General features: G+C 65.5%; 45 protein-coding genes (2 of these 45 cut by a window edge). 27 read left to right on the forward strand and 18 right to left on the reverse strand.

Translation table 11 applies throughout. The features are described 5' to 3' along the window. A protein-coding gene (locus tag PanNE5_RS22980) for a methyl-accepting chemotaxis protein (RefSeq protein WP_026132061.1) crosses the window boundary here: on the reverse strand, positions 1–1,552 show its 5' portion. It extends 92 nt beyond the left edge of the window; the window shows 1,552 of its 1,644 coding nt (coding positions 1–1,552); its start codon is at positions 1,550–1,552; its stop codon lies beyond the left edge, outside the window. 272 nt (positions 1,553–1,824) lie between these two features. On the opposite strand from PanNE5_RS22980, the gene PanNE5_RS17725 reads away from it, so the two are divergent. After that, positions 1,825–3,516: a sensor histidine kinase gene (locus PanNE5_RS17725; protein WP_261938496.1), complete on the forward strand. Its 1,692-nt coding sequence runs from the start codon at positions 1,825–1,827 to the stop codon at positions 3,514–3,516. Here the strand turns inward: PanNE5_RS17725 and trhA are convergent. The 3 genes from trhA to PanNE5_RS17740 all read right to left on the reverse strand — a co-directional run bounded on the left by trhA (position 3,507) and on the right by PanNE5_RS17740 (position 5,476). Next, complete coding sequence (trhA, locus tag PanNE5_RS17730; protein ID WP_130026117.1) at positions 3,507–4,151, reverse strand: PAQR family membrane homeostasis protein TrhA; 645 nt, start codon at positions 4,149–4,151, stop codon at positions 3,507–3,509. The genes PanNE5_RS17725 and trhA overlap by 10 nt on opposite strands. 28 nt (positions 4,152–4,179) lie before the next feature. Next, positions 4,180–4,737: a peroxiredoxin gene (locus PanNE5_RS17735; protein ID WP_017234555.1), complete on the reverse strand. Its 558-nt coding sequence runs from the start codon at positions 4,735–4,737 to the stop codon at positions 4,180–4,182. A 262-nt stretch (positions 4,738–4,999) separates the two neighbouring features. Beyond that, the gene (locus PanNE5_RS17740; RefSeq protein ID WP_017234556.1) at positions 5,000–5,476 is read right to left on the reverse strand and encodes an Lrp/AsnC family transcriptional regulator; all 477 of its coding nucleotides are present in this window, start codon (positions 5,474–5,476) and stop codon (positions 5,000–5,002) included. A gap of 172 nt (positions 5,477–5,648) precedes the next feature. On the opposite strand from PanNE5_RS17740, the gene ilvB reads away from it, so the two are divergent. The 6 genes from ilvB to astA all read left to right on the forward strand — a co-directional run bounded on the left by ilvB (position 5,649) and on the right by astA (position 12,776). Further along, the gene (ilvB, locus tag PanNE5_RS17745; protein ID WP_261938497.1) at positions 5,649–7,490 is read left to right on the forward strand and encodes a biosynthetic-type acetolactate synthase large subunit; all 1,842 of its coding nucleotides are present in this window, start codon (positions 5,649–5,651) and stop codon (positions 7,488–7,490) included. A 204-nt stretch (positions 7,491–7,694) separates the two neighbouring features. After that, entirely contained in the window at positions 7,695–8,474 is a 780-nt protein-coding gene (locus PanNE5_RS17750; RefSeq protein WP_017234558.1) for a basic amino acid ABC transporter substrate-binding protein, read from the forward strand. 150 nt (positions 8,475–8,624) lie between these two features. Next, positions 8,625–9,377, forward strand: coding sequence for an amino acid ABC transporter permease (locus PanNE5_RS17755; protein ID WP_017234559.1), 753 nt, complete (start codon positions 8,625–8,627; stop codon positions 9,375–9,377). Next, positions 9,361–10,083 carry an amino acid ABC transporter ATP-binding protein gene (locus PanNE5_RS17760; protein WP_017234560.1) on the forward strand — a complete coding sequence of 241 codons (723 nt, stop codon included), beginning with the start codon at positions 9,361–9,363 and terminating at the stop codon, positions 10,081–10,083. Before PanNE5_RS17755 ends, PanNE5_RS17760 begins: the two co-directional genes overlap by 17 nt. 207 nt (positions 10,084–10,290) lie before the next feature. Next, the gene (locus PanNE5_RS17765) at positions 10,291–11,532 is read left to right on the forward strand and encodes an aspartate aminotransferase family protein (RefSeq protein ID WP_261938498.1); all 1,242 of its coding nucleotides are present in this window, start codon (positions 10,291–10,293) and stop codon (positions 11,530–11,532) included. A gap of 179 nt (positions 11,533–11,711) precedes the next feature. Further along, positions 11,712–12,776: an arginine N-succinyltransferase gene (astA, locus tag PanNE5_RS17770; RefSeq protein WP_261939865.1), complete on the forward strand. Its 1,065-nt coding sequence runs from the start codon at positions 11,712–11,714 to the stop codon at positions 12,774–12,776. Positions 12,777–12,805: 29 nt separating this feature from the next. Here the strand turns inward: astA and PanNE5_RS17775 are convergent, their stop codons facing one another. The 4 genes from PanNE5_RS17775 to PanNE5_RS17790 all read right to left on the reverse strand — a co-directional run bounded on the left by PanNE5_RS17775 (position 12,806) and on the right by PanNE5_RS17790 (position 17,680). Then, positions 12,806–13,783, reverse strand: coding sequence for a spore coat protein U domain-containing protein (locus tag PanNE5_RS17775; protein WP_261938499.1), 978 nt, complete (start codon positions 13,781–13,783; stop codon positions 12,806–12,808). Then, positions 13,780–16,269, reverse strand: a complete 2,490-nt coding sequence (locus PanNE5_RS17780) for a fimbria/pilus outer membrane usher protein (RefSeq protein ID WP_261938500.1) — start codon at positions 16,267–16,269, stop codon at positions 13,780–13,782. Before PanNE5_RS17780 ends, PanNE5_RS17775 begins: the two co-directional genes overlap by 4 nt. Before the next feature lie 100 nt (positions 16,270–16,369). Continuing rightward, positions 16,370–17,119, reverse strand: coding sequence for a molecular chaperone (locus PanNE5_RS17785; protein WP_017232248.1), 750 nt, complete (start codon positions 17,117–17,119; stop codon positions 16,370–16,372). A 33-nt stretch (positions 17,120–17,152) separates the two neighbouring features. Beyond that, a complete protein-coding gene (locus PanNE5_RS17790) occupies positions 17,153–17,680 on the reverse strand; it encodes a spore coat U domain-containing protein (protein WP_261938501.1) in 528 nt (175 codons plus the stop codon). 747 nt (positions 17,681–18,427) lie between these two features. Here PanNE5_RS17790 and dps point away from each other — a divergent pair. The 8 genes from dps (at position 18,428) to PanNE5_RS17830 (ending at position 30,721) form a co-directional block, all read left to right on the forward strand. After that, positions 18,428–18,913 carry a DNA starvation/stationary phase protection protein Dps gene (dps, locus tag PanNE5_RS17795; protein ID WP_017232245.1) on the forward strand — a complete coding sequence of 162 codons (486 nt, stop codon included), beginning with the start codon at positions 18,428–18,430 and terminating at the stop codon, positions 18,911–18,913. A gap of 143 nt (positions 18,914–19,056) precedes the next feature. After that, positions 19,057–21,762, forward strand: a complete 2,706-nt coding sequence (locus tag PanNE5_RS17800) for a bifunctional acetate--CoA ligase family protein/GNAT family N-acetyltransferase (RefSeq protein ID WP_150562963.1) — start codon at positions 19,057–19,059, stop codon at positions 21,760–21,762. A 75-nt stretch (positions 21,763–21,837) separates the two neighbouring features. Beyond that, a complete protein-coding gene (gene corA / locus PanNE5_RS17805; protein ID WP_017232243.1) occupies positions 21,838–22,815 on the forward strand; it encodes a magnesium/cobalt transporter CorA in 978 nt (325 codons plus the stop codon). Between the two features lie 248 nt (positions 22,816–23,063). Further along, positions 23,064–24,362, forward strand: coding sequence for a CaiB/BaiF CoA transferase family protein (locus PanNE5_RS17810; RefSeq protein ID WP_261938502.1), 1,299 nt, complete (start codon positions 23,064–23,066; stop codon positions 24,360–24,362). Between the two features lie 216 nt (positions 24,363–24,578). Then, complete coding sequence (locus tag PanNE5_RS17815) at positions 24,579–25,430, forward strand: sulfite exporter TauE/SafE family protein (protein ID WP_254440947.1); 852 nt, start codon at positions 24,579–24,581, stop codon at positions 25,428–25,430. Between the two features lie 474 nt (positions 25,431–25,904). Further along, positions 25,905–26,414, forward strand: coding sequence for a hypothetical protein (locus PanNE5_RS17820; RefSeq protein WP_150562965.1), 510 nt, complete (start codon positions 25,905–25,907; stop codon positions 26,412–26,414). Between the two features lie 210 nt (positions 26,415–26,624). Further along, positions 26,625–27,299: a response regulator transcription factor gene (locus PanNE5_RS17825; protein WP_017232239.1), complete on the forward strand. Its 675-nt coding sequence runs from the start codon at positions 26,625–26,627 to the stop codon at positions 27,297–27,299. A gap of 44 nt (positions 27,300–27,343) precedes the next feature. Continuing rightward, complete coding sequence (locus PanNE5_RS17830) at positions 27,344–30,721, forward strand: hybrid sensor histidine kinase/response regulator (protein WP_261938503.1); 3,378 nt, start codon at positions 27,344–27,346, stop codon at positions 30,719–30,721. Positions 30,722–30,743: 22 nt separating this feature from the next. On the opposite strand, the gene PanNE5_RS17835 is transcribed toward PanNE5_RS17830, so the two are convergent. Next, the gene (locus tag PanNE5_RS17835) at positions 30,744–31,652 is read right to left on the reverse strand and encodes a LysR family transcriptional regulator (RefSeq protein WP_017232237.1); all 909 of its coding nucleotides are present in this window, start codon (positions 31,650–31,652) and stop codon (positions 30,744–30,746) included. 113 nt (positions 31,653–31,765) lie between these two features. Here PanNE5_RS17835 and hmgA point away from each other — a divergent pair, with 113 nt between their 5' ends. Together hmgA and fahA are read left to right on the forward strand one after the other, a co-directional pair. Further along, entirely contained in the window at positions 31,766–33,085 is a 1,320-nt protein-coding gene (gene hmgA, locus PanNE5_RS17840; RefSeq protein WP_017232236.1) for a homogentisate 1,2-dioxygenase, read from the forward strand. Between the two features lie 100 nt (positions 33,086–33,185). Then, a complete protein-coding gene (fahA, locus tag PanNE5_RS17845) occupies positions 33,186–34,469 on the forward strand; it encodes a fumarylacetoacetase (protein WP_261938504.1) in 1,284 nt (427 codons plus the stop codon). A gap of 154 nt (positions 34,470–34,623) precedes the next feature. Here fahA and PanNE5_RS17850 read toward each other — a convergent pair whose 3' ends face one another. The 4 genes from PanNE5_RS17850 to astE form a co-directional block, all read right to left on the reverse strand. Continuing rightward, on the reverse strand, positions 34,624–34,821 hold the full coding sequence (locus tag PanNE5_RS17850; RefSeq protein ID WP_261938505.1) for a hypothetical protein: 198 nt from the start codon (positions 34,819–34,821) through the stop codon (positions 34,624–34,626). A gap of 127 nt (positions 34,822–34,948) precedes the next feature. Continuing rightward, positions 34,949–36,127, reverse strand: coding sequence for an AI-2E family transporter YdiK (gene ydiK, locus PanNE5_RS17855; protein WP_261938506.1), 1,179 nt, complete (start codon positions 36,125–36,127; stop codon positions 34,949–34,951). A gap of 130 nt (positions 36,128–36,257) precedes the next feature. Next, positions 36,258–37,871 (reverse strand): hypothetical protein, encoded by a 1,614-nt coding sequence (locus tag PanNE5_RS17860; RefSeq protein WP_017232233.1) that lies wholly within the window; start codon positions 37,869–37,871, stop codon positions 36,258–36,260. A 523-nt stretch (positions 37,872–38,394) separates the two neighbouring features. After that, on the reverse strand, positions 38,395–39,450 hold the full coding sequence (gene astE, locus PanNE5_RS17865) for a succinylglutamate desuccinylase (RefSeq protein ID WP_017232231.1): 1,056 nt from the start codon (positions 39,448–39,450) through the stop codon (positions 38,395–38,397). 206 nt (positions 39,451–39,656) lie between these two features. On the opposite strand from astE, the gene astD reads away from it, so the two are divergent. From astD to PanNE5_RS17895, 6 genes are all read left to right on the forward strand, one after another. Beyond that, positions 39,657–41,138 carry a succinylglutamate-semialdehyde dehydrogenase gene (gene astD / locus PanNE5_RS17870; protein ID WP_261938507.1) on the forward strand — a complete coding sequence of 494 codons (1,482 nt, stop codon included), beginning with the start codon at positions 39,657–39,659 and terminating at the stop codon, positions 41,136–41,138. A gap of 42 nt (positions 41,139–41,180) precedes the next feature. Further along, positions 41,181–42,542, forward strand: coding sequence for an N-succinylarginine dihydrolase (gene astB / locus PanNE5_RS17875; protein ID WP_261938508.1), 1,362 nt, complete (start codon positions 41,181–41,183; stop codon positions 42,540–42,542). A 21-nt stretch (positions 42,543–42,563) separates the two neighbouring features. Next, positions 42,564–43,133: an NADPH-dependent FMN reductase gene (locus PanNE5_RS17880; protein ID WP_017232228.1), complete on the forward strand. Its 570-nt coding sequence runs from the start codon at positions 42,564–42,566 to the stop codon at positions 43,131–43,133. Positions 43,134–43,330: 197 nt separating this feature from the next. Next, positions 43,331–43,633, forward strand: a complete 303-nt coding sequence (locus tag PanNE5_RS17885) for a DUF1488 domain-containing protein (RefSeq protein ID WP_017232227.1) — start codon at positions 43,331–43,333, stop codon at positions 43,631–43,633. A 193-nt stretch (positions 43,634–43,826) separates the two neighbouring features. Beyond that, positions 43,827–44,045: a DUF2964 family protein gene (locus tag PanNE5_RS17890; protein WP_017232226.1), complete on the forward strand. Its 219-nt coding sequence runs from the start codon at positions 43,827–43,829 to the stop codon at positions 44,043–44,045. Between the two features lie 163 nt (positions 44,046–44,208). Further along, the gene (locus tag PanNE5_RS17895) at positions 44,209–44,400 is read left to right on the forward strand and encodes a DUF2964 family protein (RefSeq protein ID WP_017232225.1); all 192 of its coding nucleotides are present in this window, start codon (positions 44,209–44,211) and stop codon (positions 44,398–44,400) included. A gap of 35 nt (positions 44,401–44,435) precedes the next feature. Here the strand turns inward: PanNE5_RS17895 and PanNE5_RS17900 are convergent, their stop codons facing one another. Then, the gene (locus PanNE5_RS17900) at positions 44,436–45,185 is read right to left on the reverse strand and encodes a class I SAM-dependent methyltransferase (RefSeq protein WP_261938509.1); all 750 of its coding nucleotides are present in this window, start codon (positions 45,183–45,185) and stop codon (positions 44,436–44,438) included. A gap of 236 nt (positions 45,186–45,421) precedes the next feature. On the opposite strand from PanNE5_RS17900, the gene PanNE5_RS17905 reads away from it, so the two are divergent. Then, a complete protein-coding gene (locus PanNE5_RS17905) occupies positions 45,422–46,642 on the forward strand; it encodes a TIGR03862 family flavoprotein (RefSeq protein ID WP_017232223.1) in 1,221 nt (406 codons plus the stop codon). A 77-nt stretch (positions 46,643–46,719) separates the two neighbouring features. On the opposite strand, the gene PanNE5_RS17910 is transcribed toward PanNE5_RS17905, so the two are convergent. From PanNE5_RS17910 to PanNE5_RS17925, 4 genes are all read right to left on the reverse strand, one after another. After that, the gene (locus PanNE5_RS17910) at positions 46,720–47,883 is read right to left on the reverse strand and encodes a methyltransferase (protein WP_026131653.1); all 1,164 of its coding nucleotides are present in this window, start codon (positions 47,881–47,883) and stop codon (positions 46,720–46,722) included. 288 nt (positions 47,884–48,171) lie between these two features. After that, positions 48,172–50,097 carry an FUSC family protein gene (locus PanNE5_RS17915; RefSeq protein ID WP_261938510.1) on the reverse strand — a complete coding sequence of 642 codons (1,926 nt, stop codon included), beginning with the start codon at positions 50,095–50,097 and terminating at the stop codon, positions 48,172–48,174. Between the two features lie 20 nt (positions 50,098–50,117). Continuing rightward, positions 50,118–50,768 (reverse strand): HAD-IB family hydrolase, encoded by a 651-nt coding sequence (locus tag PanNE5_RS17920; protein ID WP_017232220.1) that lies wholly within the window; start codon positions 50,766–50,768, stop codon positions 50,118–50,120. 6 nt (positions 50,769–50,774) lie between these two features. Beyond that, complete coding sequence (locus PanNE5_RS17925; protein WP_157211349.1) at positions 50,775–51,035, reverse strand: hypothetical protein; 261 nt, start codon at positions 51,033–51,035, stop codon at positions 50,775–50,777. A 464-nt stretch (positions 51,036–51,499) separates the two neighbouring features. Between PanNE5_RS17925 and bcsB the strand changes: the two genes are divergently transcribed. The 3 genes in view from bcsB to PanNE5_RS17940 are tightly spaced (each overlapping or abutting the next) and all read left to right on the forward strand, a layout consistent with a single transcriptional unit that may run on beyond the window. Next, positions 51,500–53,734 carry a cellulose biosynthesis cyclic di-GMP-binding regulatory protein BcsB gene (gene bcsB / locus PanNE5_RS17930; protein ID WP_261938511.1) on the forward strand — a complete coding sequence of 745 codons (2,235 nt, stop codon included), beginning with the start codon at positions 51,500–51,502 and terminating at the stop codon, positions 53,732–53,734. Beyond that, on the forward strand, positions 53,735–54,958 hold the full coding sequence (bcsZ, locus tag PanNE5_RS17935) for a cellulose synthase complex periplasmic endoglucanase BcsZ (protein ID WP_017232217.1): 1,224 nt from the start codon (positions 53,735–53,737) through the stop codon (positions 54,956–54,958). After that, on the forward strand, positions 54,931–57,671 hold the 5' portion of the coding sequence (locus PanNE5_RS17940; protein ID WP_261938512.1) for a cellulose synthase subunit BcsC-related outer membrane protein. The gene runs 1,126 nt beyond the window's last position; only the first 2,741 of its 3,867 coding nucleotides appear in the window; it begins with the start codon at positions 54,931–54,933; its stop codon lies off the right edge, out of view. Before bcsZ ends, PanNE5_RS17940 begins: the two co-directional genes overlap by 28 nt.

The following is a 57,671-nucleotide window of genomic DNA, read 5'->3' on the forward strand; positions in this document are numbered from 1 at the left end:
GTCGGAACAGCGCGACCGACTCGCGCAGGCGCATGGCCTGCGTTTCCAGCGCGGCAGCCGCGGCGGAAGCCTCTTCCACGAGCGCGGCGTTCTGCTGCGTCATCTCGTCCATTTGCGTCACGGCCCGGTTGACTTGTTCGATCCCGCTCGACTGCTCCACACCGGCCGCCGAGATTTCGCCCATGATGTCGGTCACGCGTTTGACCGACTGCACGACATCCACCATCGTCGCGCCCGCGCGCTCGACCAGGCGGGTGCCCGTCTCGACGCGGTTACCCGACGCCTCGATCAAGCCCTTGATTTCCTTGGCCGCCGACGCGCTGCGCTGCGCCAACGTGCGGACCTCGCCTGCCACCACGGCAAAGCCGCGGCCCTGCTCGCCAGCGCGGGCGGCTTCGACCGCTGCGTTGAGCGCCAGGATGTTCGTCTGAAAGGCGATGCCGTCGATGACCGTCAGGATATCGGTGACTTTTTGCGACGCCGCGGCGATGTCGCGCATCGTCGTCACGACCTCCTGCACCACGTCGCCACCGCGCGACGCGGTCTCCGACGCGGTGACGGCGAGTTGGCTGGCGGCTCGGGCGTTTTCGGCATTTTGTTTGACCACGGCGGTCAGCTCTTCCATGCTCGCCGCTGTTTGCTCCAGCGACGACGCTTGCGCTTCCGTACGCTGCGAGAGGTTGGCGTTGCCTTCGGCAATCTCGTGAGCGTTCGCGTGAATGGCTTCCGTACTCTCGCGCACCGTGCCGACCGTGCTGGCGAGACCGTCGCGCATCCGGCCGAGGGCACCGAACAGTTGACCCATCTCGTTACGCGTGTGTTGCTCGACGCGCTGGCTCAGATCGCCGGCGGCCATCCGCTCGAAATGCGAGATGGCGTCGCGAATCGGACGCAGCACGGCGCGCGCGAGCATGGCGCGGCCCCACAGCGCGAGGAGCAGCGCAACGGCCAGGGTTGCCCCCAGGGTGATGCGCATGACGTTGTAGCGGTGCTGGGCCACGTCGAATCGGGCCTTTTGCCGCGCGATCTGGATCTCCTGCAACTCGCGCATGGCCGCGTCGAGCGCCGCATAGGCCGGCGGGGCGACGCGCGCCTGAATCTGATGGAACCCAGCGACATCGCCTTGTTTCAGGGCGTTGAGCGCAGGCGTGACGACCTGATCGAAAAAGGCGCGGCGCTTGGCGTCGGTTGACTTCGCCAACTCCGCTTCGTGCGCATCTTCTTTGGGACGTTTCAGATAATCGCTCCACAGAGCGTCCGACGCCGCGATGTATTGGCTGCCTCGTTTGAGGACTTTCGCCGACTCGTCCGGGTCGGCGCCCAGGCTGACGTATGAGGCATAGGCCGCCATCGCCAGGCGGTTGCGCAGCATCTGCTCTGCAGTTCCCTTGACCTCGGCCAGGGCCGGCGTGTCTTGCGTGGCCATCTCGCTCAGGGAGGCATTGCTGGACCCTAGCGCCTGGAGGCCCAGGACGCTAACGAGGACGAGTAGTGCGCCAAGCAAACCGAGGACCAGTGTCAGACTGGTCCGAATCGTAATGTTCTTATACATAGGGATCGATAGTTTGAATGCCTGGGCCGCAGAGTCAGCGCGCGCGGCCTCCCTGCCCGTCGGTGTCTCCAGAACGGGTCATAGGGATTATCGGCAGATGAGAGGCAGAACTTGAACCGTTCGGCTCGGGCGATTCCGAAAGTGCGGCGTCCACAAGAGAAGATCGGAATTTGCGCAGTCGCAAACGACTTGCAAAAGGCCAGACTTGAAGACTCTTACGGTTTCTTCAGTACGCCAAAACGCGCGAATCGTGATGCGGCGTCAACGACGCGATGAATCTCGACAAATTCAAATTCCCGCGCGGCGGCCGCGATGTCGGCGGGTTTTCCTCCGACGGGGCACACGTGGCAACGTCAAGCGGGCCGGAGGGGTGGGGTAGTGATGCCCCATGGGCTGCCAGTACCTTTCGACTGGCATTGGTGCACGAATTGCGTGCTCCGTTGCAGGTGCTGCAAGGGCATCTGGATGCGCTTTGGGGCGAGGGCGGCCGCCTGGAGGATAGGCGTGACCTGGGTGACCCGCCTGTCGATGCGGGCGCGATGGCGCCAAGGGAACGACTTGGCGCCATGCGCAATATGCTCGACGTCGTTGCGAGCGCGGTGGACGACGTGCTGCACCTGGGGCAGGACGAGGTCACGGAACTCCCGCTTCGCGAGGCCGCTTTCGAGGTGCGCGCGTGCCTCGACGCGGAGGTCGACGGGTTTGCTGGGGCGGCGCACACCAAAGGGCTCGTGCTCGAATGCCATATTCCCACCGAGGTGCCCGTCATGATTCAGGGAGACGCAGCCCGATTGCGCCAGATCCTGCGAACGCTGCTCGACAATGCGCTGAAATACACCGTTTGTGGCGGTGTGGCGGTCAAGGCATCGTGGCGCGCCGCTGCGGCGCACGACGCTGCCTTGACCGGGAAGCGGCGCGACGCCGGTACGGGACAACTGACGATTCACGTTTGCGACACCGGGCCCGGCATTCCGGCGGGCATGGAAAACGCCGTCTTCGCGGCATTTGCCCGTGCCGACCGCTCGGTGCCCGGCTCCGGGCTGGGATTGTGGATCGCCCAGCAATGGGCGCGGCGCATGGGGGGCGCGCTCAGCGTTGAGCCGTCGACGACCGGCGCCCGCTTTCGCTTGTCGGTACCCTTCGCCACACCCGATGCCGTGCCTTCCTCCGGCGTAGCTCGCGCTGAGGCGTGCGAGTCGCCCGCGTCGCCAGCGACGCCAATGGCTTCGCCGCCCGCATCGGCGCCGGCGGTGCCTGTCGCACACGTTGACGTGCGTCCCGGGTTGCGGGCGCTGGTGGTGGACGACCACGTCATGAATCGCAGGATCCTCGGCGACCAGTTGTCGTCGCTCGGTTGCGTCGTCGCGCGTGCGGGTGAACTGAGCGACGCGTTGCTCCAATGGACGGCGCAAGAGGTCGATGTCGTGCTCACCGATGTGCAGCTCGGCGGTGCATGCGGCCTGACGCTGGCGAAGACGCTTCGCACATTGGCCCCGGTGCTCGGTCGCGCATCGCCCGTGGTGTTCGCGGTGACGGGGTCGGTCGTCGGCGCGCGGGCAGCACGAGACGCCGGTATCGACGGCGTGTTGACGAAGCCGGTATCGCGCCAACGGCTGGCGCAGATGCTGGCGGTGCGGTGGCCTTGCGAGGCGAGCGAGGTGAACGAGGTGAGCGAATGCGTTGCGCCGCCGAATGCGGGTGAGCGCCCGAAGGCATCGCGGCCGCCGCTGCATGACGATCCGTACGCACGTCGCTTGATGCGCGAGGAAATGGCGAAGGATCTTGCGCGCTTTCGCCGCCTGATCGCCTCACGGCGCGCGGAGGACATCGACGCGGCGCAGGCACTGCTGCATCGCATGCGCGGGGCGTGCCGCATGTTCGGCGATCCGGCGTTGACGGCGCGATGCGATCGGCTGGCCGAGAAGCTCACGGACTGCCGAATCGCGCTGGACAATCAGACGTAGCGGTAGACGGCGAGAAAGTGACAGGCCGTACCGCCGATGGCGAACAGATGCCAGACCAGATGGCCGAATTTGATATGGCCGTCGAGCGAGTAGAAAAGGGCGCCGACGGTGTAGGCAACGCCGCCGGCGTACAGCCAGTCTGCGCCAGGGCCGGGGATGGCGGCGAGCACCGGACCGGCGACCAGTACGGCGATCCAGCCTAGCCCAACGTAGAGCAGGGTGGAGACGAGCGGCCGGTCGAGCAGGCCGAGTCCCTTGGCAACCAGCCCGGCAATGGCCATGGCCCATACGCCGGTCAGCAGCGGCCAGCCCCACGGGTCGTGAAGGATCTTGACGGTAAAGGGGGTGTACGTCCCGGCAATGAAGAGAAAGATGGCGCAATGATCGACACGCATGAACAGCCGTTTCGCACGGCCATCGGGCAAGCCGTGATACAGCGCGGACGCCAGATAGACGATCACCATGGTGATGGCGAACACGCCGATGCCGATCTGCTCTCCCGTGCTTGGCAACGGCGGGCGGACCGCCGTGAACAGGGCGGGCGTGGCGGCGAGGGCGGCCATGCAGGCAATGCCGTGACTCGCGCTATTGGCGAGTTCTTCGCCGCGCGTCTGTGCGCGTCCGGTCGCTTTCATGCCGCCTTCTCCTGTGTGGATCTCGCGATCACGACGGATGTGCGTCGCGCCATTTGCGAACCGCTTCCATCGTGTTGGTGACGTGTTTATCCGGATCGAGGCTCACATAGCTGTAGATCACCTTGCCGTCGGGGGCAATGACATACGAGACGCGATTGGCATAGTCGGGTTTGAGCGAAAGCACGGCGTCGTAGGCCCGCATGATGCGCTGATCCGTGTCGGCCGCCACGGCAAACTTGCTGCGGCACTCGGACACGGAGAACTTGTTGAGCGTTTCGATGTTGTCGTGCGAAACGCCGATGACCGTGGCGCCCATCGCCTTGAACTTGTCGGTGGCCTCCGCGAAGTCGTGCGCTTCGATCGTGCATCCTTCGGTGAACGCGGCCGGATAGAAGTACAACACGACGGGGCCCTTCTTCAGGGCGTCGGCCAGCGAGAACGTGAAGACCTTGCCGCCGAGCGACGCTTGGGCAGAGAAAACAGGGGCGGGGGTGCCGTTCTTCAGGGCGGCGTGCGCGGGAATGAAGCACCAGGCCGTCACCCCGACAATGGCGGCTGCGGCAGCGATTCCGAACCAACGTTTCATGCAGGACTCCTGGAGTGAATGCTTAAGCATAGAGGCTCGCGACGGCGGTGTCCAACGGGGAGGATATCCCTCCATGCCGCAGCCATCGGGGCAGGGCAGTCGGCAGTCTACTGCGGGAATCGTGACACGATTCGGTCACCGTCGTGTCATGAAGCGTGCGAGGTCGCGTCGGCAGGCTCGCCGCGATCGCGGCCGCCCTGCCTGAGCGTCGCCTGCGGCGCGTTACCGCTTCTTGGCGCTCCTCACCGTTCCCCACCGTTCCTCACCGCTCGTTACCGTTGCCGATCGGCAGAACCGTCGTCGACTTGATCTGCGAGAGCGCGATCATCGAGTTGACCTCCTGGACCATTGGCAATTGCGAAAGACGTTCGAAGAAGAATCGCTCATAAGCCTCGACATCGCGTGTGACGATGCGCAGCAAAAAGTCGACATTGCCCATGAGCACGTGGCATTCGAGCACTTCCGGAAAATCCTGAATGGCCTTCGAGAACTCGGGCAGCGCGTTGCGATTGTGGCCGGCCAGTTTTACGTGAGCGAACAGCATCACGTTCAATCCGACCTTCTTGCGATCGACGAGCGCAACGCGTCGTTCGATGACGCCTTCGGCATCGAGTCGGTCGATGCGACGCCAGCACTGCGATTGCGACAGTCCGATGCGCTCGCCGATTTGTGCGGCCGAGAGCGAAGCGTCTTCTTGAAGCAGTGCGAGAATTTTCTCGTCGAATTCGTCAATTTGCATGATTAATTCTCAATGGCCTGAATATTTGAATGAATCATGTGAAATCAATGGCGTTTTGTCAACGATACGCGAAGCATTTGCTGGCCGATCCCGGTAAGCTGGGTTCTCATTGGGCCTAATCGCCGCCACAATGCCTCCCGATTCGATGGATCCCGCAGGAATACACGTACCCATGAAACTTGATCTGACGTTCCCCGCTGCCGAAACCGCGACCGGCGCCGTCGGCCAGCCTGTTGCCCCGTTGTCTGCGAAGGGGGCCGAGTTGATTGCGCGGACCTTGGTCGAGATTGGCGTGGATACCGTCTTCTGCTATCCCGGTGGCGCCAACCTCGAAATGCTCGACGCGCTCTCGCGTGTGGCCATCACACTGGTACGAACAGAGCACGAACAAGGCTCGGTCTTCGGTGCGCAAGGCTATGCGCGTGCCACGGGCAAGCTCGGCGTATGTCTGGCGACCTCCGGCCCCGGCGCGACGAATCTCGTCACGGGCATTGCCGACGCCGCAAGCGATTCCGTGCCGATTCTCGCCATCACCGGCAACGTCGCCACGCATTGGCTCGGCAAGAACGCGTTTCAGGAAGTCGACATCGTCGCTATCACCCAGCCGGTGACAAAGCTCGCCCGGCAGGTCCGAGAGGCGCGGGACATTCCCGCCGCGTTGCGCGAAGCGTCCGCCTGCGCCATGGCGGGGCGGCCAGGGCCTGTCTTGCTCGATTTTCCGAAGGATATTCAACAGGCGCGTCCCGATCATCCGACCGACAAGCGTGTCACAGCGCCGGTGCCGGCGGGCATGAGCGACGAGACCGCCCAACGGATCGCGGCCTTGCTTGCCCGAAGCGAGCGCCCGGTGATCTACGCCGGGGGCGGCGTCATCGCCTCGGGGACCGGGTCGCAGCTCGTGGCACTGGCCGAAGCGCTCGATTGCCCGGTGGCGCTCACGATGATGGGGCTGGGTGCGATGCCCGACAACCATCCGTTGCTGCTCGGCCCGCTCGGCATGCATGGCGCCTACGCGGCCAACGTCGCGGTCAATGAAGCCGACCTTGTGCTGGCGCTCGGCGTGCGTTTCGACGACCGGGTGATCGGCGATCCGGCCTCGTTCGCGCGGCATGCCACGATCGTCCATATCGATGTCGACGCCGCCGAAATCGGTAAGAACAAGCCCGTCGCGCTCGGCGTGCATGCGGATCTGCGCGACGCCTTCGCCGGCCTGCTGGCGCACGCGTCGCGCCGCAACGTGCCGGATTGGCACGCCTACTTGCGCGAGCGGTGTGAGGCGCATCCGCTGCGGGCGCTCCGGCAGGCGGGCGCAGCGGATGCGGTCAATGAGGCCGACTCTGTGGGCGCGCTGACGGGCGTCGCTGTCATCACGGCACTCGCGGCGCTTCTGCCGCCGCAAGCGGTCGTGACCACGGGCGTCGGACAGCACCAGATGTGGGCGATGCAGCACCTGCGACTTCGCCAGCCGCGCACGTTCCTGTCGAGCGCGGGGTTCGGCACGATGGGCTTCGGCTTGCCGGCAGCGATCGGTGCCAAAGTGGCGTTGCCGGACGTCCCGGTCATCGACATCGACGGCGACGGCAGTCTGAACATGTCCGTCAACGAACTGTCGACCTGCCGCCGCTATGGGCTGGGCGTCAAGGTGCTGGTCATCAACAACCAGTGGCTGGGCATGGTCCGCCAATGGCAGGACATGATCTACGCACGCAATCGCGTCGCGTCATCGCTTGTCGACCCGAACGCGCCGGACGCGGCCGGCGACGGGCGTCCGTATCCGGACTTCGTCACCATTGCGGCGGGGTATGGGGTGGCGGGCGCCCGTGTGACCCGGGCAGACGCGTTGCCCGCCGCCCTCGCCCGCATGCTCGAAGACCCGAGCGAGCCGTATCTGCTGGACGTCCTCGTCGCCCGCGAGGACGACGTTTATCCGATGATTCCCGCAGGCAAGTCGTATCGCGATATGGTCTTCGGTCCCGGCCAGACGGCAGGCCCCATCGCGGCGGGGGCGTTCTGACGCACGGGCCCGGCAGACGAGGCGCGACCGTGCGGGCGGGCACTGGCGCGTGCCAACCCTGCATTTGCATTCTCATTTGGCGGGAATTGGATCGCGCGTCGCGAGATCGCAACGTCCTAAACCGAGGCGATGGCTTTTTTTCATTTCGGTGACGGTGCGGAGTATCATTGCGCTCTTTCAAGAATTCTCGCCAAGGAAATCAACATGTTGACGAAGCGCCTCGTGCTGGCCGCCGCCTGCTTTCTGACGACCTTCGCCGCGTTGCCGGCAGCGCAGGCCGCCGATCCCACGTACACGGTGGGCGCAGGCGGTACGTATCGCCCGTTCGAGTTCGAAACGCCGCAGAAGGAGCTGGCCGGGTTCGACGTCGACATCATCAAAGCCATCGGCAAGGCCGGCGGGTTCAATGTGAAGCTGGTCAGCACGCCGTGGGAAGGCATCTTCGCCACGCTCGACCAGGGCGATCGCGACATCATCATTTCGGGCATCACCATTACCGACAAGCGTCGTGAAATGGTGGACTTCTCGGCCCCATATTTCCCGGCCGATCAGGTCATCATCACCTCGCCGGGCGCCAAGGTCGCGGGTCTGGCCGATCTGAAGAAGCTTCAGGTGGGGGTGGTCAACTCGAGCACCGGCGACATTTCCGTGTCGGAAGAACTGGGCCGCACGAGCACCGCGATCCGCCGCTTCGACAATACGCCGCTGATGCTCGAAGAGCTGTATCGCGGGGGTGTTGACGCCGCCGTGGGCGACGTGGGCGTCATCAAGTTCTACATCAAGAGCCATCCGGAAAAGCCGTTCAAGCTGGTCTACGACAGCAAGTTCAAGCGCCAGTACTTCGGCATCGCCGTGAAGAAGGGCAATAAGGTCGCGCTCGACAAGATCAACACCGGTCTGAAGAAGATCGTGGCCGACGGCACCTACGCCAAGATCTACAAGCAGTGGTTCGACGCCGATGTGCCGTCGCTGCCGCAACAGTAAGCAACGCGTGTAAGATTCGCGCCACGCTCGCCAGAGACCTGGCCACTCGCGGCCCGTGAGCTGATCGTCGACTTCCGACGTCAACCCCCGGGCCGCGAGCGTTTTTCTGCCGGCCCGCCGGTTCGTTTCATTTCGTGAGAAAGGTGCTTCATGGGTGGGTTCCAGTGGAACATCATCAGCGAATACATGCCCCTGTTCGTCGAGGGCACGCTGATGACGCTCAAGTGCACGGTGATCTGCGTGATCGCCGGCACGTTACTTGGGCTCGTGCTGGGCGTCGGCCGACTGGCCGAAGCGCGTCACGGCTTCTATAAGTATTTCCTGCGCTACGCGGTGCAATACCCGGTGCGCTTCTATGTCAGTTTTTTCCGCGGCACGCCGCTGTTCGTGCAGATTCTGCTGATTCACTTCGCGCTGATGCCGGTGCTGATCAACCCCTCGGAAGGGTTGCTCGTGAGTGGCGACCTCGCGCGGGAAATCCGTTCGCAATACGGCGCCTTCATGTCGGCGGTGCTGGCCATCTCGCTGAACGCCGGGGCCTACGTGTCCGAAATTTTCCGCGCCGGGATTCAGTCGATCGATCGTGGGCAGGCGGAAGCCGCGCGCTCGCTGGGCATGACCTATATGCAGACGCTGCGCAAGGTCGTGCTGCCGCAGGCCTTTCGCCGCATGCTGCCGCCGCTGGGCAACAACGCCATTGCGATCGTGAAGGATTCGTCGCTGGCGTCGGCCATCGGTCTGGCGGAACTGGCGTATGCCGCGCGCACAGTATCGGGGGCATACGCTCGCTACTGGGAGCCGTATCTGACGATTTCGCTCATCTACTGGGTGATCACGCTGGTGCTGTCGGCATTTGTTCAACATCTGGAATCGAGGTACGGCAAAGGTGATCGTCGTCAATAACCTGCAGAAGCAGTACGGCGAGGCGCACGTACTGCGCGGCATTTCGTGCCGCATCGAAGAGAGCGAGGTCGTGTGTGTGATCGGGCCGTCGGGCTCGGGCAAGAGCACGTTCCTGCGCTGCCTGAACGGCCTGGAAGACGTGAGCGGCGGTGAAGTGCTCGTCAACGGTTTTCACGTGGAAGACCCGAAGACGGACATGAACGCCATGCGCGCGAGCGTGGGCATGGTGTTTCAGCGTTTTAACCTGTTTCCGCACATGACGGTGCTCGAGAACCTGATCCTCGCGCCGATGCAGGTCAACGGCATCAAGCGTGGCGAGGCCGTGACCATCGCCGAGCAACTGCTGCGCAAGGTCGGCCTGATCGACAAGATCGATGCGTTCCCGAACCAGCTCTCCGGCGGTCAGCAGCAGCGCGTGGCGATTGCCCGCGCGCTCGCGATGCAGCCCAAGGTCATGCTCTTCGACGAGCCGACCTCGGCGCTTGATCCGGAGCTGGTGGGCGAAGTGCTCGAAGTCATGAAGTCGCTGGCCGACGAAGGCATGACGATGGTCGTTGTGACCCACGAAATGGGGTTTGCCCGTGAAGTCTCCGACCGCGTCCTGTTCATCGATCAGGGCGTGATCATGGAAGAAGGCAAGCCGGAGCAGATTTTCTCGGCCCCGAAGCACGAGCGCACGCGCGAATTCTTGCGCAAAGTCCTGTAATTCTCACGATGGCGAGGCCCGCGGAGGTATATCCGAGGGCCGCATCTGATTACAATGCGAGGGTACGCGCGCCAAGTGCCATTGCCGTCCGGCATTGGCGCGCCGCCGGCCCCCTGAGCCACCAGCCAGGTTCTTTTCACAGGGCAGTGACCTTTGTCCAGGCCTGCCCCGCAATCGACGATTGCACTCCGATTTCACGAGGTAGTCATGAGCCAGCCAATCGCTGTGACCCGCCAGACGTTCGACGACGTGATGGTACCCAATTACGCTCCTGCCCAGATGGTGCCCGTGCGCGGCGAAGGCTCGCGCATGTGGGACCAGCAGGGTCGCGAGTATGTCGATTTCACCGGCGGCATCGCGGTCAATGCGCTTGGCCACGCCAACCCCGAACTGGTGAAGGTCATCGAAGCGCAGGCGCGCAAGGTCTGGCACATCGGCAACGGCTACACCAACGAGCCGGTGCTGCGTCTGGCCACGGCTCTGACCGACGCCACGTTCGCCGACAAGGCGTTCTTCTGCAATTCGGGCCTTGAAGCCAACGAAGCGGCACTCAAGCTCGCGCGCCGCTACGCCTACGACCATGCGGCCGAGCGCGGCGGCAAGGAAAAGAGCGAGATCATTTCGTTCTACAACTCGTTCCACGGCCGCTCGCTCTTCACCGTGAGCGTTGGCGGTCAGGCGAAATACACCGAAGGGTTCGGCCCGGTCCCGGCCGGCATCATGCACCTGCCGTACAACGACCTGGCGACCGTCGAGGCGACCATTTCGGACGCTACGGCGGCGGTCATCGTCGAGCCGGTGCAAGGCGAGGGCGGCGTGCTGCCCGCCGATCCGGAATTCCTGCAGGGCCTGCGCGCGCTGTGCGACAAGCACAACGCCTTGCTGATTTTCGATGAAGTGCAGACGGGCGTCGGCCGCACCGGCACGCTGTACGCGTATGAGCAATACGGCGTGACGCCGGACATTCTGACCACCGCCAAGGCACTGGGCAATGGGTATCCGATTGGCGGCATGCTCACCACGAACAAGATCGCCGCGAGCTTCTCGCCCGGCACGCATGGCTGCACGTACGGCGGTAATCCGCTTGCCACGGCCATCGCCGGGCGTGTGCTGGAACTGATCAACACGGCGGAGACGCTCAACGGCGTGAAGGCGCGTCACGATCATTTCATCAAGGGCATCGAGGCGATCAACGCGCGTCATGGCGTGTTCGACCATGTGCGCGGCATGGGGCTGTTGATCGGCGCGGTGCTCAAGCCGGCATTCGCTGGTCGCGCGAAGGACATCGTGGCGGAATCCGAAAAGCACGGTTTGATGGTGCTTGTGGCCGGGGGCGACGTGGTGCGCTTTGCGCCGTCGCTGAACATTCCGTTCGCCGATATCGACGCCGGTCTCGCGTCGCTGGAGAAGGCGGTCGCGGTCGTGGCGGCGACGGTGAAGGCGATCTGATCGCACCGGCCGACGTCACGACCTGACGGTATGCGGGACTTCGGGCCGGACCGACGGATGACGTCGCTCCGGCCTTTGTTTTACTCAATTCGCGGAAGGTGCTCATGACCCGTCAATCGACCATGGCGACGCCCCCGGCCGCCGACACGGACTTGCCCGACGCGGCAGCGACGACCTCGCTGCGCGTCGTGCGTCTGGCGCGTCGCGGCGATCTTCCCGCGCTGTTGAAGCTGGCGGCGCAGGCCGGCCCCGGCATGACGTCGTTCAAGCCTGATGAAGCGGCGCTCGAGGCGCGCCTGGCCCGAGTTGCCGCTACCTTGGCGGGGCAAGCCCCCACGGCAGAGCAAGGGTATCTGTTCGTGATGGAAGACGTCACCTCCGGCGAGATCGCCGGCGTGTGCGGTCTGGAGGCCGCAGTCGGGCTGGAGCAACCGTTCTATACGTATCGCAAGGATACGATCGTGCATGCGAGTCGCGAGCTGAACGTCTGGTCGCGAATGCTGACGCTCTCGCTCTCGAACGACCTCACCGGTTATAGCGAACTGTGCTCGTTGCTGCTCGATCCTTCGTGGCGCGGACATGGCAATGGCGCACTGCTCTCGAAGGCGCGTTTTCTGTTCATGGCGCAGTTCCCCGAGCGTTTCGGTCCGCATGTGTGTGCCGAGCTGCGCGGTTTTTTCGACGACAACGGGCAGAGTCCGTTCTGGCAGTCGCTCGGGCAACATTTCTTCAAGATCGATTTCGATCAGGCGGATTACCTCACCTCGATCGGCAAGAAGTCGTTTGTGGCCGAGTTGATGCCGAAGTACCCCATCTACGTCGACTTCCTCTCCCCGCCGGCGCAGGCCGCCATCGGGGTCACGCATCGCGATACGCTTCCGGCGCGCCGGTTGCTGGAACAGGAGGGCATGCGCTCCGGGGCACATGTCGACATCTTCGACAGCGGCCCGGTACTCGAAGCGCGCGTGGCCGACTTGCGCGCCGCACGCGACAGCCGTTATCTCAGCGTGACCCTCACGGGCACGGCCGGTCAGGACGAGGGGGCGGCGCCGGCCGTCCCCAACGGGGAGCCCTACCTCGTGGCGTGCCTCGGGCTGGACGGCTTTCGCGCCACGCTCGTCACGGGGCGTCCCGAGCGACGCGCGTTCGCGCTCAGCCCGCTCGCGGCGCAGGCGCTGGGTGTGAAGCAGGGCGACCGCATTCAGGTGCTGCCGCTCAAGCCGCCGCGCGCCGACGCGATCTGATCGTGCGCCGACGGCGGTTCGCCGCCGTCTCAGAATTGAATCGTTGCTGTCACCGTGTCCGTGTAGACGCCGGGGGCCGGTGTCGATTGCGACGGCACGCGCGCGTAGATCGGAATGAACTGAACGAGGCCGGTGCCGATGCCGGTCAGTGGCGACGTGCCCGATGAGCCATCCCCCCAGATCGTGGCGTAACCACTGTCCAAGTAGAGTTGATAGGCGACGTTGGCGCCGGTCTCCCCAGCCATCAGGCGCGACGTGACCGTGCCCAGCAGCCCGCCGGACAGGCTGACGCGATACGCGTCGTTTTGCGTGCATTGCACCATAAGCTGGCCCGCACCGGTCACCGGGCGGTCGAGCGCCGTTTGCGTGGCGAACGTGATGTTCGTCGCGGCGATCGTGCAGTTGTTGATGACGCTCACGTTCACGGTGAACGGCGTGCCCGGCACGGCGGTCATGGCGCTGCCGCAGTCCGGGACGGGCGACAGCGGGCCGTAGGGCGCATAGTGCAGGCTCGTGTCGGCCGACGTGAATGTCCGCGTGTAGACCGTGTTGCCGTTGCCGGACGTGGGCACCGTGGTCTGCGCCGCTGCGATTCTCCCGTAGACATTGACGTTCTGTGTCACCGTCCCGCCCAGAAGGTTGCGGGTCATCGTGAACGCGATCGCCTGACTCGGACCGCTTCCCCATGGGGTGGCGAATGAGGGATCGACATAGAGACCGAAATTGATGGTATCGCCCGCGTTCGTCAGCGCAAGGGGCTGACTCGCATTCAGCGCGAGACACACCTTGACGTTGGCGCTGCTGCCGAGCAACGGCCACGTGCACGAAATGGACACCGTGCCCGTTGCCGAGAGCGCGGCGCCGGAGATCGGACTGAAGGCCGCGAACGCGAGCGTCGGTGCCCCCACCGAACAAGTCTGCGCCTGCGCGTACGCGCACAGGAATGCGACACCGGCGGCCGCGATCGGGCGCCGCCGCGTCGGCAGGGTCCCGGTGGGAGGGGTCATGACGGATCCTCCTGTCCCCAGCGGACGGGGACGGGGCCAAAGGGCGCCGGGCGCTCGTTGGCGAGCGTGCCGAATGCGACGCAGGCCAGCGGACCGATGCGGGCGATGCGGCCTTCGGCGGGCGCGGCCCATTCGAACGAGACGCGGCAGCGCTGCCCAGCGTCTCGGGACTCCAGGGTGTTGATCGGCGCAAGGGCATCGACAAAGACGTCCCCGTCATAGCCGACCACCGTCGCGACGCCGCTCTGCACATGGCGCACCGCCGTCCCGGGGCGCAGCGGCTGGCCCGTGGCGCCTGTGAGGGTGACAAGCGCCGCACGATAGCGCCGCACCGGGAAACGCACCAGCACGCCGCTTCCCGCCTGAGGCGCAATGCGGCGCTCGGTCGTCAGCACTTCCATATCGACCGGTAGCTGCATGGGGTCGATGCCGATGCGCGCGGCTTCGAAGCCATTCAGATCCGGCACGAAATAGTAGCCGCGCGAATCGGTGCGGCCGATGGGCACCGATTCGCGCAGCACCGGCACGTCGACCTGTCGATCGGCGCTCACGAGGGCGAACGCATCGTAGGTGCGCCGTGTCGCGTGCACGCTGTTGTCCATGACGACCAGCGCGCCGGTCATGCCGAGGGCGGTGCCGGTACGTCGTCCCACCTGTTGCGCGAGGGCGGAGATCTGGCCGTGTCGCCCGAGATACTGCAATTCGCCTTGCACGGTGCGTTGCGAGAAGGCGCGTCCGCCAATGACCTGCCAACCCCAGCCACCACTGTAGTCCGGGGCACGGCTGGCACCCACCGATGCCTGCGTCTGCCCGTCCTGCTGGTTGAACGACACGCTACCCAGCGCGCCGCCGCCGAGCAACACGCTCAGCATGGCAAACACCCCATGGACGCGGTGGCGAGCGAAGTCGCGATATCCGCCGACGGAGAACATGCCGCGCGTGCCCGCCGGCAGTGCGAGGCTGGCCGACAGCACGCGGGTGGCCGGCTGGCCCGGCACGCGCTGTGAAAACCAGGCAAGCGAGGCCGTGCGGCTGCGTCCGAACGGCACGGACACACTCACGCGGTCGCTGGCGCGTGGCGCGGGCGCACCGTCGAGCGACGCGATATCACGATAACGTCCGGTGGTCCGGATCATTTGCACGTCGACGCCGATCCGTCGCGATAGGTATTGGTATCCCGCGCTCCACTGTGTGCCGGTGCCCCGGCCGCCCGAGATCGCGGCCGACGCGCTGACGACGCCCATCTGGCCGAGCGCCATCAGGGCGCCTGCGCCGCCCAGCGCGAGTCGGCGGCCGGCTTGTGCCTGCGCTTCCACCGTGACGGCGTCGGTCGCGCCATAGCGCGCGGTCACCGACGCCACAGGGTGGCGTCGATACGAGAATGAGCGCACGCCGTAATCGTCGCGCGGCAGGCCCGCTTCCACTGAAAAGCTCGACAAGCCGCTGGCCAGCCGCCGAGGGTCGATGTAGAGCGGGACGGTGGTGACCCGCTCGCGTCCGAGCGCGTCGCGCGTCACGACACTCGCCTGCAGGTCGCCGGTCAGACCGGGGGCATCCTGAATGACGAACGGTCCGGGCGGCACGTGTCCGCTCATGCGGCGCACACCATCGAGATAGACGTCGACCGACGACGGCACCACAGCGCTGCCGTGCAGCGTCGGTATCGGGAAGGTGACGAGGTCCGGACGCAGGCTGAAGTTGCGCCGCCATTGCAGGCCGGCAATGCGCAGCGAGCGCGTCCACGCGAGCGAGCCGGTGATGAGATCACCCGCCACCCAGGTCGTCAATCGGGCCGGGTCATCGTGCTGCCACCATGTGTCGTAGCGCCGATAGCCGTGGCGCCAGGCGGAGTGCTCCGCCAGCCCTGTCTGACGCACGGTGCCGCCGGGCCAGAAGCCGCGAACTTCGCTCCAGACGGACGCCCGCGTGAACCGGTCCCGCTGCACATACCCGTCGTAATTGATCAGCACGCCCGTGCCGGACGTCGCGGCCATGAAGACTGGGGGCGCACGGCCTAACGCATAGGGCGTGAGCCACGCGTCGCCGACTTGCAGGGCGAGCGTCTGGTGTGCGGCGTCGTACGTCGCACGCACGCCGTCGAGCGAATCGAGCGCGACGTCGGTCGCGTCGCGTGGTGGCAGTTGGGGCGAGGTCAAGCCGAGCAGGCGCAGATCGCCTGCTCGCACGAACCATCGCCCCTTCCGACGCAAAAACGGCGCGATCCGGCCGGTCGACTCGCCATTGACGATGACCTCCAGCACATAAGTTCCGTCAAGGCGGGACACGCTGCCGGCGCGCTGCGCAGACGGCGTGGCCGTGTCAGACACCGCGGCATTGTCGAACCGCGCGGTGCCTGCGGCGTCCGGTGCAGAGGTTGCGGCTGGTCCATCCTCCGACACCGTCGCAGCAGCGGCAGCGTGCGCATCGCCGGCCTTGCCGAAGGCGGCCGCGCCGAGCGCCATCGACGTGGCGAGCGCCGTAGCCACCGCTCCGGACGTGGCGCCGCTCCAACCCTGCGCCCCGGGAGTTCGCGAGTGACAGACCGGGGGAGTCGAGAGGGTGGCGGCACGGCCCCGGCGGACACGCTTAGCGCTCGCCATCCGACGCGGTGCCCGCGGCAAAGCGCATCGGTACGGCGTCGACGCGCGACTCGACCGTGAACGGCGCAACTGGCGGGGCGCCAGCGGGCCAACGCACGGCGAAGCGGCGCGTCTGCCCCGCGAGGACATAACCGAGCAGGCCGCGCGTCAACTGGACGCTGCGCCCGGAGGCGTCCAGCACGCGCGTGGCGCCAAGTTGCGCATGCCGTTCGCCATCGTTGTGCACCTCCAGTTCGCCTTGGGTGATGCGCACATCGAAGCGCAACGACGGCGCCCGCGCATCGCTTGCCTGCACGAACACCGGCAAGGAGTAACGCAGGCGGATCGAGATGCCCTCGACCGGCGTGGCACCGGTGGAGGGCAGTTCGTCGACGAGTAGCCGGTAGCTCTGCTCTTGCGGCTCGGCGACCTGCGCCATGCGCACGAGCCGCACGATCTGCCGCTCGCCGGGTTCGATGCGCAGGATCGGCGGGCTGGCGACGAGCGCGTCGCTCGGGGTGAGCACGTTGTCGCCATGGCGCTGCGTCCACGCAAACAGCCGGAGCTGACCGTGAATCGGCACGTCGCCGGAGTTGCCCAGCGTCAGCGTGGTGGCCGGCTGCGTGGGCAGGAAATTGACGATGACCGGCGAGACTTGCAGCGTGGCGCCGTTGCCGTCGGTCACGTACAGCGTCAACAGCGCGACGAACGCGCCGCCGCAAGCGTAGGCCGTTGGGCGGCGAACGGCGGGGCGCATGGGGCTTCTTGGGCGCATGATCGATCCCGTTTCTCAGAAGTACACCGTGGCGGTGACCGTCGACGAATAGACGTCCGGGGCCGGCATCGTGGCCGAGAGCGTCGCTTGTCCGTAGACCGTATGCACCTTCACCGCGCCGGTGCCCGAATCGCTCAACGTATTCGCCCCCTGCGTGTTGCCCCACGGCGTCGCGTAGCCGGCGTCCTGATAGAGGCCGAACGGAATGGTGGTGGTATTGCCGGAGAGGGTGCCCGCCAGCAGACGATCCGCCTCCGTCGAGTTCGGCACCGTACCGGCATTCAGCCCGATGTTGTACCCCGTCGTCGCCGTGCAGGTCACGCTCAGCGACGACGTACTTGCCACCGGTCCGGTCGCGGATCCCTGCACCGCGTTGAACGTCATCGGTGTGGCGGCAATGGTGCAGCCAGGGAGAATCGTCAATTGCACTCGCATTTGCGCCGTCGCCGACCCGTTGGTATAGACGGCGGCGCGTGCCTGCGCGCCGTGCGCCAGCAGGTAGACGATTCCGGAAAGGGACAAGCACAGTAGAGATCGATGCATCGTCATTCTCCTTTGGAGTCCTATGGGAGTTTGCTGAAGTGAGACTCGGGAACTACGCAAATCGCGTCTGTTCTAACGTCCTTCGCGGCCGCTTTTTACGTAGTCTATGAAGGTATTTGCCTGATTTCGGCGTTGACGAAAGGCTTTCGGAATCATCCCATCTTCACGGCGGGACGCCGCACGTCACGTATCGACCGAATACGCGCAAAGCGCATGTATCAGCATGACGCAGTGCGCACGGCGCTGTCCCCGTCGACATCGTCTGGGGAACGCAATGGCGCAAGTTTCATCCCATGGATGAGCGGTTGCCTCGTTGCTGGCGGCGTTGGCAAGGCGAAATTCCCGCGGAGGCGAGTGCTGGCGCGACGAGAAAATGGCGGCGCGATGATGTCAATCAAAGCGCGTGAGGATGGCACTCGACGACGCGCATATTTCACTTGATCTCGAAAGTAAGCAGTCTCTAGAATGACTTGGTGCTATGCATCGGACATCCTTTGCGCCAACGGTGTGATATAGGCCATCGCGCTGCGGCCCCTGTGCCTGTAGGTGTCGTCGGTGATGGCAGGCTTCACGTTGCGGGGCGTCACGCACGGCGCGTCGCAATCCCGCTCGGACATCGGCTGACGTGGTCACGCCGAGGTGCCGAGTCTTGCGCGGTTCCCTTCGTCCGCATGGGGTGGTCTGCGACGCCCCGATGCCGACGCCTTCCCCGGCAGCCCGCGGGCTGCCAGACGTCAGGAGTGTGAAATGGCTCTGAATCATACGCGTAACACCCTCGGTGAAAAGATTCGTATCGAATCGGTCAACCTGCTGAATCGCGGACTGGTCAACGGCATCGACGTCCAGCGGCAGGCCAAGCAAGCGCACTGGAACGTGCACGGTCCGGGCTTCATCGAGCTGCACTTGCTGTTCGACGACGTCTACAACGCGGCCCTCGAATGGGCCGACCTGTGTGCGGAACGCCTGGTTGCCCTTGGCGGTGTGGCCGACGGTCGCGTGAAGTCCGTTGCCGAGAAGACCGAACTGCCGGTCTACAAGAACGAATTCAAACGCGGTCTCGATCACGCGGCCGCGCTGGCCGAAGCGCTCGCGGCCTACGGCGAGATCATTCGCGGCCTGATCGACGCCTCGGCAGAGATCGGCGACGCCACGACGTCGGACGTCTTCACGGAAATCTCGCGTGGCGTGGACGACCATCTCTGGAAGGTCGAAGCGCACCTGCGGGGCGACTAATGGCGATGACGACGGGCGCCCTTGCGGGAGCCCGGTCGCAGCCCCGCTAGACCGCCTGCCCGCGAAGCGACAACGAACGCGCGCCCCGGCCATGCCCGGTGCGCGCGTTCGCATGCGTTCCTCTCGATCCACCCGGAGTTTCCATGACCACGCGTAATCTGAGCCAGATGTTCGCGCCGAAGTCGGTTGCCGTGATTGGTGCGTCGCTGCGCGAGCGGCGAGTGGGCACGACGGTGCTGAAAAACGTCATCGACGGCGGCTTCAGGGGCGAGATCTATCCGGTCAACCCGAAGTATTCGACGCTCGCGAATCTCAAGTGCTATCGCGACATCGGCGAATTGCCGCACGCCCCCGATCTGGCGGTGATCTGTACGCCGCCGGCGACGGTGCCCGACTTGATTCGTGAGCTCGGCGATCGCGGCACGCGTGCCGTCGTGGTGCTGACCTCGGGGCTTGCCCGCGAACGCGATCGCCACGGCGTGACACTACAGGAGCGCATGCTCAAGCACGCGAAGCCGCATGTGCTGCGCATCCTTGGACCGAATTGCATTGGGCTGCTCAGTCCCGGTATCGGGCTGAACGCCAGCTTCTCTCATATGGGGGCGCGCGAGGGCAAGCTCGCCTTCGTGTCGCAATCGGGCGCGCTCACCACGGCGGTGCTCGACTGGGCCGATGCGCGCGAGATCGGCTTCTCGCATTTCGTCTCGCTGGGCGACAGTGCCGATGTGGACTTCGGTGACATGCTCGACTATCTGGCGAGCGATCCCGGCACGGACGCCATCCTGATGTACATGGAATCGATTCGGCACGCGCGCAAGTTCATGTCCGCCGCACGTGCCGCGGCCCGCAACAAGCCGGTGGTCGTCATCAAGTCGGGGCGGGTGCCAGAAGGCGCGCAAGCCGCAGCGTCGCATACAGGGGCACTGGCGGGCTCGGACGATGTCTACGACGCAGCGATCCGGCGGGCGGGCATGTTGCGCGTCGACACGACCGACGACCTGTTTGCGGCGGTGGAGACGCTGGCACGGCTGCGCCCGTTCTACGGAGACAAGCTGTCGATCATGACCAACGGCGGTGGCGCCGGGGTGATGGCCACCGACGCCCTCGTGCTCGATGGCGGCAAGCTGGCACATCTGACCGACAAGACGCGCGCCGCCCTCGACGCCGTGCTGCCGACAACGCTCGGCCGTGTGAACCCGGTGGACATCGGCGGCGATGCCGATCTGGCGCGCTATACGGCCACCTTGGAAGCGTTGTGCGAAGATCCCGACACGGCGGCCGTGCTGTTTATTCAAGCGCCCACGGCGGTCATGCCGAGCCTGGACGTGGCGAACGGCCTTGCCGCGCTGCCGAAGCCGTCGAAGAACGTGTTCACGTGCTGGCTGGGCGGTGAGACGGCCGAGCGTGCGCGGCGCATTTGCCGCGAAGCCGGATGGCCGACATACGACACGCCCGAGAACGCCGCCCGCGCGTTTCTGGAAGCCGTCAACTATCGTCGCAACCAGTCGCTGCTGATGGAAACGCCGCCGTCGATCCCGCCCGGTTTCGCGCCCGACGTGGCCCGCGTGCGCGCAATGGTCGAGCGCGCCATGGGCGAGGGCCGGGCATTGCTCACCGAGCCCGAAGCGAAGGGCGTGTTGGCCGCGTACGGCATTCCGGTCGTGGAGACGCTCGTCGCCACGACCCCCGAGCAAGCGGGCGAACTGGCGCAAGGGATCGGTTTCCCGGTCGCGGTCAAACTGATTTCGCCGGACATCACGCACAAGTCGGACGTTGGCGGCGTGGTGCTCAATATCGAATCGGCCGAGCAGGCACGCGAGGCGGCGTGCCAGGTTCGCAAGCGTGCGCTCGCGGCCAAGCCGGAGGCGCGCGTAACGGGCTATTCCGTGCAGCGCATGGCCAACGGCGCGGAGGCGTTCGAATTGATCGTCGGGGTGGCGACGGACAACGTGTTCGGTCCGGTACTGCTCTTCGGGCAGGGCGGCACGGCGGTGGAAGTGATCGCCGATCGTACGATCGGTCTGCCGCCGCTCAACCTCAATCTCGCGCGCGACATGGTGGCGCGCGCGCGCGTGGCGAAGCTGCTCGCCGGCTATCGCAACCGACCGGCTGCCGATCACGAAGCCATCTACCTCACGCTCGTGAAGCTCTCGCAACTGGTGTGCGACGTGCCCGAGATCGCGGAGCTCGACATCAATCCGTTGTTCGCCGACGCGCACGGCGTGCTCGCGCTCGACGCACGTATCGTGGTGCGGCCGCCTGCCTTGCCGGGCCACGGGCGCCTGGCGATCCGTCCCTATCCGCAGGAACTGGAGTCTACCGTGGATGCGGGAGGCAGGCCGGTGCGGGTGCGTCCGATCCGGCCGGAGGACGAGCCGGCCTATAAAGCATTCTTCCACACGCTCACGCCACAGGACGTGCAGTTCCGTTACTTCGGCCTGATCAAGGAACTGTCGCATTCGCAGATGGCACGTGTGACGCAGATCGACTACGACCGTGCGATGACGTTCGTCGCCACGGAAAAGGACGAAGCGGGCAACGCGTGTCTGCTCGGCGTGGTGCAGGCGCTCGCCGATCCGGACAACACGGTGGCCGAGTTCTCCGTGACAGTGAGCCCTCAGGCGCAAGGGCGCGGCCTCGGGCGGGCGCTCATGGAGCATATCGTCGACTACAGCCGCAAGCGCGGCACCGGGGAACTGATCGGCTATGTGCTCACGGCAAATACGCGTATGCTGACCCTCGCCCGTCATCTCGGCTTTGTCGAGGACAAGGAGATGGAGGCGGGCGTCCTTCATATCCGGCTGCCGCTGCAACGCACGGCGCAGGCGCAGGACACCCGCGGGGCGTGACGGTCGAGGCCGGCCCGCTCACGGTGTCCCGGGCTCGCGCCGGGGGCAGGGCGGTCGCCTAGACCAGGAAGACGAATGCTAGTGAATTGCGTGGCCTATGAGGATGGCCGCAAGATTGCCGATCTGCATCCCGATGAAATCTCGGACTATCTACAGCGCCCGCACTGCTTCGTGTGGGTGGCGCTCAAGGACCCCGGGCCCGGCGAATTGTCGCAGATGCAACATGAGTTCGGTCTGCACGACCTGGCCGTCGAAGACGCGCAGCACGGTCACCAGCGACCCAAGATCGAGCAGTACGGCGACTCGCTGTTCGCCGTGCTGCACGTGCTGAACAAGGATGCCGACGGGGATTTTTCGACGGGCGAGGTGGCGATTTTCGCTGGGCACAACTACGTGCTGTCGGTGCGCTCGAACGCCACGCAGGGGCTCGGCATCGTGCGGGCCCGCGCGGAGAAGGAGCCGAATCTGCTGCGTCAGGGCTCGATCTTCGTGCTCTACGCGCTCATGGATGCCATCGTCGATAGCTACTTCCCGGTACTCAACGAACTCGAGGCACAGCTCGAAGCGATCGAGGAGCAGATCTTCACGCCGAATGCCCCCGCGAAGGGACGCGCGATCATCGAAGACCTGTATCAACTCAAGCGCCGGCTCATTACACTGCAGCACGCTTGCGTGCCGCTGATGGAGGCGGTCAGCAAGCTGTTCGGGGCGATGGCGCCCAAGCTCTGTGGCGGCATGCAAGAGTATTTTCGCGACGTCTTCGACCATCTTCAGCGCATCACGAAGAATATCGATCTGCTGCGCGAAATGGTCACGACCGCGCTGTCGGTCAATCTCGGCATGATCTCGCTGTCTGAGAACGAGACAACCAAGCGCTTGGGTTCATTTGCGGCGCTCTTCGCCGTGCCCACGATGATCGCGGGAATCTACGGCATGAACTTCGCCGATATCCCCGAACTGAAGTTCCAGTACGGCTACCCCCTGTGCATTGCCGTGATGATCGCCATCGATGCGCTGCTGTTCGTCAAGTTCCGCAAGGCCGGCTGGCTGTGACGACGGGGCCGCGAGCGGGCGCCGATATGAGCGTTTCCTGTACGTCCCCATGCACGGCGTCTATGTCAGACGCATGTTGCGATGTCCCCTTCGGCAGCCCTGTTGCCCGGTGGCAACGCGCCTCGTGGATGCCGCATTTTCTGCCGTGACCGGCGTGGAATATTTGCTCTAGAATGCGTGAACGCCGCGTCAGACGGTTGCCAAGGGTTGAGAACAACAAGAAACGCCAGGCAAATAGGGGTCAGATATTGAACGCACCACTCTCGGGGATCCGCGTCATCGAATTCAGTCGTGGCGCGGCCGCTGCTTACTGCGGCTTGTTGCTGGCCGACATGGGCGCAGACGTTATCTTGGTCGACGATCCGGTCGACGACAATGCCAACGACAACTCGAGTCCGCTCGGCGCATCGGCCCAGGTCGGCCTGCGGCGCAACAAGCGCTCCGTCGCACTCGATTTGCTCACGCTCGACGGCCGCAACCTTGCCCATTCCCTGGTGCGCGGCGCGGACGTTGTCGTCGAATGTTTGCCACCGGGAACGCTCGCGCGCGCCGGGCTCGGTTACGACGCGTTGTCGGCCGTACAGCCGCACCTGGTCTACGTGTCGATCTCCGCGTTTGGTCAGGATGGCCCGCGCGCGGCGCCGCAGCCCGGCGTGCCAGCGCTCGACGCGTTGCGAGGCATGCTGGGGGCGTCGCCGGGGGGGCTGGAGCCGCCCCGCGACTTGCCGGTCGCCGATCTGGCCGCGGGACTCTATGCCGCGTTCTCCGTGTCTTCGGCGCTGGTCGCTGCCAAACAGCAAGGCCGCGGTGTTCACATCGACGTGCCGATGCTCGGCACAACGCTTGCCATCGCGTCACTTCACGCGGGTGAGCAGGGCGCGCTAGCCGCGCAGCGCGCCGGGTTGGTGCCCGGGGAGGCGTCGGCCGCCGCCTCCGATGTTGCGCAGGGTACGGAGCGGCATCGATACGGCGGGACGGTGGCCGCCACACGAAGCAAGTTGTCGCCGCTGGCAATTGACGACGAGGAGGCCGCGCGCTTCGGTGGGCCGTCGGCACCGTGGCCCACGTTTCGGGCCAGAGATGGCTATTTCGGCATGGATCTCGATGGACAAGCGCATTGGCAGGCGATTTGCGCGCTGATGCATCGCGTCGATCTGCTCGACGATTCGCGTTTCGTCAACGCGCGCGAGCGAGCGCGCCATCAAGCTGCGCTGCGCGACGTGCTGGAAACCGTGTTTGTGCAGGAGGATCGCAGTGAGTGGCTCGCCCGGCTGGTTGCCGTGGGCGTGCCATGTACGGAGATCAGCACCTATTCGCGTGTTCTGGCCGATCCGCAGGTGGCCCATATGGGCTGGGTGCGGCCGGTGGTGTTGCCCAGCGGCGAGACGACTCACACCATCGTTTCGCCCGTCCGGCTTAATGGCCAGCGCCCGGTCACGTATCAGGATCCGCCTGCGCCAGGGGCCCATACGTGCGATATCCTCGCCGAACTCGATGCCGCGGATGGGCCTTCGACCCGGCGCGATGAACCGCCACAAGGCGGGTAACCTTTCCATCGTTGTTTGCGGCTTGCCGCTTCCCGGTACGGCGACGTCTGAATGACGTTGCCTGCTTTGCCCTGCCTGCTTGACGCATCAGGCCTCGCGATTCCCCCACCGATTGGGACTTTTCCGTTGTTTGTAGACTCTATATAATCCATGGTCATAAGCATATGACTAATAGTGATTTGGGCCGCCAAGTCGCTTTCCGCTGGATTCCTTGCCATGTCCCTAGAATTTTTGAGTGCTTCCCCGATGGCTGCTTTGCTCGGGGCCGCGGTCGGCCTCGTGCTGGGTTTGACCGGTGCGGGAGGCGGCATTTTTGCTGTGCCGGCGCTGGTCTTCGGGCTGGGGTGGGGCGTGCCGCAGGCCGGCCCGGTGGCCCTGCTCGCCGTAGGCGCAAGTGCCGCCGTGGGGAGCGCCCATGGACTGCGTGTCGGCCTCGTGCGCTATCGCGCGGCAATGCTGATGGCCGGGATCGGGGTCGCCGTGGCGCCGCTTGGCACGTGGATGGCTCACCGACTGCCGGAACGTTGGCTCGTTGGACTCTTCGCCATCGCAATGATGGTCGTGGCGGTGCGCATGTATCGCGCGTCGCGCGCCGGGACAGCGGGCACCGATAAAGGCACCGATCTGGCGGCGTCGGCCGGTGCCGCGCCGCAACCGCCATGCCGAATGAATCCAGAGACGGGACGATTGCACTGGACGCGGCGCGTCGCCGCCACGCTCGGCCTCATCGGCGCGGTGTCGGGCTTCGCGTCGGGACTGCTGGGCGTGGGGGGCGGATTCGTGATCGTCCCCGCGTTGCGGCGTTTCACCGACATCACGGTACACGGCGTCGTGGCGACGTCGCTTTTCGTCATCGCGTTGATTTCCGCGGGCACCGTGGCCAACGCCTGGTGGAACGGCATGCATCCGGGCCCCCAAGGGTGGATGTTCGTGGTTGGCGGCATCGTCGGCATGCTGCTCGGGCGCGCCCTGACACCGCACATCGCGGCGTCCAGACTGCAGCAAATCTTCTCGGCACTGATGGCCGCGGTCGCCCTGGGCATGTTCGCCAAAGCCTTCGGCGTCTGACATGCCGCAGCGGCGGTTGTGCCATCGCGCGGCACACGCAGATCCTTCAAAAATCGCTACGCCTTGCGAGTGACTCACGACGTCACTTGCATTCTCGTACCCGCTGCGTACCCATCGTGGTTGACATCCCGGGAATGCATGGAATGAATCTTTCCGTCGCCCGGTTGTCCACTGAGACGTGGTGCTTGCATGACGGGTACGTAATCCGAGTTGTTCCCGCATGGAGGCGCCGCATATTGCGTGCGCTGCGCGCCTCGCATTCGGTAATCCGCCTAATTTGGACTAGGATGTTTCCCATAAGGAGATCCAAAATGGCTGGATTTTGTAGATTTATCCTATATTTCTGCTGGTCGCAAATCAGCGCGTGACGTTGAAGTGTCACGCGGTATGTCGATTGGCTTTGCATCGATGACCACGACATACGTTGACGCTTCGGCGTCCTCCTCGTTCCGCTGTTCGAGTGCCAAGCGAGTCATGGGCCACCTCACTTTTGCTACGCTGACACGCCTGAGCGGCGCCCTTCTGATGACGTGGCTCGCGGGATGCAGTGAATACCAGGCATCGACACCGGGTGTGTCGGCGGCGGGGCAGGCGTCGGAACGCGTCGGCACGCCGCCGTCGGTGGCAGCGCAACTGGCTGCGGCCCCGCGTGCGGTTGAAACGCGGATGCGGCCGGTCGCCGCCGCCGTGGCGATGAGTGCCACGCCGAAGGTCGGTCAGGTGGTGAGCGGGACGTATCGATGGATGGCCGATTGGCCTGAGACCCACAGCGTGCATCAATGGGAAGCGGCGTCGGGACCGACGCGTATTCGCGTTGTCGCACGAGCACGCGAGATGATGCCGTCGGCGGGTTTGCGCGGAGTGCGCCTTCGCTATTGCGTCAAGCCTGTCATGGGCACTGGCGCAGCGCGCTTGACGGGCCACAAGACGTGCTCTGGCTGGACGACGGTCGAGGGTGCGGGCGCCGCCGGCGTTGCCGGATAGCGATGACGTTTCCGGCGCACCGGGCCGGAGGTGGCGATGCGCCGCCGGGTCGCGGCCTGCCGGCGTCCACAGTAGTAACGCGGTTACGCCTTCGTGACCACCGAGTGTGTTGGCTCGACCCACATTCCTCTTTTGGGAAGCCATGACGCGTAGACACGGCGAAGGATCGCACGCGCCCACGGCTGACTTCTTTTAAAAGGATTCTGCAAAATGATGGTAAAAATTCTGATCGCGGATGATCATCCGATCATCGCCTCGACACTGCGTGAAATGCTGTCCCCGGATCCGGGTTTCCACGTGCTGCCGCCCGTCACCAACTCGACCGAGCTCTTCAAGGCACTGGAGACGAATTCGGTCGACGTGCTGATTACCGACTACTGCATGCCCGGCGGCACCTTTGGCGACGGCCTGGTCATGATCAATCGTGTGCGTCGCAAGTATCCGGACGTCAAGATCATCGTGTTCACCTCGATCGAACAACCGGCCATCATCCACGCGCTCGACAGTTGCGGCGTGCTGGGCGTGATGACCAAGTCCGACGATCTGCGCGAAATCACGGTGTGTGTGGAGCGTTGCCGACGTGGCATGAGCTATCGGGGGGGGCGCGCCGAGCAGATTCTCGAAGAGCAGATGCGCCGCAAGCCGACCGCTCGCCGTCCGCTTTCCCCGAAGGAAATGGAAGTGCTGCGCATGTACCTGGACGGTCTGAACGTGTCGCAGATTGCCGATGCCCTCAAGCGTTCGGCCAAGACGATCAACAATCAGAAACGCATGGCGATGAGCAAGTTGGGCTGCCGTACCGATATGGAGCTGTTCAAGCTGCACGTCTCGAGCCCGGTTCAGTTTTCGCGTCACGGCGAAGTCGAAATGCCGAGCGCCGTCTGAGTTTGACTCGACATACGACATTGGCGTCCGCGTCCGATGCGACGATGACGCGTGACATCGCGATTGCAGGCCGCCTGCTTCGTATCGGTGGCTTGCTGGCCCTGCTTTTTGGTTTGTCGGTCTGGGTCGCTGTGGTGTCCTACGCGTTGTTCGGCATGGTCTGGCAAGGGGGGCAGAAGACGGCGACGTTCTTCGCGACCGTGGGCCACGAGATCCGCGACGTCGAAATTTTCAACGAGCAGGCCAGTACGATGGCGCAAGCCGCACTGGCGAGCAACGTTCGTCCGGGCGGTGTTACACAATCACTCACCGATCGGATTCTGGGCCCGCTGCTTACCATGCCGATCGGCACGGCGAAGCGCGTTGCCGGCGTGGGGTTCGATGGCGACTTCCAGATTGTCAAGCTGGCGGAGATCCCGGCTGAGCGAGCGCAGCGATTGGCGCGCCTCACCCTTCGGTTGATGATTCTCGATGCCAACTTCTGGAGTGCGCTGGGTGGGCAGGACGAAACCTTCATCATCTCGGCGGACGGCGCGTTTGCCGCTCGCCGTACGTCGTTCGACCTGCAGCCCGTCAGCGCGACGGATCTCGCGCGTGACACCAACGCGACGCTCGCCGAGATCAACAAGGTCGAGCGTTATGCCGCGCGTCGTCCCACGAGCAACGACGGTCCGTTCTGGACCTACAACTACAAAAATGCACTTTCCGGTTTGACGGCGGTCTCGAGCTTCGTGCCAATTCGCGATCTCGACGGTCATCTGATGGCCTACGTCGGCACCACCATGGCGCCCGACAGCATTGTGCCGCCGCGGCTGCGAACGCTGGAGCACACGGGCGAAGCCCTCCAATTGGTGTCGGCGGACGGGTTCGTGGTGGCAAGCGCCGGCGCGTCGCTCTCGTCGTTGGGACATTTGCGTACGCTCGCCACGTTGCCGCTCTTTGGTGACGCGCAAATGGCGGTGCGTTACGACGGCGAGCGTCTGGTCTTCGAGCGTCATCCGGCGTCGTCGCCGTGGTTCGTCCGGTATACCGTTCGTCCGATAGATTTACTGCAGCAAAATGCCACGCTGTTGATCGGCGCCACGTTGCTGTTGTGTCTCTATGCGGCCGCCGTGTACGCCGGGATGCGCTACATGCGCCAACGCATGATCGAGCCGGCGCGTCGACGTACGACGGCCCTGCTCGAACGAGACGCCTTCACGCAAACCCTGATCGAGACGGCCCCCGTCGGCATGGCGATCATCGATCCCTTCGAGCCCAGTGTGGTGATGAGCAATCCTGCGTATGCGGGCACCGTCGATTTGCTTCGAAATCTGGGCGATGGCGAGTTGACGCGCATGTACCGCCAACTGCACAGCGGTGTGGTGGCGCGTCCGGTGCGGCGTTTGCTGAGCGCGATCGACGACGCCGGCGAGCGTCACTACGCCGTGAGCTTCGTCGATACTGTCTTTCGTGAACAGTCGGTGCTCATCGCCACACTGTCCGACGTGACAGAGCAACGCCGCTTCGAACTGGAGCAACGCAAGGCGCGGCTTGCCGCCGAGAGCGCCAATCGCGCCAAGGATGTCTTCCTGACGACCGTTAGCCACGAAATGCGTACGCCGTTGTATGGCACGCTCGCGTCGCTTGAACTGTTGAGCGCGCAGCGTCTGGGCGAAGATCATCGGTATTACGTCGATGTGATGGAAAGCTCGACGCGCAATCTGCTCGATCTCATCAACGATCTGCTGGACTATTCTCGGATTCAGGTCGGTCGCTTCGAACTGAATGGCCGCGATGGCTTGTTGCTCAAGGAGCTCGAAGCCATCGGCTTGTCGTTCACGGGACGTGCGCGGTTGCAGGGACTCACGCTGGACTGGATGATCGACCCGCAGCTCTCGCGTGCCGTGCATACCGATGCGCTGCGACTCGGACAGGTCGTGACAAATCTTGTCGGCAATGCCATCAAGTTCACCGAGAAAGGGTACGTCGCCTTCAGCGCCATGGTGACGCGCACTGACCCTCAGGGCTGTGACGTGGCCTTCACGGTCAGCGACAGTGGCGTTGGCATTGCGCCTGCCGATCTGGCGGACTTGTTCCGGCCGTTCGGCAAGAGTACGTCGGAGCCGGGCATGCAGCACGGCACCGGCCTGGGGCTCGCGATCTCGCATCAGTTCGTGGGTATGCTCGGCGGCGTGCTGCAGGTCGACAGTCAGGAGGGCGAGGGCACGACAATGCGCTTCACGCTCCGTCTGCCCTGGGCGTCGGACAGCGAGATGTTGCCCGTCGTCGGGAGAGGCGAGACGTTTGCGTATGTGAGCGGACTCGCTCGCCGCCATGCGTATCTCGACGCATTGATTCGTCGGGCGGGTTACCTGCCGGTCAGATATGACGACGCGGTATCGTGGTCTTCGGGCAGTGGCCGCGTTCAGGACGCGGGCTTGCTCATGTTTGCCGACGAATGGCCGGTGCGCGGTATGGCGGGCTCGGAGGTGTATCTGCTGCGCTCGACGCCGGTCGATCGTCCGGCCGGCAGCGCCCCCGCGTGGCCGCGCGACATCGCGTTGTTCCAGCAGGCGGAGCTCTGGGATGCGCTCGGCCTCGTGTCGGCGCCCGGGCTTGCCGCGAGCGGTGACTTGCCGGGCGCCCCCGGCGCCCCCGGCGCGCAGGCGCGTATCAAGCCGTTGGCCGGGTGGTACGTGCTTGTCGCGGACGATCATCCGATCAGCGGCATGTTGCTGTCCCGGCAGTTGGAAGGACTGGGCGCGATGGTCGATTGCTATCACGACCCGCGCGAGGCACTTGACGCCTTCGATGCGGAATCCCACATGCTGGTGATCACCGATGCCAACATGCCGCACCTCTCCGGGCATGCGTTGGCTACGCAGATCAAGGCGCGCGCGGCCCATGTGCCGGTGATCGTCGCGACGGCCGACGTCACAATGCGCACCGACCGCGACGAGACGTCCCCGTTCGACGCCGTCGTCTACAAGCCGGTGGATGCGCGCTCGTTGTTGCGCGTGATTGAACGGATACGGGCGCGCTATCCCTCGCTGTGCGTGGACATCGCGCCGCTTCCAGCGTCATCGGACCTGATCGACAGCGGACCGACGCCGTCCTCCGACTCGACATCGGCGAAGGACTGGCGGCCACCGCTGTCCGACATGCTCGACACGTTCGTGAAGATTGCCGATCAGGACATCGCCAATTGCCGGGCAGCGTTGGTCGACCCATCGCGCGACACTCTCCGTCATTCCGCGCATCGTTTGCGGGGCGGTTTCATGGCATTCGGGCTGAGTTCGCTGGCATCGCTCGCGGCGCAGGTGGAGCATCTGGCGCCCCAGGCGTCCGTCGGACAGATGGAATCGGCGTTCGAAGTGCTCGACGCCGCGTGGAACGACTGGCTGCGTGCGCAGGGACATGCCATTGCCAACGACGCCTGACGGCAGCGTCAGGCGCTCGTCGTCACGACTCGGCGAAGTGCTCCGAAATCAATTGGCGTAGCCACTGATTCCCGCCGTCCTGATGGTAGCGACGGTGCCAGAACACATTCGTTTGCAGCGCGGGCAGCCGGAGCGGCGGTTTGACGAAGCGCAGCCCGAACGGCGCGGCGGCACGCTCTGCAAACTTCTGCGGCACGGTGACCACGAGATCATTGACGCTCACGACGTACGGCACGGCGATGAAGTGGGGGACCCAGACATTCGCGTCGGCCCCGAAGCCGGCCTGCGCCAGCAGTTGATTCACGCGCGCATAAGGATTGTCGCCCGTGGCGACGAACAGATGGCGTGCGGCCTGGAATTCCGCCAGCCCTGCATGCGGCGTGTCGAGCGCGTGGCCGATGCGGAACAGGCTCACATACTGCTGACGGAACAACCGGCGCTGGAAAAATGGCCCGGTCAGATCGTCGAACGCGCCCACCGCGAGGTCGATGCGCCCCGACGCCATGGCGTCCTTCAGGTCGGGCAACGTCGTTCGGACGGTGCGCAGGTGTACCCCAGGCGCAAGCCGGGTGCATAGATCGACGAGCGTCGGCATGAAGTACACCTCCCCCACATCCGTCATTGCCAACGTAAACTCCCGCTGACTGCTCGCCGGATCGAACGCCTCCCGGTGATTGATGGCGCGCGAGATGCCGGCCAGGGCCACCGAGACAGGCTCGGCGAGCGCCTCGGCGAACGGCGTGGGTTGCATGCCCGCGCCGGTGCGTGTGAAGAGTTCATCGTCGAACGTCTGCCGCAGGCGGGCCAACCCGTTGCTGACTGCGGGTTGAGACAGCCCCAATTCGCGTGCGGCCTGAGAAATGCTCCGATGCGTGAGTACCGCCTGAAAGACGACCAACAGGTTCAAATCGACGTCGCGTAAGGAAATCATGAGGCGGCGATATTATTCGCGTTATGAATAGAGTGGATTCGTCTATTTATATCGCAAAATGTCATCGCTTGTCGGACAATATTTCCATTCGACATCAGGAGACGAGGCTACTTATGCGTCAAGCAGATCAAATACAGGGGGAGCTGGGCTACCTGTCCGGTTTTGGCAACGAGTTCGCGACCGAAGCATTGCCCGGTGCGCTGCCTGTCGGGCAGAACTCTCCGCAGCGTGCGCCGTACGGCCTGTATGCGGAACAGCTCTCGGGCACGGCGTTCACGGCACCGCGTGGTCATAACCGTCGCTCGTGGGTGTATCGCATTCGTCCTGCCGCGATGCACAAGCCGTTCACCGCCGTCGCGGCGTCGCGCTGGCTGAGCCGTTTCGACGACGTGCCGACGCCCCCGGACCAGTTGCGTTGGGACCCACTGCAGATGCCCGAGGCGCCGACCGATTTCGTCGACGGCATGGTGACGATGGCCGGCAACGGCAGCCCGGATGCCGGGCGCGGTTGCGGCATTCATCTGTACGCGGCGAACCGGTCGATGGACGGCCGCTTCTTCTACAACGCCGACGGCGAGTTGCTCGTCGTGCCGCAGGAAGGCCGTTTGCGGATTGCGACGGAATTCGGTGTGCTCGACGTGGCGCCCTACGAAATCGCCGTGCTGCCGCGTGGCGTGCGCTTCCGTGTGACGCTGCCCGATGGCCGCGCGCGCGGCTATGTATGCGAGAACTATGGCGCGTTGTTCCGTCTGCCGGATCTCGGTCCGATCGGCTCGAACGGCCTGGCGAATCCGCGCGACTTCCTCACGCCCGTGGCGGCCTATGAGGATGTCGAAGGCGACTTCGAGCTGGTGGCGAAGTTTGGCGGTGCGCTGTGGCGTGCCGACATCGGTCATTCGCCGCTTGACGTTGTGGCCTGGCATGGCAACTATGCGCCCTACAAGTACGATCTGCGTCACTTCAACACGATCGGATCGATCAGCTTCGACCACCCGGATCCATCGATCTTCCTGGTGCTGCAATCGCAAAGCAATGCGCCGGGCGTTGACGACATCGACTTCGTGATCTTCCCGCCGCGCTGGCTGGCGATGGAAAACTCGTTCCGCCCGCCCTGGTTCCACCGCAATATCGCCAGTGAGTTCATGGGGCTGATCCAAGGCGTCTATGACGCCAAGGCCGAGGGATTCGTGCCGGGCGGCGCCAGTCTGCACAACTGCATGACGGGCCACGGCCCCGATGCGGACACGTTTGAAAAGGCTTCTGCCGCTGACACGAGCCAGCCGCACAAGGTCGACGCGACGATGGCGTTCATGTTCGAGACGCCGGCGATCATCCGCCCCACACGCTTCGCGCTGGAGACCAAGCAGCGGCAGGACAACTACTACACCTGCTGGCAAGGGTTGAAGAAGCACTTCAACCCGAACCAGAAGTAAGCGGCCTCGCGTCGCAACGTCGCCAACCCCTGACACGGCCGGCCGCACCCTTCGATGGTGCAGCGCCGGCCGATGCGCTGTCTCAAACGAGGAATTCCTTATGTCAGCACTCCCACAAAGCTGGGTCGCGTCCGCCAACACTGGCGTGACCGACTTCCCCCTGCAAAACCTGCCGTACGGCGTGTTCAGCACCGCGTCGCAACCGACGCCGCGTGTTGGCGTGGCCATTGGCGATCAGGTACTGGACCTGGCGGCGCTCGAAGCCGCCGGCGTGCTCAAGGTCGCCGAGGCCGGTGGCGCGACGGTCTTCTCGCAGCCCGCCATCAATGCGTTCGTGGCACTGGGCAGCGCGGCGTGGCGCGCCACGCGCGCGCGCCTGACGTCGCTGCTCGCCGTGGACGGCGATGCCGCCCTGCGTGAAAACGCCGCGTTGCGGGCTCAGGCACTTGTGCCGCTCGCACAGGTCACGTTGCATCTGCCGGTGCAAGTGCCCGGCTACACCGACTTCTATTCGTCGCGAGAGCACGCGACCAACGTGGGCAGCATGTTCCGCGATCCGGCCAACGCGCTGCTGCCGAACTGGTTGGAAATCCCCATCGGCTATAACGGTCGGGCCAGCTCCGTGGTCGTGAGCGGCACGCCGATTCATCGCCCGAACGGACAGATCAAGTTGCCCGATGCGCCGCGCCCGATTTTCGACGCGTGCCGCAAGCTCGACTTCGAACTCGAAACCGGCTTCATCGTCGGTCGTGACACGTCGCTGGGCGACAGCCTGAGCGTGGACGCGGCCGAAGCGGCCATCTTCGGGATGGTGTTGCTCAACGATTGGTCGGCGCGCGACCTGCAGCAATGGGAATACGTGCCGCTCGGTCCGTTCAACTCGAAGTCGTTCGGCACGTCCATCTCACCGTGGGTGGTGACGATGGAAGCGCTCGAACCGTTCCGCGTGGCCGGCCCCGAGCAGAATCCGCAGCCGGTCTCGTACCTGCAGCAGCAGGGCAAGCATGCCTTCGACATCGTGCTGGAAGTGCTGATGCAAGCCGACGGCGATGCGCAGGCGACGTCCATCTGCCGCACCAACTTCCGTCACATGTACTGGAGCATGGCGCAACAGTTCGCTCACCATACGGTCTCGGGCTGCAATGTGCGCGTTGGCGACCTGATGGGCTCTGGCACGATCAGTGGCCCGACGCCGGACTCGTTCGGCAGCCTGCTCGAACTGACGTGGAACGGCAAGAACCCGATCACGCTTGCCAGCGGCGCGAAGCGCACGTTTATCGAAGACGGCGATACCGTGATGATCGCCGGCTGGTGCCAGGGGAATGGTTACCGCGTGGGCTTCGGCGAGGTCTCGGGTCAGATCCTGCCCGCGAAGGCGAGATAAGCGCGATCGGCGTGAGGTGCGAACGTGTGCCCGGAGGTTTGCCGGGCGTATTGACGGATGCACCCGCGACGCGTCGTTCCGGTTCTCCGGGCGGCGCGTTTGTCGTTTATGGCCCTGGCGAAATCTCGCAGAGGTGAGTGTGATCGAGGTGCGCCTACGACAGTCGTTGCCACCACGGATTGATGCGGCCGACGATCAGGCTTGCACTCACGCGGCAACGCGTGGGCGTATAAGTCAGTTCGTTGCCGACCCGGCGTAACAGCGGCGGGTCGCCGAGGCGGGCTCGGCGCAGCACGCGCGGCGAGCGCTGTGCGCGCGCAACAGGTAGCGGGGAGGCGGTAGCGTGTGACATTTGATACTTCCCGTATTCATGTGAGGACGGGAAGTATTTAGCCACGTCGCGGCGAGCGGCGACAGGTGAAGCAATCCGAAAAATGCGTCCGTTGGGCGTGACAGCCCACCGTCGCAGACCGAGGCAATCATCGATGTTTGTCGTCCGGCACTGCCGGGGGCTTGGGCGCCACCGCGCCAGTCGGCGACGCCTCCGGCGCCGGCGCGGCGGACGTTGGCGCCGCCGGTGCGCCGCTCGGCGACATCGGCGGACGGGCCAGCCCCTCGTTGATCCACGCGTTCAGCAGCGTATAGGTCACAGCCAGAATCACCGGCCCGACGAACAGGCCAACGATCCCGAACGTCAACATGCCCCCCAGCACCCCCGCGAGAATCAACGTCATCGGCAGATCGGCCCCCCGGCGGATCAACATCGGTCGCATGACGTTGTCCAGCATGCCGATGAAGACCGAGAGCACCAGCAGCAGCGTGGCGAGCGTCGGACTGTCCTGCCAGTAGAGCCACGCCACGCTCGAGAGCAGCACGGGGAACGGACCGATCTGGGCGACACACAGCACCAGCATCAGCGCCGTCAGGAAGCCTGACAGCGGCACCCCCGTCAGCCACAGGCCGAGGCCGCCGAGCAGCGACTGCGTCACGGCCGTGACCACGATCCCGAGCGCCACCGCGCGAATCGACATTCCGGCAAGCCGGACCGATTCTTCTCCCCGATCACCGCCGAGGCGCCGCGCCATGCGAATCAGCGCGCGCGCCGCACGCTCTCCCTGCATGAAGAGAATGCCGGAGATGATCAGCGTGAGGCCAAGGTGAACCACGAGCAGGCCGATCGACCCCAGCTTGGAGAATCCCCACGTCGCCGCCTTGACGGCATAAGGCTGAATCCGCGCGACGAGACCGCCGGGGCCCGCCGCTGCAAGCGCCTGCCACTCTTCGCTGGCGCGTTGGCCGACCACGGGGATGCGGATCAGCCAGTCGGGCGGCATCGGCAGGCCCCGTTGCCCGATGGAGTGCACTTGCTCGCTGATGTCGGACGCGTGCCCGATCAGTGTGCCGATCGCGGCGGACAGCGGCGCGACGACGATCACGAGCATGCCGAAGATCATGACGGTGGTGGCGAGCCACCGTTTGCCCCACAGGCGGCGTTGCAGGCCAACGAGCAATGGCCAGGTGGACGCGACGATCGTCACCGCCCAGATGAATGCCGGCAGAAACGGGAGCAGAACCCATAACGTGCCGATCATCAGCAGGCTGAGCACGAGAATCACGAGCAGGTTACGGGCGAGTTCGCTCGGGGTGGTGGAAAGCATGGGCGCTCCGACAGGCAGGGGGGCGAACGCGCATCAACACGCGTCCGGACGTACTGGTTGCACGAAGTGTGCAGGTGAGAAGCACCATGCCACGGCTGCGCAGGCACGGCAAGTGCGCCGCGCAGGCGCCTCACAGGGGTGTTGTTTCGCGGGGCTCGTCAGCGTCGTCGGATGATGCGCTGGGCCACCTTGTACGGCGCAGCGGTGGGCTCAGCGCGCCGGGCGCCGTCGTCGTGCCGTGTCGGCGCGAACCCGGCGGGCGAAGGCTCGCGTGCCCGTCATCGACGTGGCGGTCGCCTGCGACGGGTGGCGAAGCGGTGTGCGATGCGAGCGGGGCGGGGAGGGCGCGGATGGCGCGTGGCGGCGTTGGGACCTTGTTGTTATTGACTTCCCCGGTCACGGCCCCGTGCGGGCTGTTGGGGCGCATCGACATGGCGCTTGCCGACGATACCCCCGAGTCGGCGATCGTGACCACCGTGATGGTGCTGATCTTCGGTCGCGGCGCACGACGTTCGTGCGCAGTGCGAATGTCCTCGCGCTGCGCGGCGCTGTGGCCGATCGAGAAGATGAGGCCGATGAGACCGTAGAGCACGTTGAGCACCGCAAAGACATGAGCGTCTTCCACCAGACTCGGAGAATCTTCGTCAGGCGCGAGCTGCGTGGCGTTCAGGGCATTGGCGCCGTCGTCCCATCGCGTCGCGTTGTCGCGGCCATGGCCGTGCGCCGAGCCGTCGCCCATCCATGCAAGGTAGTAGAACGTGGCCGTGAGCGCGAACCAGATGAGCCGGGGCGGGGCAGAGCGAAGCATGCCACGGACATCGCGGACGAACGCCTGCAGACTTGCGGGCGCTTCCCGGTCGTCGGGTTCACGTCGCGCGGCCTCGATCAGCAACTCGGCCAGATTGTCCTGCGTGAGGATTTGCAGGCTGGCGTTATGCCGACTCGTGCCCAACTGGTGGATGATCGGCAACAGCGTCAATCCTGGGACGGGCGCCAGTGGAATTTCCAGCGCCGCGTGGAGGGTGTCGCCGAATCGCCGGGTGAAAATCCCGGGAAACCAGCGTGACATGCCGCGTTCGATGCCGTATCGCGCCCCATTGCGCAGCACTCCGTAACAAAACACGAAGCCGAGCACTTGTGCAAAGGCCGCCCGATAAGGGGTCGAGAGGATCGCGCTCAGTCCTTCCAGGTCAGGCGCCGGCGTCGTGCGCGCGATCCGGTTGCGGTACTGCCGCTGGGTCACGTTGAAGCCCGCCGTGCCGAGCAGATTGATCAGCACGATCGCCAGTGCGGCCATCGGCGGCCAGAACGTGGCTTGGGAACGGGTGGGATCGGTCGTCTCAGTCAACAATGAGGCGAGCGTCGAGCCGACGGCGAACGGCAGCGCGTCGCGCAGGGTGCCGATGCAGAACGCGCGCCAGGAGAACACCGGTCGCTGCTCGCGCAAGAGCGCTTCCAGATGATCGCTCACGTCGTCAACGTCGAACCCATGGAGGGCAAGCGTTCGGGCCTGGCGATGCAGATGCGTGTGCAAGGTGTCGTGCCACGGCTGCGTCGCCATGTCGACGGGCGCTGGCAGGCCCTCAGGCCAAGGCGGCGCCAGCGGCGTGCGTGGGGCGCGCCATCCGTTGGTGACGGCGGGCGGACCCAACGCATTCAGGGCCGGCAAGGCAACCTCCTGCCATAGCGCATCGAAGATGCGTAGCGCGCGGCTTGCACCCGGTCCCGCGTACATGTCGATCATGAAGGTGGGAGCGTCGACTGTCGACGGCCGCGTCGGGGTGGGGGGTGCCGAGAACGTCCGAAGTACGGGGCGTGGTGCGAACTCCGCAGACTCTCTGAGCGCGCCTGGGCTCGGGCACGCGTACGTCCGTGTCATGGGCGCGGTCGGCGACCCGGCCGCGAGGCTGGCCTGCGCGGCAGCTTGCTGGGCGCGTGCGAAATCCTCCTCCAGCGGGGTGACGGGCTCGGGTCGCCCGGCGTCGGTCACCTCGGTGGTGGCGAGCGGGGTATCGGACGCAAGAAGGATGGTTGGAAGGCACGAGAAGCAGTTGCGGAGCATGGCGTCGTGGGCAGGACTAGGCCGGCGGCAAGTTGCCGGGCCTCAGGCAGGAAGGGACGAAATGAAGCGGGCGATGCTACCCCCGTCTGTCCTTGACGGCCACGCCTGAACAGTCGTTTGAAGTCGTTCATTCGCGAAGTTGCGTAGTGGCTTCAGGCCAGTCCGCGATGCGCGATCAGGCATTGACCGTGCTTTGCGTCACACGTTACGCATCGGGCACGACCATGACCCCGGCACGCAGTCCGTTCGCGACATCGGGATTGGGGAACACGATGCGTTCCTCCGGATGCGAAACCGTATAGGTGGTCTCGCCGTCGCGCGCCAGCACGGTGCCGGCCACGTAGGGTGTGAAGTTCGGTGTGTCGGCCGGGACGTCGAGCACGAATGCGTCCGTGCGGCGCACGATCTCGGCGGCCACGCGAAAGCGTCGGGCGCGCGGCACCTTGCCGTCATCGCGCTTGCCCATCTGCGCGCCGGACAACCAACGGCGCAGGGCGGCGTCGATGCCGGCAAAATCGTCAAGACGGTTTTGCCCGAAAGGCGCGACTTTTCCCAGCTCGAGCGTGCAGCTCTCGGCGCCGAAGTTCGCACAGGTGTAATACGAGAACGTGACGGACGGCTGCTCGGTCAACATCACCGCTTCGATATCGGCCGCGGCAAGTGTCTCGATCCAGTCGTCGCTTGCTGGACGCTGCGGCGGACTCGGCACCACCGCGAAGCGGGGGAAGAGTGACGCGCGAATCGCCGTGTGCATGTCCACGTGCCGACGCAGGCGGCGTGCGTCGCGCGTCTCGGCGAAGAACTGCGCCACGATCACTTCGAGTTCACGCGCGCGCTGCACGGCGGGCGACTCCGCACGCTTGGCGTGAGCGCCCTGGAACAGCCGGTTCAGGTCGTATTCGAGATAACGCTTGCCGGCACGTACGGCGTCCGGGTTGCCAAGTACGACGAGCACACGCTCGCGCAACGTCAGGCGGCCGTCGGCAATGTCGCGCAGAATGCCGTCAACGATCTCGATCGGGGCGGTTTCATCGCCGTGAATCCCGCACGAGAGGATGGCGTCGAAGCGTTGACCGCCACGCGCGTCGAGCGTGCCGGTGACCTGGTCCGCGTCGGCGGGTGTCAGTTCGAGCACCCCTTCAGCGTGGCGTTGCCAGCGTACGCCACAGGGCTCGATACCTTCGCTGGGGACACTGTCGTGCGATTCGCGCACGTCGCTTAGCCAGTGGCGCAGGGCCGAACGATTGGCGTCGGTCATCATGAAGGATCTCTAGAAATGCAGACTCGTATTTTATGCGCGTCGTTGGCCGGTTCGGTGTATCACGTCGCCCATGCAGGGCAACGCCCTGTACATGCGGTTTTGCCGGTCCGTCCGGCATGCGCACATTGTTCCGGCGGTCGAATCCGTGTCATCATGATCCGCATCGCACGCCGTTCCATCGAGCGTGGCCTTGGGGATTGCCGTTCATGACCGATCTGTACGTCGAAGGTGTCTGGCGCACTGCCAACGGGGCGGAATTCCGCGCGCTCGATCCCATGTCGGGCGATGTCGTGTGGCAGGGCCATGCGGCGGATGCGGCCGATGTCGACGCCGCCGTCCAGGCCGCGCGTCGTGTACAGCGCGATTGGGCGCGTCGAAGTGTCGACGAGCGACTGGCCGTGTTGCAGCGCTTCGCGGCGATCGTGACCGCGCAAATCGAAACGCTTGCCGACGCCATCGGTCGAGAGACCGGCAAGCCCCTGTGGGAAGCGCGCACCGAAGTGGCGACGATGGCCGCGAAGGTCACGCATTCGGCAAAAGCCTACCAGGAGCGCACGGGCGAGCGACGCAGTGCCGTGGCGGACGGGCAGAGCGTCGTGCGCCATCGGGCGCATGGCGTGATGGCCGTTTTCGGACCGTACAATTTTCCCGGGCATCTCCCTAACGGGCATATCGTGCCGGCGCTACTCGCGGGCAACAGCGTCGTCTTCAAGCCCAGCGAACTGGCGCCCGGCGTGGCCGAACGAACGATGCGGTGCTGGATCGAAGCGGGCCTGCCGCCAGGGGTATTGAACCTCGTGCAGGGCGGGCGCGAGACAGGGGCGGCGCTCGCCGCGCACGACGGTATCGACGGGCTGTGTTTCACCGGCAGTTCCGCCACGGGCCGCGCCCTGCATCGACACTTCGCAGGGCGTCCCGACAAGCTCCTCGCGCTCGAGATGGGCGGCAACAATCCGCTGATCGTCGATGCGCCAGCCGATATCGACGCGGCCGTCCATGTGACGGTTCAGTCCGCTTTCCTCTCAGCCGGGCAACGTTGCACCTGTGCCCGACGCTTGCTCGTGCCGCGTGGGCCGCACGGCGACGCGTTCATCGAACGACTGGCGTGGGTGACGCAACGCATCGTCGTCGGACGCTACGATGCCGATCCGCAGCCATTCATGGGCGCGGTGGTGTCGCTTCAGGCGGCGCGTCGCATGACGGCGGCTCAGGCCGACCTGATGACGCTTGGCGCCCGCTCGATCCTTCCACTCGCCCAGCCGGACGGTCGCTCGGCATTGCTCACGCCGGGGCTGATCGACGTAACGTCGCTGGCCGCGCGCGATGCGCTACCCGACGAAGAGTATTTCGGCCCATTGCTTCAGGTGCTGCGCTACGACACGTTCGACGAGGCCATCGCGCTGGCGAATCGCACGCGCTATGGGCTGGCGGCCGGTCTGGTGTCCGACGATCCCGCGCGTTACGAACAGTTTCTCGCCGAGATCCGCGCGGGCATCGTCAATTGGAACCGGCCGACGACGGGCGCGGCCGGGGCGGCGCCGTTCGGGGGCATCGGCGAGTCCGGCAACCACCGTCCCAGTGCGTGGTACGCGGCCGATTATTGTGCCTACCCGATAGCGTCGATGGAGGCCCCGCGGGTGATCCTGCCCGAGCACCTCGGTCCGGGCCTGGACTTTGCCGCGTGCTGATCTTTCTATCTCGACTTTTTTTCCGCTTTCCCAGGAATGGATATGACGCGTTTTGCCCTCGAAGCCAACTTCGATGGACTGGTTGGCCCCACGCATAATTATGCGGGGTTGTCGTTCGGCAACGTTGCCTCTGCAAACAACGCCAATCGCGTATCGAATCCGCGCGAGGCGGCGCTGCAAGGGCTGGCCAAGATGAAGGCGTTGGCCGATCTGGGCTACGCCCAGGGCGTCTTGCCGCCGCAAGAGCGTCCGTCGGTTGCCTTGTTGCGCACGCTTGGCTTCTCAGGCGACGACCGGGCGGTCATACGCGAGGCGGCTCGCACGGCGCCCGAGGTGCTCGGTGCGGCAAGTTCGGCCGCGAGCATGTGGACGGCCAACGCCGCCACCGTCAGCCCCTCGGCGGACACGGCTGACGGCCGGGTGCATTTCACGGCGGCCAATTTGTGCAGCAAGTTGCATCGCGCGTTCGAGCACGACACGACGTCACGCGTGCTGCGTACTGCGTTCCCGGACGAAGCCCGCTTTGCGCATCACGACGCCCTGCCGGGCTGGCCGTCCCTGGGCGACGAGGGCGCGGCGAACCATACGCGGCTGTGCGGGGCCTACGGGGAGCGCGGGGTCGAGTTCTTCGTCTACGGACGAGACGATCTGGCGAACGCGCCGGCACCGCGTCGGTTCCCTGCACGCCAGACGCTGCAGGCGAGTCAGGCGATTGCCCGTCTGCACGGGCTGGCGGCAGACGACGTAGTGTTCGCACAGCAGCATCCCGACGCCATCGACGCTGGCGTCTTCCATAACGATGTGATCGCCGTGGGCAATGGCAACGTGCTGTTCTGCCATGCTCGCGCGTTCGTCGATCAGGCGGCGGTGCTGGCGATGCTTCGCGAGCGGCTGGCGGCCCGGGGCACCTCGCTGGAGGTGGTGGAGGTCGGCACGGACGACGTCTCGATCGAGGACACCGTCGGCAGCTATCTTTTCAACAGCCAGTTACTTGCGCGGGCACCCGCGGCGGGCGGCGGGATGTCGCTCGTGGTGCCGCAGGAGTGCCATGAGCGCCCGGCCGTGTGGCGCTTTCTCGAATCGCTGGTGGCCAGTGGGGGTTCGATTCGCGAGTTGCACGTGTTCGACTTGCGCGAGAGCATGCGCAACGGCGGCGGGCCGGCATGCCTGCGTCTGCGTGTGGTGTTGACCGACGACGAGCGCAAGGCGACCCACCCGGGGCTCTGGATCGACGACGCACGGTACGCCACGCTCACCGAATGGGTGAAGCGCCACTATCGTGACCGGCTGGCCGTGGGCGATCTTGCCGACCCGGCCCTGCTCGACGAGAGCCGCAGCGCCCTCGACGACCTCACGCAATTGCTCGACCTGGGTAGTCTTTATTCATTTCAACGCGGCGCGTAAGCGCCATCGGGAGTCGACGCGATGACGACGATCATTGGTTTGTCCGGCAGCCTGCGCAAGGGCTCATACAACACGGCGTTGCTGGCGGCGGCGAAGGCGGTGGCGCCCGCCGGCGTCACGCTGGACATCCGCACATTGCATGGCATTCCGCTATATGACGGCGATGTGGAAGAAAGCGAGGGAATTCCAGCCGCCGTCGCCTCGCTGAAGGACGCCATCGCACAAGCCGACGGCTTGTTGCTCGCAACCCCGGAGTACAACAACGGCATGCCGGGCGTGTTCAAGAATGCGCTCGACTGGCTATCGCGGCCACCTGCCGATAGTGCGCGAGTGTTCCGTGACAAGCCCGTGGCGGTCATGGGGGCATCGCCCGGCGGCTTCGGCACGATTCTGAGCCAGAACGCATGGATGCCGGTGCTGCGCACGCTGCAGACCACGCCCTGGTGGCAGGGGCGCCTGATGGTGTCGCACGCGAACAAGGTCATCGATGCCGACGGGAAGCTCCAGGACGACGCCGTTCGTCAGCAACTGACCGTGTTCATCACCGGATTCGTCGAATTTCTCGAGCATAGAGAGGGTGTGAATGGGTAATTGTTTATACAAATCAATTGATTGCGTAAACTTTCTCGCGTGATGGATGCGATGATGGGCGCGCGGCACCTGGTCCAATCGCCAATGACGCACCGATAAGCGATGCGACTCACGGATTGTTCGGCGATGCACTATGCTGGATGCAACGTATCAGCCGATGCGTCGAACGCGTCCATTCGTCAGCCGGGGGTGCAGCCATGCAAATCGAGTTTCCGGATCACCGTCCCGTATTCAACTATGAAGATCTGACGATTGAATTCGCGGTTGTCGTCAATGGTCGGCCGATCGATTGCGCCGTGTCGGCCGAAGCCCTGGAGGATCATTTCGGCGCCTACTCGGCGCGCGCGGACGATTTGTTGCACGCCTTCGAACACGGGCGAACGGATATTCACGCACTCACGCGTGAATATCTGACGATGGGGCTTTCGGGCCCCGTATTGTTACGCAGCGGGCACTTTCGCTGGGTACGCGAAGCCAGGCGGCAAGCCGCCCGGCGCTGAGCGACGCACATCGTCGTTCACCTCCGACGTCCCGCCGAGGGAAGACTTTTCTTGGTCGACTTGATTCGCGTCAAACCCGCGAACGTTTCGTCATGCGACGCAATAGGCGAGCCGCACTGATCGGCGTAAGCTGACGTTGCTGCTTGAGAGGTTACGTCAGCGGCACCCTCGTCGATCACGATCAGGAGTCGCTATGGGTTCGGAATTTCGCGTCGTCATCGCCTCGATCGCGGCCTTCATGACGCTGGCCGGTGCGTTCGCCACCATCCACGGTCTGCTCTACGACCAAACGCACGTCATGAAGGGCGGCGTGGTGACGGTGCTGTTCGGTATTCTGTTTATCGTGGCGATGCTCACGCCCTGGCCGAGCGACGACGAGCGCGATTCCAAGGATACCCAGCGCAAGCCCTGAGTCGGGTTAACCGTTTGGTTCGCCGCGTTCTACACTGCTAAGTGAGGGACGCCGTCGAAGTCAGCCGAAAGTCGCGCAGCTCTGGCCGGGCACGCTCCGGGTCGGGCCGATTTCCCCGCATGAAACGCTTCGCAACGCGCGTGGTCTCGTTGCGAGGTGCCGTATGTGTTCCGATACCCGCGTCGTGATTGCCTCCATCGCCGCATTTGTGACGCTCGGAGGCATATTCGCCACGATTCATGGCCTGCTGTTCAACCTGCCGGAGGTGTCGCGCTACGGCGTGGCCGCGGTGTTGGTGGGGGCGACGTGCACGGCCACGATGCTTATTCCCTGGGGGGCGCGCGACGAGTCGTGACGTGACGCGTCGCCAGACGCATCGCCGCGGGCATTTCAGCCCGCCGGTTTGGTCAGGCGTGCGCGCAGGCAAAGGAAGGCGGGCGCTTGCGAGAGTTCGCGGTAAAGCCTTGGGTCGACGCTGGCCATCTCCGGCAACGGCAGCGGTTCGACCATGCGCTCGAGTTGCCAGCCGGCGTCTGCCGCGGCATTCAGAATGCCCGCGAGCGGTCGCCGGTATGACTCCACATAGGGCTTCGGCTCCCCGAAGCCGCTCCAGTACATGCCAAATCGCGTGACGTCGAAGTAGGGGCGGTTGCGCCGGGTGCGCTCGTCAAGCCAGTCGCGCATCGGATGCCCCATCGACCAGACGAGCGTCGCGCCGGGCTTGGCAACCCGCGCGAACTCGCGAAACGCCGGTCCGAGGTTTTCCACGTAATCGAGTGCGAGGGCGCTGACGATGGCGTCGAAGCGGTGGTCGGTCAACGAGGAGAACGGCGCGCCCAGGTCCTGAACGTCGAACGTTGCCGCGAGTCCTTCGCAGCGCTTTCTCGCCAGCGCGATCATCTCCGGTGTGACGTCGATGCCGTGTACCGTCGCGCCTTGCTCGGCGAGCCACGCACTGTTGATACCCGGGCCGCAGCCGGCATCGAGAACATGCAGGCCGCCGACGCTGCCGAGCAGGTGGCGCGTGGCAGGGCGCTCGTAAAGGGCGTTATGCGGTTTAGTCACGGCAATCTCGGCGTAGCGCTCGGCAAAACTTGCGTAAGCGGTGCGTCCGATCGACGTGGGATCGGCTGACGACATGCGCGACTCCAGGGGGAAGCATGAATGGGGGGCGATTGTAACGCCAAAGCACGGACGGTCTTGTCGGTGCTGTGGGACAATAGCGGCCTTCGCCGCCGCGCCTGCGAGTATCCTGCGCCCGCCCGGCATGGTGCGACAGCCGTGATTTCGCGACATCATTTCCAAGCATGCCCCCATCCAGCGCTTCTCTCTCGCCGTCTGACACTTCGACCCTTGCTCCCGCCGAGACGATCGACGTGGCCGTGATCGGGGCGGGCCCCGCGGGTCTCATGGTGGCCGAGGTGCTGTCGGCGGCGGGGTGGCGCGTCGATGTGTACGACGCCATGCCGTCGGTCGGGCGCAAGTTCCTCATGGCCGGCAAGGGCGGTATGAATCTCACGCACAGCGAGCCTGCGGAGCCGTTCGTGGCCCGGTACGGCAAACGTGCGGCCGCAGTGGCACAGTGGTTGCGCCGGTTCAGCGCGGACGATGTGCGCTCATGGGCCCATCGGCTGGGCATCGATACCTTTATCGGCAGTTCCGGTCGCGTTTTTCCCGTTGACATGAAAGCGGCACCGCTGTTGCGGGCATGGCTTACCCGTTTGCGCGCGGCGGGCGTGAGGCTGCATGTGCGGCATCGCTGGCTGGGCTGGGACGCCCGGGCGTCGGCCGGCCCGGACGATTTGCGGTTTGCAACGCCCGGGGGCGAGCGCCGCGTGCGGGCGAGGGCTGTGGTGCTGACGCTGGGCGGCGCGAGTTGGCCGCAACTGGGCTCGGACGCCGCCTGGGTGACGTGGCTACGCGATCATGGCGTGGCGGTCGCACCGCTGTTGCCGGCCAATGCGGGCTTCGAGTCGGACTGGACGCCGCACATGCGCGAGCGGTTCGCGGGCCATCCGGTGAAATCGGTCACGATGACTTTACGGGACGGCACGACGCGCAAAGGCGAGTTCGTGATCTCGGCGCAGGGCATCGAAGGCAGTCTGGTGTATGCGTTGTGCGCCCCTATTCGCGATGCGATTCGTGCCGAGGGCAGCACGCAGGTCTATCTGGATCTGTTGCCGGACTGGGGTCTCGAGCGTGTCGCCGAGGAAGTGGGCCGGCCGCGAGGCTCGCGCTCGATGGCGAGCCATCTGCAGAGTCGCCTGGGGCTCGCGGGCGTGAAGTCGGCGTTGCTGCGCGAGTGTTTGCCGCGTGAGGCGTTCGACGACCCGGCGGCGCTGGCCGCCGGCATCAAGCGTTTGCCATTGACGCTGTTGCGCACGCGGCCGATTGCCGAGGTCATCAGCAGTGCCGGGGGTGTCGCGCTGGAAGCGCTGGACGCGCGCTTGATGGTGAAGACTTTGCCCGGCGTGTTTTGCGCCGGGGAGATGCTCGATTGGGAAGCGCCCACCGGCGGCTATCTGCTCACGGCGTGCTTTGCGAGCGCGTGTGTAGCGGGCGACGGCGCCGCGGCCTATCTTCAGGCCCAGCGCTGATATCGCGCGAGCCCGGTGCCGGGGTGGCCGCCGGGCGTGGTCCACGTCAACCGAGCGTCAACCGAGATCGCCGACCCTCAAGCCGGACGAACGCCGAGACGCCACAGCGAGGTCACTTCGGCGGCGCGTGCCGCATGCAGCGGATCGTTCGCGTCGCTGGCCTTGGGATGGTGCGGGCGCACGTCGTGACGCGCGAGCACCACCAGACCAGCGCCGTGAATCCACGAGAGCAAGGTCTCGCGCGTGCGCAAGCCCAGATGTTCCGCCAGGTCGGACAGTACCAGCCAGCCTTCGCCGCCGGGACTCAGGTGGGCGGCGAGGCCGTTCAGAAAGCCCTTGAGCATCTGGCTGTCCGGATCGTAGATTGCATGCTCGATGGGTGCGTTTGCCTTGGCCGGCACCCACGGCGGGTTGCAGACGATCAGCGGTGCCTTGCCCTCGGGAAACAGGTCGGCATCGACGATCTTCACGGCGCGATCGAAACCAAGCCGCGAAATGTTTTCGCGTGCACACGCCAGGGCACGGGCATCGCGCTCCGTACCGACGACCTGCTGCACGCCGCGACGGGCAAGCACCGCGGCAATCACGCCGGTGCCTGTGCCAATGTCGAACGCCAGGGTCTTGGCCGGCAGCGGCGCCTGATCGATCAGTTGAAGATACTCGCCACGTATGGGTGAATACACGCCGTACCAGGGGTGAATCGACGCGGCCAACGCCGCAATCGGCACACCCTTCTTGCGCCATTCATGGGCCCCGATCAAGCCGAGGATTTCGCGCAGCGATGCCACCGAGGGGGTGGTGTCCGGCGCGCCCCAAGCTTCGGCGCACGCCTCGCGAACGTCCGGCGCGCGGCGCAACGGAATGCCATAGTCAGCGTCCAGCGGTATCAGCACCATGCCAAGGATGCGGGCACGCTGCGCTTGCGCCATCCGATACTTGTGGAAGGCGTCGGCCGGGCTGGCGAGGGCTGCCTCGCCCTTGGCCGCGGGCTTGCGGCGCGGACGATGCGGCGGACGATCTACCCGCCGCGCCATCGCCTGCAGCAACTGACGCGCATTCTGGTAGTCGCCTCGGTACAGCAAGGCCGTTCCGCCACAGGCAAGATGATAGGCCTCGTCTGCCGTCACGGTGTCGTCAACGACTTCCACTCGGTGCGGCGGCGTTACGCCAGCTTCGGAACGCCAGCGTGCAGTCACGGGGCGACCGTCTTCGGTCCAGGCTAGCGTCGGGGTAGTGTTCATGCGATGTCTTCTGAATAGCGTGGCGGCGCACGGAAGCTTGGGCGGGACGCCCCCCCCCCCTCTGACGGGGAGCCTGTCTCTGTCGGGAGATCAACCTCTGTCGGGAAGCCCGCCCCAGACGGACCGGAGCCCCTTTCCGCCTCTCAAACATAAACCCAACTCGCTGCAGAAAGGGGCTCCGGTCCGTCTTCTTCACTTCCCTCAGGATGCGCCGGAAGCCCGCATTATGCCTGCGTTGTCTCCCCTCCGACCGGAATCAGTGTCGCCCGGTCGCCGCCAACATGCCGTTCAGCCCGCCTTTTTCGCATCGCCAAACAACACGCCAATGGCCGCGCGCAACGCCTCGTCCAACCCCGGATCTATTCCCGCTGCCAACGCCGACGGCATCGCCGGCCCCAACCCACCATGCCGAATCGCCGCCGCCATCCGCGTGAGCACCGCCGCCCCCGGATTGACCTGCGCGTCATGCGCCCCCGCTCGGGGAACGATGTCCGTAATGGCATTGGCCACACGCTCCAAGGCCACTAGCGCCGGCCACCAGCGCGCCGCCCGACGACTCACCATCGGCGGTTCGGACAACGCCCGCTGTAACGCAATACGCGCGTCGTCGAGCGCTTTGTAGGCCACCCGCCGAGCACCAAACGCTGCATCGACATCTTGCGTGTCGGCAAGCGCCGCATATCGACCCAGCGCATCGAGCGCATTGGCAACGCGCTCGTCGAGTTGATGCCGCTCCCACTTGGCCCACGGTAAATACCCCACGAGCAACACGATCGCGCACGCCGCCACGGCATCGATGAACCGCGCAAATGCAATGCCCTGACTGCCCGGCTGCAATGCGCCCATCACCAACATCAGTATCGGTAGCAACAAGGCGCTGAATAACCCGTAATTGCGCCGCAACGCCCACGGCAGACACGCCGCCAGCGGGACGAGCACGGCAAGACTGACCCACCCGTTCCGGTCGATGGCGACGACGGCCGCCGAGACGGCAACGCCAACGATACTGCCCACGCCGCTCTGCAACGCACGGGCGAACACGGAGCCATAGTTCGGCTTGAAGATGACCACGACGATGAGCGGCACCCAATACGACCGCGGCAGTGCCGTGAGCGCAATGAAGATCTGCGCGGCCAGCACGCACAAGCCAATTCGCAGCAAGTACCGCCATACGTCGGGCCACGGCCACTTCGGTATCCATTGCCGTCCGGGCGTGGCACGCGCCCGATGACGCGCCAAGGCAACCAGGGGCGCTTCGGCCGCATGCACGGTGCCAGTGAGTAACGGTTCGGCGCGATGCAACGCCGCCGCGAGCGCCGGCGCGTAGTTGTCTTTTGCCACCGCCACGGTGGCCGCCACGTCGAGCTGCCGATCGCGCGCAATGCGCCGGGCAATGCCGTACAACGCGCGTCCGAGTGGTGCGGGAAGCGGCCTGCCACCCTGTGCAAGGCCGATGACGGCCGAGGTGATGGGCTCGGCCGCCAGAATCTGGGCGGCCCTGCGCTCAAGCACTTCCCACCCGCCCGCTGTGCTCGCACGCGCGCTCAACAGCGTGTCGTAGGCCGCGGCAATGGCGTTCTCGAGCGAGCGGCGCGCGAGCCTGACGCGCGGCGTACCGCTTGCGTCGAGTACGTTGGCCAGTTGCTGATAGATCGCGGCGACGGCGTCGCGCTCGGCGGCGCCCGGGTGCCGCAGCCAGTGAACGGCCATGAGCAGCACGCTGAACACCCCGCCCGCCGCAAGCAGCAGCGGCGCGCGCCATTCGGGCGGTGGAAGGGCCAGGCCCCAGCCGACGATCAGGTATACGGCGCCCTGCAAGGTCGCCGCCGACGCGACGTTGCCGAATGTGCCGATGAAGCTGAGCAGCAGGATCGCCGCTTGCAGCAGCCCATGCGCGGCCCACGGGTGCGACATGCCGAGGTCGTGGATGAGCATGCCGGTGTAGAAGCCCATGACGCCGGTGGCGACGGTCAGCAATATGGAACGTGCCCGCGTGTGATAGGGGCCGGTTCGGTCGCCGACGATGGCGGGCAGCGCGCCGAGCGCGATGAGCGAGGCGTCTGCGCCATGACCGATGGCCGCGCCGATGGCGGTGGGCACGGCAACGGAGAGCGCTGCATGCACCGCGTCCCATCGGGAGAATGCTACGGGTTCGAGTCGCGCCAGCCGCGACATCCAGGCAACGCGGCGGCGGGGCTCTGGCGTCGTGGGCATGTGCGGACGATCCGTCGTCGTCAGGGCGCCTGCCGCGATGCGTCGGCATCGGGCAGTGGCATGAGCTTGCCCTGACCACGGATCCAGGCGTAATCGGCGCGCTCGGCCATTTCTTTGTCGCCCCGGCTGTCGCCATAGACGAACAGCACGCGCGGCGGCGACGCCGCCCACCAGGCTTCGAGACGCCGCACTTTTTCCGGTCCCCAGCAATTCGGCTCGGCAAATTGGCCGGAGAAACGACCGAGTTCGTCATACGCCAGCTCAGTGCTGAGAACGGCGTCGAAACCGACCGAGGTGGCCCATAGGCGCAAGTACAAGCCGGGTGAGGCGCTGACCAGCACGATGCGGTGTCCCATCGCCCGGTGCTGTCGCAAACGCGCGAGCATCTCGGGACGAAGCAGGCGGGGCAAATGCTGCGTGATGAACCGCTTGGCATCGTACTCGAGCTGAGCCCGTGTGCGTGCACCCAGCGACGCGCGCAGGAACGCGGCCTTCGCGGTGCCCCGGTCGACCACACGCAGCGCTGCGCCGATCAGCCACGGCGAAGCGAGCAGGGCCCCAGCCACGAAGCGCGGTGTGCCGACCGTCTCGCGCACGAAGATGCGAAGACTGTCGGTGGTGGAAATGGTGCCGTCGAAATCGAAGGCGGCGACGATCGAGGTGTCGCGCATGCGAGGTCAGCGCGCGCTGGAGCGCGGCGCGACAGTCGTCGCCGCCGATGCGGCCGACAGCGTCGATGCAGCGCCGCGTGAGTCAGCGAAGGCGACCAGATGCGGCCAGCGTTCGCGCGCCTGCCGGTTGGCAACGATCGCTTGTTCGTCGCGATAGAACGGCAGCACATCGACGCCGACGACTTCGCGCAACCGATCGATATCCGACGGATAACGACGCTCGATCGTCGCGTCGGCGGTTTGCGGGTTGGGCGTGACAGTTGTCATGGGCAACGTGACCTTGGCGGATGAGGGTTCGGTCTGGCGCATTCAAGGCATTGTATAGGTGCCTCGAAAGCAGGGCAATTTCGCTGCCGGCCGGTCAGCCGGTGCACCGGGCCTTCAGTGACCGAAGCCCAAAGTTCGCTTGATTCCTCTCACTCAGGCAGGCTAGCATGGCGCATCTACCGCTGTCAGACACGCATGATGTGCAGTTCCGCCGGACACCGGCAATCTTAGGATTGCCGGACAACGACGTGGTGAGACGTCGGGTCCTTCGGGCAAGCCTCATGTGAGAGCGGCAATAATGCAGCACAAGAACAGATGAGGCATCGCACATGCAGCTTCGAGCGTCTTGGTCGCGTTACAAAAAAATCTCCGCCATCTGTCTGCTAGCTGCCACTGCGATGGACCTTGCGGGCACTCGCCTGGCGATCGCGGCACCGGCGGCAAGCCGGGCAGCAAAGGCGCCGATGGCGCTGCCGACAGGCGGCGTCGCCGCGCTGGGCGCAGCGTCGGGCGCCGCGGCGTCGCCCGACCCGTCAGGGACCACCGTGGCGCTTGCCGCGGCATCGGCCGGTACCCGCCAGCGCACCGTCACGTTTGCCCAGTTGGGCCAGACCGATGGCCTGCGATTGCGCGGCACCGAAGGATCGGGCGACGTCAACTTCGGAATCCGACTCGATCAGACGGTCGCCTCGGCGCTGTTGCGGCTGCGCTACACCTATTCGCCCGCGCTGATTCCCGATCTCTCGCAACTCAAGATATATCTGAACGAAGAACTGGTCGCCACGCTGCCGTTCAACAAGCAGGACGGCGGCAAGAACCTGGTGCGCGAGATTGCACTCGACCCCCGCTTGCTCTCGGGTTTCAACCGCGTGCGACTGGTGCTGATCGGGCATTACACGATGGAGTGTGAGGATCCGTTGCACTCCAGTCTATGGGCGGATATCAGTCCGCAGAGCGAGATCGTTACGAGCACGCAGGCGCTCACGCTGCGCAATGATCTGGCCTTGCTGCCCGCGCCGTTCTTCGACCGTCACGACAACCGGGACCAGACCGTTCCGTTCGTCTTCGGTGCGCCGCCGTCGCTCGCCGTGGTGCATGCCGCCGGTGTGGTGGCGACGTGGGCGGGCGCCATCGGCGACTATCGCCGTACGCGCTTCCCTGTCAGCGTGAAGACGTTGCCGTCGAAGCACGCCATCGTGTTCGTCACGAACGACACGATGCTCCCGGGACTCGATTTGCCGAAGGTCGATGCCCCGACCCTGCGCATGATGTCGAATCCGGACGATCCGTCGCTCAAATTGCTCGTCGTGCAGGGCCGCGACGCCAAGGATCTGGAGACGGCCGCGCTCGCGCTCGTCTCGGGACGCGCCGCATTGTCGGGCGACGCCATGCGCATCGACGCGCTCACGCCGATGCCACCGCGCGCGGCGTACGACGCGCCGCGGTGGGTGCGCACCGACCGCCCCGTGAAGTTCGGCGAACTGGTCGACAATCCGAGCGACCTGCAAGCGAGCGGCTACATGCCGTGGCCGATTCGTCTCCGCCTCAATCTTCCCGCCGATCTGCTCACGTGGCAGAACACGGGCGTGCCGATGGATCTGAAGTACCGCTACACGCCGCCGGCGAAGCCCGACGATTCGTCGATGAGCGTGTCGATCAACGATCAGTTCGTGCGCGCCTATCGTCTTCGCGCCTCGGGCGCCAGTATCGACAAGAGCCACATGCTCGTGGAGTTGCTCTCCGACGGCACCATGGCCGATCGCAAGGAAGTGCGCATCCCCGCGTTCCAGGTGGCGTCGCGCAATTCGCTGTCGTTTCAGTTCGCGATGGAGCCGCACAAGGACGGGATGTGCAGTCAGTCGATCACCCACGCGGCACGTTCGGCCATCGACGCCGATTCGACCATCGATTTCAGCGGCCTGCCGCACTACGCCGAGATGCCGAACCTGAGCTTCTTCGTCGGCAGCGGATTCCCCTTCACGAAGTACGCCGATCTAGCGCAGACGGCCATCGTGATGTCGAAGACGCCGGACACCGCGGCGCTCGAAGCCGTCTTTTCGACGCTCGGCCAGTTCGGCCGGTCGACTGGCGTCTATGCCGATCGCTTCGAAGTGCTCGACACGATGCAGACCGACCGCTTCAAGGATCGCGACCTCCTGATGGTCGGCGGCCAGGAGGTGGCTGACCTCTTGGTCAAGTGGGGCAAAAATCTGCCGCTGATCATCGACCAGACGCGCCGGGTCATGACGGCCCAGCCGCAGGCCTCGCGGGGCGACGGTGCGATAGGCTCGGCGCTTGCGGCAAGCCCTGTCGGGCCGGCGCACATGGACGCATTGTCCAAGGGGCCGCTCGCCGCGCTCATCGGATTCGAGTCGCCGGTGACCCGCTCGCGCTCGGTGGTCGCGATCAATGCGTCGAGCGACGACGCATTGCTCAGCGTGGTCGATGCCATCGGCGACAACGCCCGACGGGCGGAGATCCATGGCGATCTCGCGGTGTTCAGCGGCGATCGTGCCGATTCATTCCGCCTTGGCCAGACTTACTTCGTGGGCGATGTGAGCTGGTGGACCCGCATTCGCTATCACCTTTCAAGCCATCCAATTCTGGTGGGGCTCGTCGCACTGCTTGCGGCGTTCGCCATTGCGCTCAAGTGCTTCGGTTGGTTGCAGCGGCGTGCTGCGCGTCGTCTGGAGCAGTAAATGACACGCGCCGAAAGTGTGGGCCGGCGCCGTCGGGCCGTGCTGCGTGCGCTCGCCGCATGCAGTGCGTTGCCGGTGCTCGGCGGATTGACACACCCGGCGCACAGCGCGCCGGCGAAGGCCGCGCCCACGACCACGACGAAGTTGCGAACCTGTGCCACGGTCGACTGGCCTGACTGGACACGCTTCAAGGCGGGCTTTTTGAGCGACGACGGGCGCGTGATCGATCGCAGCATGGACGATCAGCGCACGGTGTCGGAAGGTCAGGCCTATGCGCTGACCTTCGCGCTGATGGCCAACGATCGCGTCACGTTCGACAAGGTGCTCGACTGGACCGTCAACAATCTGGCGCAGGGCGATTTGACCGCTCACCTGCCCGCATGGCTCTGGGGCAAGAAGGACGACGGGCAATGGGGCGTGCTCGACCGTAACCCGGCGAGCGACGCCGATATGTGGATCGCCTACGCGCTGGGCGAGGCAGGGCGATTGTGGAACGTGCGGCGGTATACCGCGCTGGGCGCCCTCGTTGCACGCCGCATTGTGTCGGAGGAGACGGATGTCGTGCCCGGTCTCGGGCGCACGTTGCTGCCGGCGCCGGTCGGCTTTCATCCCGCGAAGGATCTGTGGCGGCTCAATCCCAGCTATGTGCCGATGCAAGTGGTGCGCTATCTGGCGGGGCGCTTTCCCGAAAGCGGCTGGGCCCAACTGATCCCGTCATCGCTCAAGCAAATCACGCTGACGGCGCCACCGCTGGGATTCGCCCCGGAATGGGCGATGTATCGTGCGGGCCGCGGTTTCGAGATCGATCCGGACACGAAGGGCGAGGGCAGCTACAACGCGATTCGTGTCTACCTATGGGCTGGCATGCTCGCGCCCGGCAGCGATGACTTTCACGCATTGATGCACACCTTCGGCGGCATGCTGAAGTTTGTCGCGGCTCACGGTGCGCCGCCCGAACGGGTCGATACGCGCGACGGCACGGCCAGTCAATCCGGCGGGTCCGGTTTTTCGGCGGCCCTTGTGCCGCTGCTTCAGGCGGTGGGCGATACCGCGCAAGCGCAGGCGCAAGTGACGCGTGCGCGCGCGCTCGAGGCGCAAGCGGCACCCGGCTACTACAGCTCGGTGCTCTCGTTGTTCGGTCTCGGCTGGCGCGATGGGCGCTTCCGTTTCGCCGCCGACGGCATGTTGCAGGTGCCATGGGAGGCGACTTGCGCAACACGGTGATTCGCTCCGCGTGTCTGACCTGTGTGCTGATGGCCGCCGGTGTTGTCCCCGCGCGCGCCGCGCCGAGCCCGGGCGAGGGCGGCAAGCCGGATGTCGTGGCCGCCAATCGCGACGTGAGCCGTCTGCTTGCGAGCGCCACGCTCTGGCACGCCCGTCATCGCAACGATCTTGCTCGCGCAGCGCTGGAAAAGGCGCTGCTCGTGCAACCGGAGCAACCTGACGTGCTATCGCTGCTCGGCCAGATCGAGAGTGAAGAAAATCACCCAGAGCAAGCGAGCAAGGCCTTGCAGACGTTGCAGGCGCGCTATCCGAACGCGCCCGCCACCCAAGCGCTGGCCGACGTGATCCGCGTGAACACCGTCGACAAATCCCGCATGGCGCGCGCGCGACTGCTCCAGCGCAGCGGACAGGCCGACGCCGCCTTCGCGCAGTACCAGGCGCTGTTTCCCGACGGTCCGCCCAGTGGCGATCTTGGCGTCGAGTACTACCGGGCGCAAGCCAATGCCACCCACGGCTGGCCCGCGGCGCAACGGGGGCTGGCAGCGCTCGCGAAGGACGCGCCTGGCGATTCGCGCGCATCGCAATCGCTGGCCGAGTTGATGATCGACCGTCCGGCGAGTCGCTTGGCAGGCACGCGAATGGTCGCCGAACTCGCGGCGCGGCCCGACGCCGATCTGAACGCCTTGCTGCCGCTCTGGCAGAAAGGATTGTCGCGGGCGGACGGCAATCTGGCCTGGCTGCCCCTCTATCAGCGCTATCTCGCGCTCTCGCCGAACGATACCGAGATCCGCGCGGCGTACGACAAGCTCAACGCGCAACAGGCAGCCCGCACGCGGATGCTCAACGATCCCGCTTATCAGGCGAGGCAGGCTGGCATCAAGGCGCTCGATCAGGGGCGGCTGAGCGACGCGCAGACGTCGCTCGACGCGGCGCGCGCCAAGCGCCCCAACGACGGCGAACTGCTCGGCTCGCTGGGGCTCGTCAAGATGCGTCAAGGCGATCATCAGGCGGCGCAAGCGCTGTTTTCACAGGCGCTGCGCAAGGATCCGGGAAACGCGAACAAGTGGCGTGCGCTGCTCCAGACGTCGCGCTTCTGGGGCGCGATGACCGAGGCGCGCGCCGCGCGCGACGCCGGTCGTCTGGCCGAGGCCGACCGGCTCGTGCGTAGCGCCCTGGCCAGCGACCCGCGCAATCCCGACGGTCTGGCTTTGTTGGGCGAGATTGCGCTCGACGACAAGCGCAACGACGATGCCGAGCGGCTCTTCCAGCAGGCGCTGAGGATCGAGCCGGATAACGACACGGCATTGCGTGGCCTGATTACCTTGTATTCGCGCCAGGAGCGCCGCGCCGAACTGGCGACCCTGCTCGGCGATCTGCGACGACGCTTCCCACAGGACAAGGCGCGCTTCGACAAGGCCGAGGCCGCTGCCTTGTCCGACGACGCCGAGCGCGCGATCGCACAAGGTCATCACGGCCCGGCGCTCGCGGCCCTGGAGCGCGCCGTCGCGCTCGACCCGGGCAATGCCTGGACCCGCTACTCGCTGGCAACCCTCTACCGGAAGCTGCGCCTGCCGCAGATCGGTCGCGACGTGATGGCCGAGGGTCTGCATCAACCGCTCCCGCCCGACGACCGCGCGCAGATGCTGTACGCGCAGGCGCTTTATTTGAACGTCATCGACGACGAAGTCGGGGCTCGTGCCGCACTCGCGCAGATCCCGGTCACGAACGTCACGCCGTCGATCCGCCGCATGCAGACGACGCTCGCGATTCGCGACACGGCGCGTCTGGCTCGGGAGGAGCATGCCGCCGGCGACGACGCGCAGAGCGAGCGGCGCTATGCCGATGCCTTGGCAATGGCTGGCGACGACCCGGAACTGATCGCTGAAGTCGCGCGCGCCCGCGTGGCGGCGGGACAGCCCGAGCCGGGGCTGGCGCTCATGCGCGACTGGCTGGCGGCGCACGCCGACAAGCCGCAGCCAGACGCACAACTGCGCTACGCGGAATTGCTCGATACGGCGGAACGCGATGCGGAACTGGGCACGTTCCTGGCCGGCATCGATCCGGCCACGCTCGGGGCGGATCAGCGCGCCGAACGGCAGGACTTGCAGGATCGTCTCGCCCTGCGCGAGGCCGACCGTGCGCGGGCGCTGGGCGATTTCACGACCGCGCGCGCGAAGCTCGATCCATTGCTCTCGCGTCAACCGCCCGACAAACGCGCGCTGTCGATGCTCGGCGATCTGTACTTCGACGAGCGCCGTTTCGACGACGCGCGCAAGATCGCGCAAGCGCAGCTTCGCCAGGATCCGAACGATCAGGACGCGCGCCTGTCGCTCGTGCGCGTGCTCTACGAGATGCAGGACGACGCGGCGGCCAACCGCGAACTCGATCGCGCACTGGCCGAGGCGTCGCCCAGCGACGTCTGGACACAGCTGGGCGTTGTGCGACGGCTCACGGCGATGGATCGCTTCGACGAGGCCATCGCACTCAACGACACGTTGCGCACGCAATTCCCCGATACGCCCGCTGTGACCGTGCAGCGCGGGCGCATCGCGCAGTCGCAGCGTCATTATCGCGAGGCGAAGGGATGGTACGACCAGGCACGCAAGGAGGAAATCGTGCAAGGCGCGCTACCCGGCTACGACGGCATGACGTCGGCCGAGTCGGCTATCGACTCGCTGGAAGCGCGGCGTAACAGCTATGTCGCGGCGGGCTA

This window comes from Pandoraea sp. NE5 (assembly GCF_024363545.1).
Classification (GTDB): Bacteria; Pseudomonadota; Gammaproteobacteria; order Burkholderiales; family Burkholderiaceae; genus Pandoraea; species Pandoraea cepalis.

What these genes read in the sequence shown, in the direction of transcription:
- PanNE5_RS17725 (WP_261938496.1), top strand. Translation starts at nt 1,825, where the DNA reads ATGAATCTCGACAAATTCAAATTCCCGCGCGGCGGCCGCGATGTCGGC.
- trhA (WP_130026117.1), bottom strand. Translation starts at nt 4,151, where the DNA reads ATGAAAGCGACCGGACGCGCACAGACGCGCGGCGAAGAACTCGCCAAT.
- PanNE5_RS17735 (WP_017234555.1), bottom strand. Translation starts at nt 4,737, where the DNA reads ATGAAACGTTGGTTCGGAATCGCTGCCGCAGCCGCCATTGTCGGGGTG.
- PanNE5_RS17740 (WP_017234556.1), bottom strand. Translation starts at nt 5,476, where the DNA reads ATGCAAATTGACGAATTCGACGAGAAAATTCTCGCACTGCTTCAAGAA.
- ilvB (WP_261938497.1), top strand. Translation starts at nt 5,649, where the DNA reads ATGAAACTTGATCTGACGTTCCCCGCTGCCGAAACCGCGACCGGCGCC.
- PanNE5_RS17750 (WP_017234558.1), top strand. Translation starts at nt 7,695, where the DNA reads ATGTTGACGAAGCGCCTCGTGCTGGCCGCCGCCTGCTTTCTGACGACC.
- PanNE5_RS17755 (WP_017234559.1), top strand. Translation starts at nt 8,625, where the DNA reads ATGGGTGGGTTCCAGTGGAACATCATCAGCGAATACATGCCCCTGTTC.
- PanNE5_RS17765 (WP_261938498.1), top strand. Translation starts at nt 10,291, where the DNA reads ATGAGCCAGCCAATCGCTGTGACCCGCCAGACGTTCGACGACGTGATG.
- PanNE5_RS17775 (WP_261938499.1), bottom strand. Translation starts at nt 13,783, where the DNA reads ATGACCCCTCCCACCGGGACCCTGCCGACGCGGCGGCGCCCGATCGCG.
- PanNE5_RS17785 (WP_017232248.1), bottom strand. Translation starts at nt 17,119, where the DNA reads ATGCGCCCCGCCGTTCGCCGCCCAACGGCCTACGCTTGCGGCGGCGCG.
- PanNE5_RS17790 (WP_261938501.1), bottom strand. Translation starts at nt 17,680, where the DNA reads ATGCATCGATCTCTACTGTGCTTGTCCCTTTCCGGAATCGTCTACCTG.
- dps (WP_017232245.1), top strand. Translation starts at nt 18,428, where the DNA reads ATGGCTCTGAATCATACGCGTAACACCCTCGGTGAAAAGATTCGTATC.
- PanNE5_RS17800 (WP_150562963.1), top strand. Translation starts at nt 19,057, where the DNA reads ATGACCACGCGTAATCTGAGCCAGATGTTCGCGCCGAAGTCGGTTGCC.
- corA (WP_017232243.1), top strand. Translation starts at nt 21,838, where the DNA reads ATGCTAGTGAATTGCGTGGCCTATGAGGATGGCCGCAAGATTGCCGAT.
- PanNE5_RS17815 (WP_254440947.1), top strand. Translation starts at nt 24,579, where the DNA reads ATGTCCCTAGAATTTTTGAGTGCTTCCCCGATGGCTGCTTTGCTCGGG.
- PanNE5_RS17820 (WP_150562965.1), top strand. Translation starts at nt 25,905, where the DNA reads ATGGGCCACCTCACTTTTGCTACGCTGACACGCCTGAGCGGCGCCCTT.
- PanNE5_RS17825 (WP_017232239.1), top strand. Translation starts at nt 26,625, where the DNA reads ATGATGGTAAAAATTCTGATCGCGGATGATCATCCGATCATCGCCTCG.
- PanNE5_RS17830 (WP_261938503.1), top strand. Translation starts at nt 27,344, where the DNA reads ATGACGCGTGACATCGCGATTGCAGGCCGCCTGCTTCGTATCGGTGGC.
- PanNE5_RS17835 (WP_017232237.1), bottom strand. Translation starts at nt 31,652, where the DNA reads ATGATTTCCTTACGCGACGTCGATTTGAACCTGTTGGTCGTCTTTCAG.
- hmgA (WP_017232236.1), top strand. Translation starts at nt 31,766, where the DNA reads ATGCGTCAAGCAGATCAAATACAGGGGGAGCTGGGCTACCTGTCCGGT.
- fahA (WP_261938504.1), top strand. Translation starts at nt 33,186, where the DNA reads ATGTCAGCACTCCCACAAAGCTGGGTCGCGTCCGCCAACACTGGCGTG.
- PanNE5_RS17850 (WP_261938505.1), bottom strand. Translation starts at nt 34,821, where the DNA reads ATGTCACACGCTACCGCCTCCCCGCTACCTGTTGCGCGCGCACAGCGC.
- ydiK (WP_261938506.1), bottom strand. Translation starts at nt 36,127, where the DNA reads ATGCTTTCCACCACCCCGAGCGAACTCGCCCGTAACCTGCTCGTGATT.
- PanNE5_RS17860 (WP_017232233.1), bottom strand. Translation starts at nt 37,871, where the DNA reads ATGATCGACATGTACGCGGGACCGGGTGCAAGCCGCGCGCTACGCATC.
- astE (WP_017232231.1), bottom strand. Translation starts at nt 39,450, where the DNA reads ATGATGACCGACGCCAATCGTTCGGCCCTGCGCCACTGGCTAAGCGAC.
- astD (WP_261938507.1), top strand. Translation starts at nt 39,657, where the DNA reads ATGACCGATCTGTACGTCGAAGGTGTCTGGCGCACTGCCAACGGGGCG.
- astB (WP_261938508.1), top strand. Translation starts at nt 41,181, where the DNA reads ATGACGCGTTTTGCCCTCGAAGCCAACTTCGATGGACTGGTTGGCCCC.
- PanNE5_RS17880 (WP_017232228.1), top strand. Translation starts at nt 42,564, where the DNA reads ATGACGACGATCATTGGTTTGTCCGGCAGCCTGCGCAAGGGCTCATAC.
- PanNE5_RS17885 (WP_017232227.1), top strand. Translation starts at nt 43,331, where the DNA reads ATGCAAATCGAGTTTCCGGATCACCGTCCCGTATTCAACTATGAAGAT.
- PanNE5_RS17890 (WP_017232226.1), top strand. Translation starts at nt 43,827, where the DNA reads ATGGGTTCGGAATTTCGCGTCGTCATCGCCTCGATCGCGGCCTTCATG.
- PanNE5_RS17895 (WP_017232225.1), top strand. Translation starts at nt 44,209, where the DNA reads ATGTGTTCCGATACCCGCGTCGTGATTGCCTCCATCGCCGCATTTGTG.
- PanNE5_RS17900 (WP_261938509.1), bottom strand. Translation starts at nt 45,185, where the DNA reads ATGTCGTCAGCCGATCCCACGTCGATCGGACGCACCGCTTACGCAAGT.
- PanNE5_RS17910 (WP_026131653.1), bottom strand. Translation starts at nt 47,883, where the DNA reads ATGAACACTACCCCGACGCTAGCCTGGACCGAAGACGGTCGCCCCGTG.
- PanNE5_RS17915 (WP_261938510.1), bottom strand. Translation starts at nt 50,097, where the DNA reads ATGCCCACGACGCCAGAGCCCCGCCGCCGCGTTGCCTGGATGTCGCGG.
- PanNE5_RS17920 (WP_017232220.1), bottom strand. Translation starts at nt 50,768, where the DNA reads ATGCGCGACACCTCGATCGTCGCCGCCTTCGATTTCGACGGCACCATT.
- PanNE5_RS17925 (WP_157211349.1), bottom strand. Translation starts at nt 51,035, where the DNA reads ATGACAACTGTCACGCCCAACCCGCAAACCGCCGACGCGACGATCGAG.
- bcsB (WP_261938511.1), top strand. Translation starts at nt 51,500, where the DNA reads ATGGCGCTGCCGACAGGCGGCGTCGCCGCGCTGGGCGCAGCGTCGGGC.
- bcsZ (WP_017232217.1), top strand. Translation starts at nt 53,735, where the DNA reads ATGACACGCGCCGAAAGTGTGGGCCGGCGCCGTCGGGCCGTGCTGCGT.